41 protein-coding genes and 1 pseudogene are annotated in these 51,043 nt (G+C 70.8%); 15 read left to right on the top strand and 27 right to left on the bottom strand.

Features of this window, described 5'->3' with window-relative positions; genetic code table 11:
• Positions 1-1,231 (top strand): glycoside hydrolase family 16 protein (locus FHG89_RS20940; protein ID WP_139586105.1); only part of this gene is annotated, 1,231 nt, incomplete at its 5' end.
• A 169-nt stretch (positions 1,232-1,400) separates the two neighbouring features.
• Positions 1,401-2,423, top strand: coding sequence for a DUF4331 family protein (locus FHG89_RS20935; protein ID WP_139586104.1), 1,023 nt, complete (start codon positions 1,401-1,403; stop codon positions 2,421-2,423).
• A gap of 70 nt (positions 2,424-2,493) precedes the next feature.
• On the opposite strand, the gene FHG89_RS20930 is transcribed toward FHG89_RS20935, so the two are convergent.
• Positions 2,494-2,724 (bottom strand): DUF2188 domain-containing protein, encoded by a 231-nt coding sequence (locus tag FHG89_RS20930; RefSeq protein ID WP_139586103.1) that lies wholly within the window; start codon positions 2,722-2,724, stop codon positions 2,494-2,496.
• Positions 2,725-2,797: 73 nt separating this feature from the next.
• Positions 2,798-3,457 carry a M23 family metallopeptidase gene (locus tag FHG89_RS20925; protein WP_139586107.1) on the bottom strand — a complete coding sequence of 220 codons (660 nt, stop codon included), beginning with the start codon at positions 3,455-3,457 and terminating at the stop codon, positions 2,798-2,800.
• A gap of 122 nt (positions 3,458-3,579) precedes the next feature.
• On the opposite strand from FHG89_RS20925, the gene FHG89_RS20920 reads away from it, so the two are divergent.
• From FHG89_RS20920 to FHG89_RS20910, 3 genes are read left to right on the top strand one after another with little or no spacing between them, the layout of a single operon-like run.
• Positions 3,580-5,982 carry a PEP/pyruvate-binding domain-containing protein gene (locus tag FHG89_RS20920; protein WP_139586102.1) on the top strand — a complete coding sequence of 801 codons (2,403 nt, stop codon included), beginning with the start codon at positions 3,580-3,582 and terminating at the stop codon, positions 5,980-5,982.
• 26 nt (positions 5,983-6,008) lie between these two features.
• Positions 6,009-6,674 carry a hypothetical protein gene (locus tag FHG89_RS20915; RefSeq protein ID WP_167517478.1) on the top strand — a complete coding sequence of 222 codons (666 nt, stop codon included), beginning with the start codon at positions 6,009-6,011 and terminating at the stop codon, positions 6,672-6,674.
• Between the two features lie 53 nt (positions 6,675-6,727).
• Complete coding sequence (locus tag FHG89_RS20910; protein ID WP_139586100.1) at positions 6,728-7,306, top strand: TetR/AcrR family transcriptional regulator; 579 nt, start codon at positions 6,728-6,730, stop codon at positions 7,304-7,306.
• A 92-nt stretch (positions 7,307-7,398) separates the two neighbouring features.
• On the opposite strand, the gene FHG89_RS34170 is transcribed toward FHG89_RS20910, so the two are convergent.
• The 3 genes from FHG89_RS34170 to FHG89_RS20900 form a co-directional block, all read right to left on the bottom strand.
• On the bottom strand, positions 7,399-7,527 hold the full coding sequence (locus tag FHG89_RS34170; protein WP_280116079.1) for a hypothetical protein: 129 nt from the start codon (positions 7,525-7,527) through the stop codon (positions 7,399-7,401).
• Positions 7,528-7,756: 229 nt separating this feature from the next.
• Positions 7,757-8,740 carry a TolB family protein gene (locus tag FHG89_RS20905; protein WP_139586099.1) on the bottom strand — a complete coding sequence of 328 codons (984 nt, stop codon included), beginning with the start codon at positions 8,738-8,740 and terminating at the stop codon, positions 7,757-7,759.
• Complete coding sequence (locus FHG89_RS20900) at positions 8,737-10,005, bottom strand: MFS transporter (protein WP_139586098.1); 1,269 nt, start codon at positions 10,003-10,005, stop codon at positions 8,737-8,739. Before FHG89_RS20900 ends, FHG89_RS20905 begins: the two co-directional genes overlap by 4 nt.
• 216 nt (positions 10,006-10,221) lie before the next feature.
• Between FHG89_RS20900 and FHG89_RS20895 the strand changes: the two genes are divergently transcribed.
• Positions 10,222-11,601, top strand: a complete 1,380-nt coding sequence (locus tag FHG89_RS20895; protein WP_139586097.1) for a CBM96 family carbohydrate-binding protein — start codon at positions 10,222-10,224, stop codon at positions 11,599-11,601.
• A gap of 67 nt (positions 11,602-11,668) precedes the next feature.
• Here the strand turns inward: FHG89_RS20895 and mmsB are convergent, their stop codons facing one another.
• From mmsB to FHG89_RS20795, 19 genes are all read right to left on the bottom strand, one after another.
• Positions 11,669-12,919, bottom strand: coding sequence for a multiple monosaccharide ABC transporter permease (gene mmsB / locus FHG89_RS20890; RefSeq protein ID WP_139586096.1), 1,251 nt, complete (start codon positions 12,917-12,919; stop codon positions 11,669-11,671).
• Positions 12,916-14,454 carry a multiple monosaccharide ABC transporter ATP-binding protein gene (gene mmsA, locus FHG89_RS20885; protein ID WP_139586095.1) on the bottom strand — a complete coding sequence of 513 codons (1,539 nt, stop codon included), beginning with the start codon at positions 14,452-14,454 and terminating at the stop codon, positions 12,916-12,918. The genes mmsB and mmsA overlap by 4 nt, the downstream gene beginning before the upstream one ends.
• A 78-nt stretch (positions 14,455-14,532) precedes the next feature.
• Positions 14,533-15,675 carry a multiple monosaccharide ABC transporter substrate-binding protein gene (gene chvE, locus FHG89_RS20880; protein WP_139586094.1) on the bottom strand — a complete coding sequence of 381 codons (1,143 nt, stop codon included), beginning with the start codon at positions 15,673-15,675 and terminating at the stop codon, positions 14,533-14,535.
• Positions 15,676-15,987: 312 nt separating this feature from the next.
• On the bottom strand, positions 15,988-17,634 hold the full coding sequence (locus FHG89_RS20875) for a glycoside hydrolase family 27 protein (protein ID WP_139586093.1): 1,647 nt from the start codon (positions 17,632-17,634) through the stop codon (positions 15,988-15,990).
• A 243-nt stretch (positions 17,635-17,877) separates the two neighbouring features.
• Positions 17,878-18,864, bottom strand: a complete 987-nt coding sequence (locus FHG89_RS20870) for a LacI family DNA-binding transcriptional regulator (RefSeq protein ID WP_208761039.1) — start codon at positions 18,862-18,864, stop codon at positions 17,878-17,880.
• Positions 18,865-19,277: 413 nt separating this feature from the next.
• Positions 19,278-21,371 (bottom strand): family 43 glycosylhydrolase, encoded by a 2,094-nt coding sequence (locus tag FHG89_RS20865; RefSeq protein ID WP_139586091.1) that lies wholly within the window; start codon positions 21,369-21,371, stop codon positions 19,278-19,280.
• Positions 21,372-21,714: 343 nt separating this feature from the next.
• Positions 21,715-23,217, bottom strand: coding sequence for an L-arabinose isomerase (gene araA, locus FHG89_RS20860; RefSeq protein WP_139586090.1), 1,503 nt, complete (start codon positions 23,215-23,217; stop codon positions 21,715-21,717).
• Between the two features lie 26 nt (positions 23,218-23,243).
• Entirely contained in the window at positions 23,244-24,233 is a 990-nt protein-coding gene (gene yjfF / locus FHG89_RS20855; protein WP_139586089.1) for a galactofuranose ABC transporter, permease protein YjfF, read from the bottom strand.
• Entirely contained in the window at positions 24,230-25,300 is a 1,071-nt protein-coding gene (locus tag FHG89_RS20850; RefSeq protein WP_139586088.1) for an ABC transporter permease, read from the bottom strand. Before FHG89_RS20850 ends, yjfF begins: the two co-directional genes overlap by 4 nt.
• Entirely contained in the window at positions 25,297-26,838 is a 1,542-nt protein-coding gene (locus tag FHG89_RS20845; protein WP_139586087.1) for a sugar ABC transporter ATP-binding protein, read from the bottom strand. Before FHG89_RS20845 ends, FHG89_RS20850 begins: the two co-directional genes overlap by 4 nt.
• 188 nt (positions 26,839-27,026) lie before the next feature.
• Complete coding sequence (locus FHG89_RS20840) at positions 27,027-28,019, bottom strand: ABC transporter substrate-binding protein (RefSeq protein ID WP_139586086.1); 993 nt, start codon at positions 28,017-28,019, stop codon at positions 27,027-27,029.
• Positions 28,020-28,146: 127 nt separating this feature from the next.
• The gene (locus FHG89_RS20835; protein WP_208761038.1) at positions 28,147-28,839 is read right to left on the bottom strand and encodes an L-ribulose-5-phosphate 4-epimerase; all 693 of its coding nucleotides are present in this window, start codon (positions 28,837-28,839) and stop codon (positions 28,147-28,149) included.
• On the bottom strand, positions 28,836-30,518 hold the full coding sequence (araB, locus tag FHG89_RS20830; protein ID WP_139586085.1) for a ribulokinase: 1,683 nt from the start codon (positions 30,516-30,518) through the stop codon (positions 28,836-28,838). The genes FHG89_RS20835 and araB overlap by 4 nt, the downstream gene beginning before the upstream one ends.
• A 768-nt stretch (positions 30,519-31,286) precedes the next feature.
• Positions 31,287-32,075, bottom strand: a complete 789-nt coding sequence (locus FHG89_RS20820) for an ABC transporter permease (RefSeq protein ID WP_139586084.1) — start codon at positions 32,073-32,075, stop codon at positions 31,287-31,289.
• Positions 32,072-33,028: an ATP-binding cassette domain-containing protein gene (locus FHG89_RS20815; RefSeq protein WP_139586083.1), complete on the bottom strand. Its 957-nt coding sequence runs from the start codon at positions 33,026-33,028 to the stop codon at positions 32,072-32,074. The genes FHG89_RS20820 and FHG89_RS20815 overlap by 4 nt, the downstream gene beginning before the upstream one ends.
• 25 nt (positions 33,029-33,053) lie before the next feature.
• Entirely contained in the window at positions 33,054-33,896 is an 843-nt protein-coding gene (locus FHG89_RS20810; RefSeq protein WP_139586082.1) for a DUF4097 family beta strand repeat-containing protein, read from the bottom strand.
• Positions 33,897-33,968: 72 nt separating this feature from the next.
• Positions 33,969-34,496 (bottom strand): hypothetical protein, encoded by a 528-nt coding sequence (locus FHG89_RS20805; RefSeq protein WP_139586081.1) that lies wholly within the window; start codon positions 34,494-34,496, stop codon positions 33,969-33,971.
• A gap of 77 nt (positions 34,497-34,573) precedes the next feature.
• Positions 34,574-35,788, bottom strand: coding sequence for an FUSC family protein (locus FHG89_RS20800; RefSeq protein ID WP_139586080.1), 1,215 nt, complete (start codon positions 35,786-35,788; stop codon positions 34,574-34,576).
• A 66-nt stretch (positions 35,789-35,854) separates the two neighbouring features.
• Positions 35,855-36,814 carry an SDR family NAD(P)-dependent oxidoreductase gene (locus FHG89_RS20795; RefSeq protein WP_139586079.1) on the bottom strand — a complete coding sequence of 320 codons (960 nt, stop codon included), beginning with the start codon at positions 36,812-36,814 and terminating at the stop codon, positions 35,855-35,857.
• 81 nt (positions 36,815-36,895) lie between these two features.
• Here FHG89_RS20795 and FHG89_RS20790 point away from each other — a divergent pair.
• A pseudogene (locus FHG89_RS20790) lies at positions 36,896-37,816 on the top strand (AraC family transcriptional regulator); the annotation flags it as partial.
• A 160-nt stretch (positions 37,817-37,976) separates the two neighbouring features.
• Positions 37,977-40,199, top strand: a complete 2,223-nt coding sequence (locus FHG89_RS20785; RefSeq protein ID WP_244295670.1) for a hypothetical protein — start codon at positions 37,977-37,979, stop codon at positions 40,197-40,199.
• Between the two features lie 9 nt (positions 40,200-40,208).
• Here the strand turns inward: FHG89_RS20785 and FHG89_RS20780 are convergent, their stop codons facing one another.
• Entirely contained in the window at positions 40,209-40,964 is a 756-nt protein-coding gene (locus FHG89_RS20780; RefSeq protein ID WP_139586076.1) for an SDR family oxidoreductase, read from the bottom strand.
• A gap of 123 nt (positions 40,965-41,087) precedes the next feature.
• On the opposite strand from FHG89_RS20780, the gene FHG89_RS20775 reads away from it, so the two are divergent.
• Together FHG89_RS20775 and FHG89_RS20770 are read left to right on the top strand one after the other, a co-directional pair.
• Complete coding sequence (locus FHG89_RS20775; protein WP_139586075.1) at positions 41,088-41,741, top strand: class I SAM-dependent methyltransferase; 654 nt, start codon at positions 41,088-41,090, stop codon at positions 41,739-41,741.
• A gap of 359 nt (positions 41,742-42,100) precedes the next feature.
• Positions 42,101-43,216 carry an ice-binding family protein gene (locus tag FHG89_RS20770; RefSeq protein WP_244295668.1) on the top strand — a complete coding sequence of 372 codons (1,116 nt, stop codon included), beginning with the start codon at positions 42,101-42,103 and terminating at the stop codon, positions 43,214-43,216.
• Positions 43,217-43,399: 183 nt separating this feature from the next.
• Here FHG89_RS20770 and FHG89_RS20765 read toward each other — a convergent pair whose 3' ends face one another.
• Positions 43,400-43,939, bottom strand: a complete 540-nt coding sequence (locus FHG89_RS20765) for a P-loop NTPase family protein (protein WP_139586073.1) — start codon at positions 43,937-43,939, stop codon at positions 43,400-43,402.
• Positions 43,940-44,102: 163 nt separating this feature from the next.
• Here FHG89_RS20765 and FHG89_RS20760 point away from each other — a divergent pair, with 163 nt between their 5' ends.
• Together FHG89_RS20760 and prfH are read left to right on the top strand one after the other, a co-directional pair.
• Positions 44,103-45,269, top strand: coding sequence for an RNA ligase RtcB family protein (locus FHG89_RS20760; RefSeq protein ID WP_139586072.1), 1,167 nt, complete (start codon positions 44,103-44,105; stop codon positions 45,267-45,269).
• Positions 45,266-45,886, top strand: a complete 621-nt coding sequence (prfH, locus tag FHG89_RS20755) for a peptide chain release factor H (RefSeq protein WP_139586071.1) — start codon at positions 45,266-45,268, stop codon at positions 45,884-45,886. The genes FHG89_RS20760 and prfH overlap by 4 nt, the downstream gene beginning before the upstream one ends.
• Here the strand turns inward: prfH and FHG89_RS20750 are convergent.
• Positions 45,877-46,167, bottom strand: a complete 291-nt coding sequence (locus FHG89_RS20750) for a hypothetical protein (protein WP_208761037.1) — start codon at positions 46,165-46,167, stop codon at positions 45,877-45,879. The genes prfH and FHG89_RS20750 overlap by 10 nt on opposite strands.
• Before the next feature lie 86 nt (positions 46,168-46,253).
• Between FHG89_RS20750 and FHG89_RS20745 the strand changes: the two genes are divergently transcribed.
• From FHG89_RS20745 to FHG89_RS20735, 3 genes are all read left to right on the top strand, one after another.
• Complete coding sequence (locus FHG89_RS20745) at positions 46,254-47,075, top strand: PIG-L family deacetylase (RefSeq protein ID WP_139586070.1); 822 nt, start codon at positions 46,254-46,256, stop codon at positions 47,073-47,075.
• A gap of 66 nt (positions 47,076-47,141) precedes the next feature.
• Entirely contained in the window at positions 47,142-48,461 is a 1,320-nt protein-coding gene (locus tag FHG89_RS20740) for a serine hydrolase domain-containing protein (RefSeq protein WP_139586069.1), read from the top strand.
• Positions 48,462-48,667: 206 nt separating this feature from the next.
• On the top strand, positions 48,668-51,043 hold a 2,376-nt coding region (locus FHG89_RS20735), incomplete at its 3' end, for a glycosyl hydrolase (protein WP_139586068.1).

Raw genomic sequence — 51,043 nt, 5'->3', positions numbered from 1 at the left:
TCTCCGACCCCTCCTCCTCGCGGCGGTCGCCCTCGTCACCACCGCCGCCGCCCTCGCCGTCCCCACGCAGTCCGACCGCGCCGAGGCCGCCATCGGCCCGATCACCTGGCAGGACGAGTTCAACGCCGCAGCCGGCGCCCCGGTCGACCAGAACAAGTGGCGCTTCGACATCGGCGGCAGCGGCTGGGGCAACAACGAACGGCAGTACTACACCAACAGCACCAGCAACGCCGTCCACGACGGCCAGGGCAATCTCGTCATCACCGCCCGCCGGGAGAACCCCGGCAACTACCAGTGCCACTACGGGCGCTGCGAGTACACCTCGGCCCGACTACTGACGGCGGCGACCTTCACCCAGACGTACGGCCGCTTCGAGGCTCGCATCAAGATCCCGCGCGGTCAGGGCATCTGGCCGGCGTTCTGGATGCTCGGCACCGGCGGCGGGTGGCCCGACGCGGGCGAGATCGACGTCATGGAGAACATCGGTCGGGAACCCAACACCGTCTACGGCACCGTGCACGGACCCGGCTACTCCGGCGGCGGAGGCATCACCGGCAGCCGCACCATCGGCGCTCCACTCGCCGACGGTTTCCACACCTACCAGGTGGACTGGGAGCCGAACGCGATCACCTGGTACCTGGACGGGGTGCAGTACCACCGGGTCGACCCCGCCCGGCTCGGCGGCAACCGGTGGGTGTTCGACCACCCGTTCTTCATGATCCTCAATGTGGCGGTCGGCGGCAACTGGCCCGGCTACCCGGACGGCTCCACCCAGTTCCCGCAGCAGATGCTCGTCGACTACGTCCGGGTGTCCAGCTACACCTCCGGCGGAGGCGACCCCGCCCCCGGCACCAGCCGGATCCGGGGGGCGCAGAGCGGCCGGTGCATCGACATCCCAAGCGCGAATCCGGTCGAGGGCGCCAAGTTGCAGATCTGGGACTGCAACACCACCGCGGCACAGGCGTGGACCTTCGCCTCCGACGGGACCGTCCGCGCGATGGGCAAGTGCATGGACCCGGCCTGGGCCGGTACCGCCAACGGCACCGAGGTCAACCTCGTCAGCTGCAATGGCAACCCGGCCCAGCGATTCACCCTCAACGGCGCGGGCGACCTGGTCAACCTGAGCGCGAACAAGTGTGTGGACGTACGCGAAGCCAACCCCAACAACGGGGGCAAGCTGCACCTGTGGGACTGCCTCGGCGCGGCCAACCAGAAGTGGTCCCGCATCTGACCACGCTGGCGTCGACGAGTGGGCCGCCCGAGAGGCTTCGGGCGGCCCACCCTCAGGCACGGCGTCCCGGCCCACCGGAGCGGATCCGGATTCCGCCGACGGCGAGGAGCCCTCGTCCACGCCCGCTATGTTCGGATTATCCATATCCGACCGTTCCGGGAGTGAGCCCATGTCCCACCATCTCGACACCCCCCTCGCCGCCCAGGGCGGTCAGCTCTACATCGACGACCTGTACGTCTTCGACGGCGACCGCTCCACGGTGTTCGTCATGGACGTCAACAGCTCGGTGACCAGGGCCGACATCAAGCGAGGCTTCCACGCCGAGGCGCGCTACGAGATCAAGATCCATTTCAACGGCGCGGAGATGGAGGAGCTGGCCTACCGTTTCGCCTTCGGCGAGCCGGACGGCGAGGGCAGGCAGGCCCTCCAGCTGTACGAGCTCACCGGAGCCGACGCCCGCGACGACGCCGCGATGGGCACCCCCATCGCCGAGGGGCGGACCGGCGAGGTCACGACCGGCGACAACGTACGGATCTGGGCCGGACGGATCACCGACCCCTTCTTCGTCGACCTCGACGAACTCGCCACCATCAACGGCGCGGTCAAGGACGGTTCGCGGGTGGACCGCTCAGCGTGGCGGGTCGACCAGGCCAAGAACAGCTTCGCCGGCACGACCGTCGAGTCGATCGTCCTCGAGGTCTCCCAGGACGAGCCGCTGCTGCGCGACGGCACCGAGATCGGCGTGTGGTGTCGTACGCTGCTCGCCACCGACGCCGGCGGATGGCGGCAGATCAACCGCGCCGGGCACCCGATGATGTGGCCGATCTTCTGGCCCCACGACACCGACTTCTCGGATCCCGCCAACTTCCGGCACCCCAGCAGGGACCTGCCCGACGGCGGGGAGGAGATCGCCACCGCCGTCGCGGGGGTCGTGGCGGCGAACGGCACCGCGCCGGACCCGCAGGCGTACGGCTGGAGCGTTGCCCGGCAGCTCTACCCCGACGTGTTGTCGTACAAGGTCGGCACGGCCGCGAACTTCGGCTTCGCGAGTCGCAACGGGCGCACGATGGCCGACAACGCGCCCGAGGTGATGTTCTCCCTGGTGCTCAACACCGGCACCACGTCCGGCCTCACGCCGGACGCCACGAAGGCCGCCCGCGCTGCCACGTTCCCGTACGTCGTGCCGGCCTGACCGGCTCGCGAAGCGCGGCTGACCTCGTCGGCGCGGCCGACGAGGTCAGTCCGAGGGGACCGGGGACCGGTCAGCCCGCGATGTCCCGAGGGTCGCGGCTGCGCGGGTAGGTGTTCTTCTCCCCGATCGTGCCGTCCTGCTTCTTGATCACGTGCTCGACGCCCCGGTCGGCCGCCATCTCCCGGCCCTCGGCCTGCGCGTCGGCCTTCCCGTCGTGCGTGCTGGTGGCCCGCTCGTTGCCCTCCGGCTTGTTCTTCCACTGCCCGTCCTCGTGGTACGTGTCGACGTCACCCTTGGCCATGGCCGGCTCCTCACTGCGTCTGGACTGTCCCCCGGATCAGTGCCCCGAGCCGTGTCGGGCAAAACCGGAGTCCTCAGGAGACGGCGGGGCAGTTGTTGCTCGTCCGCTTGACCGTGTATTCGCGGTCGTCGGTAGTGATGCCCGACGGCGCCCCGTCGAAGTGGGTCTCCACCTTGTCCCAGCCGCGCCGCTGCTCGTAGTGCAGATGCGGGGCCCCGGAGTTGCCGGTGCTGCCGAGCCGCCCGATCTGCTCACCCTGGGCGACCTTCTGGCCGACCTTGACCAACGGCGGTTCGAGCATGTGCAGGTACTGCGTCTCCCACTTGCCGCCGTGGTCGATCTTCACCCAGTAGCCACCGCCGCGACCGCGCGGACCCTGCGGGTTCTCCGGGGTACGCCCGCCCAGCGATCCGTTGATGCCGGCCACGGTGACCGTCCCGGCGTAGGACGCGACCACCGGGCGACCCCAGGCGTCGCCCTCGGTGGGGAACAGGTCGACGTCGTAGTCGTCGTGCCCGGGGTAGGTGCCGAGCTGCCACGTCTCACCGCAGGCGACCGGCATCTGGAAGAGCGGACGAGGGCCCGCCGGTCGCAGCATCGGCACCACGACCACGGCGACGCCGAGGAGGGCCGCCGCCGCGACGAGCGCCAGCAGGACACGCACGGTACGGCTGCGGGGACGGCGGTGGGTGCGGGCTCGGGTGGGGCGGCCGGTCGTCACCGGCCCGAGCATGGCAGACGTCGGCAACGCCCCGCCTCGGGACGCGGTGACCACCACCGCAGTTACATTGCAGTCGCATCGTAAACGAGCTACGTTTGGAAGCAGTTCAGTCGTATTGCAACGAGGGGGCACCCATGCACGTGATCGCGTTGTCCGAGGCGACCACCGAGTTGGTCAACCTGGTCGGCGGCAAGGCGGTCGGGCTGGGCGAGCTGATCCGGCGGGGTGAACGCGTCCCCGAGGGCTTCTGCGTCACCGCCGAGGCACACCGGCTCGGCGTTCTCCCCGAGGCGGAGATCATCGCCGCGTACGAGAGGCTCGGCGCCGGCCCGGTGGCGGTACGCTCCAGCGCCACCGCCGAGGACCTGCCGGACGCCAGCTTCGCCGGACAGCAGGACACCGTCCTGAACGTCACAGGCGGCACCGAGGTCATCGCCGCGATCGGCAAGTGCTGGGATTCGCTGCACACCCACCGCGCGACCGCCTACCGCGACGCCCGCCAGATCGACAATCAGGAGGTGTCGATGGCTGTCGTCGTGCAACGCATGGTCACACCGACGGTGGCGGGGGTGCTGTTCACCGCCAACCCGGTGACCGGCCGCCGCGACGAGATGGCGGTCGACGCCGCACCGGGCCTGGGCACCACCGTCGTGGACGGCGCGACGACAGTGGACCACTACGTCCTCGACGGCGTCGACCGGGACGACACCGGCTGCCTGACGTCCGCGCACCTGGCCGAACTGCGCGTCACAGGCGAACGGCTCCAGGCCCACTTCGGCTGCCCACAGGACGTGGAGTGGGCGATCGACGCGCACGGCGTGCTGTGGTTGCTGCAATCGCGACCGATCACCAGCCTGTTCCCCGCGCCGCCGACCACCGACAAGCCCCTCCCCCGCGTCTACCTGGAGTTCGGGCACGTCCAGGGCATGCTGCAACCGGTCACCCCGATGGGCATGGCGACCCTGCGGGCGCAGATCACCGCGATGCTCGCCGCGCTCGGCGTCCGGGTCGAGATCGTCGACATCGGCGGTCGCCTCTACGGCGACCTGACCGACCTGGCGCGGGACAGGTCGTCCCGCCGGCGACTGGTGAAGCTCCTGGCCGTCGACTTCGGCCCCCGGGCGCAGGCGGTGATGCGGCACGTGCTCGCGGATCCGCGATTCGCCCCGGTCAGCGGCGGCACCGGTCGCGGCGCGGGGCAGGGCGCGGCATCGCTGCGGACGGCCGGGCGCGCGGTGGTGGGGATCGTGCGGGCCCTGGCCCGTCCGGACACGGCGCGGATCCGGATGTTCCGGGCGGTCGAGCAGATGAGGGCACGCTCGGCCGCCCCGGCCGACCTGCGGACCAGCGCCGACCGGCTGCGCTTCGTGCGGGAGCGGGACGCTGACGACGGCTCGGACGCCATCATGTGGCCGATCGTCGCGGGGATGCTCGCCGCCGCGCTGCCGGCCGCACTGCTCAAGGGCATCGCCGGCCCGGACGAGATCCACGCGGTGCTGGGTGGCATGCCGCACAACGTGACAATCGAGATGGACCTGGCGCTGTGGCGGCTCGCCCAGGGCGCGGGTGACCACCGTCAGCTCCTGCTCGACACCCCGCCGGACGAGCTGGCCGCGCGTCACCTGCGCGGAAAGCTGCCCGACATCGGCATGACCGCGTTCCTCGACGAGTACGGCCACCGGGGCGTCGCCGAGGTCGACCTCGGTGTGCCCCGCTGGGCCGAAGACCCCACACCGGTCTTCGCGGCGCTCGCCAACTACCTGCGCGTCACCGATCCGAGGCAGGGCCCCGACAAGCGTTTCCACCGCGCCGCCGCGGCGGCGGAGACGGCGCTGGAGGAGCTGGTCGCCCGCGCCCGCCGTCGGCGCCCGGTACGGGGCCGCGTCGCCGGATTCCTGCTGCGCCGCGCCCGGTCGTTGGCCGGCCTGCGCGAGGCAGGCAAGTTCGCCGGGTTGTACCCGCTGCGCGAGACACGCCGACAACTGCTGCTCATCGGGGCCGACCTGCGCGGCACCGGGTTGCTGGACCAGAGCGGCGACATCATGTTCCTGACGCTCGACGAGGTGCACTCCGTCGTACACCAGGGTGTTGATCTGCGCGGCGTGGTCGCCGCACGGCGGGCCGTGCACCGTCGGGAGCTGCGTCGCCGGTCGGTGCCGGTGGCGCTGCTGTCCGACGGCACCGACGTCGAGACGGTCCTGCCGGCGACGGCCGCCGGCGAGGGGACGCTCGTCGGCGTGGGCGCGTCCGCGGGTCGGGTGACCGGACCGGCCCGGGTCGTGCACGACCCGGCCACCGCCCACCTCGAACCCGGCGACGTCCTGGTCGCCGCGACCACGGACCCCGGCTGGACCCCGCTCTTCCTCACCGCCGCCGCGCTGGTCACCGACACCGGCGCGATCATGGCCCACGGCCCCACCGTGGCCCGGGAGTACGGAATCCCCGCCGTCATCTGCGTGCCGGACGCCACCCGGAGGATCACCACCGGGCAGCTCGTCACGGTCGACGGCGGCGCCGGAACCGTCACCCTCGGATGACCGCCACCCCTACCGCGAGGACGACGATGACCGAGCCGGGAACACCCACCGGGACGACCTTGGGCCAGCTGCTGCGCCAGGCGGCGACGGCCGAGGCAGCGATGTGGCGCAGCCTCTACCTGTGGACGCGACGCCGCCCGCTGCCACTGGAACCCGGCGACGAGCCGTTCGGCTACCTCGGCGTGGTCAAGCCCATCCTCGGGATCTTCATCGTCCTGTCGGCGGTCGAGATTCCGATCTTCGACCTCATCGTCACCCACGTCGTGCCGTGGCGGCCCGCCCGCTGGATCGTGCTGGGTCTCGGCGTCTGGGGTCTGCTCTGGATGGTCGGCCTCTTCGCCAGCATGACGATCCATCCGCACGTCGTCGGCGACACCGGCCTGCGGGTCCGGCTCAATTCGGGCATCGACATCTGGATCCCGTGGACGGAGATCGAGGCGCTGCGCAAGCGCTACCGCTCGCTGCCCTCCAGCAGGTCCGTCCAGGTCGAGCAGGAGGGAGACCGACAGGTCCTGCACCTCGCTGTCGGCAGCCAGACGAGCATCGACGTGCTGCTGCGCCAACCGCTGACCTTCGACCTGCCGAAGGGCCGGTCCGCGCCGGTGAACGAGCTCCGGCTGTACGCCGACGACCCCGACGGCCTCCTGCGCAGCGCGCGGGGCACGCCGGCGGGCGACACCGCCCGCCGGTAGCCGCCGCCCACGGGCGGGGTGTCCGGGCCACCCACTGTGAAACGATCGAGGTCATGCCCAAGAAGGTCGATCACCAGGAGCGACGCACCCTCATCGCGGACGCGCTGATGCGGGTCGCCGCGGATCAGGGCCTGGAGGCGGTGAGCCTGCGCCACGTGGCCACCGCGGCCGGTGTGTCCGCCGGGATGGTCCAGCACTACTTCCGGACCAAGGACGAGATGATGGCGTTCGCGTTGAGCGTGGTCCGCGAGCGCGGCCAGGTCCGGGTCACCGAGGCGGTGGAGCGGCTGGGCGAGAACCCCTCACCCCGGCTCCTGCTCCGGACGATGATCGCCGCGCTGCTGCCGCTCGACGACCGGACCCGCGACGACGGCCGGGTGGCGTTGGCGTTCCTCGCCTACACGGCGGTACGACCGTCGGCCGCGCCCGGTCTGCGCGCGGACACCGCGCAGCTGACCAGCTTCATCGCCAGCGTCCTGCCCACGAAGGACACCGCCGCGGCGGCCGGCCTGCTGGCGCTGATGGAGGGGCTGGGCGTCTACCTGCTGGGTGGGCAGTACACCCCCGAGCAGGCGCTGGACGCCCTGGACGCCCAGCTCGACCTGCTCTTCGGCGTACCGCCGACCGCCTGAGCGGCGGCCGGGTGCCGGCCCGGGGCCATCTCGATGTCGACGCTGATTGTTGTGTAGCAACCATCGAAGTCAACGTGCTCATCGAAGGTTTCCTACATCCGCGGCCCGCGTCGGCGCAGCTCGTCGGCCGGGACGAGCCAGGTGGAGCTCGTCGCGCCGAGGCCGAGGAGCACCTGGTCGAAGGCGTTCCCGTCGTTGTCGTCGGTGTAGCAGAGGCTCACCTCGCCCCACGGGGACGCGGCGACGGCGAGGTGCTCGAGACCTGGACCTCGCCGTGCCGGGCGGCGCCAGCGGCGGTGAACGATTGGCCTGTCCCGAGCCGAGGACCGCGCCGGTGGGCGACACCACCCGGTACTGGATGTTGTAGACGCCGTTGCCGTCGCCGTCGGCGTCCCAGACCACCACGGCGTTGCCCCGTGTCCGCACCAAGGCGGTCAGGTGTCCTGACCGTCAGGTGAGCGGCGACGGCGACTCCGCGCCGGGGATCAGAAGCGTCGGTGTGCCGGACCCGTCCGCCGGGACACTCCACACGTCCGGCCGGCCGTCACTCCCGCGCAGCGTGTAGGCCAGCGTCGCGCCGTCGAGCCAGGCCGCCTGGTCGTCGACGCTCGTCGTCTCGGCCGTCGCGGTGACCCGCATGCTCGCCAGGTCGAGGACCGACAGCCGCCAGCCCTTCGCCGGGTCGCCGTCTATCGCCTCCTTGAAAGCCAGCCGCGTGCCGTCGGGTGACAGCGAGGGGCACTCGACGTTCTCCTTCACGGTCTCCACGGTCCGGGCGGCGAGGTCGCCCCGCACGAGGTAGCGCCGCCCCTGGGTCGACAGGGTCGCGTAGAAGCGGTTGTCGTCGGCGGTGAAGGTGACGCCCCAGTAGTTGACGTCCGCGTTGCGGTAGCCCCTGCCGTCCCGCGTGATCGCGAACTCCTCCAGCGAGGGCACTGTCGTACCCGTCACGGTGTCGAGGATGCCGGTGCGGGTGGAGAAGCCGCTCGCGGTGTAGGAGTCACCGCCGACGAACGTCGTCCAGGAGACCATCCGCCCGGACGCCGACACCCGGGCCCGGTTCGGCAGGCCCGGCACGCTCACGGCGCGCGTCTGACGCAGCGCGGAGTCGAGCACGACGACCTGGTACGACCAGGCGGTCTCCGGCCGCAGGCAGACACCGGTGCCGGCAGCGGCGTACACCCGCAGGCACTCCAGACCGGACACGGTGCGCGGGCCGGCCGGGTCGGCCGCGGCGACCGAGGAGACGTACCGGTCGGTGATGGCGAGCAGGCGCGGGCCGGGCGTGAGGGTGACGGCCCGTTCGTCGGTGGCGGGTGGCGGGGTCCGGGCCGGTTCCGCCGCAGTGGCGGCGTAGCCGGCCGCCACGGCGCCCAGCAGCACGGCCGAGGCGGCCACCACGGCGATCTTCGCGCGGGTCGACATCGTGGTCATCGGAACACCCTCCGGGGGACGGAACGAGACGGCGAGGCCAGCAGGAGCAGCGTGCCGACGAGAACGACGCCGACCGCGAGGGCCGCGGCCCGGGCCGCGTTCTGCGGCCCCCACGCCTGCCAGGCGAGGCCGAACAGGATCGAGGAGACGAGGTACGCCAGTGCCTGCCCGGTCTGCACGAGGGCGATCCCCGTGGTCCGCAGTCGCGCCGGCAGCACCGGGCCGGCGAGCGCGATGAGCACCCCGTCGGTGGCCGCGTAGAAAGCGCCGTACAGCGCCAGCGTCAACGTGAGCATCGGCCAGCCGTGCGCCGGCCCGGACAGCAGCAGGTACGTCACACCGAGGGCCGCGTATCCGCCCACCACCACCGGCAGCCGGCCGATCCGGTCGGCCAGCACCCCGAGGGGCGCGGCGAGCAGCAGGTACGCCAGGCTGGTGCCGACCGCGAGCAGCGGGAACCAGCGCAGGCCGAGGTCTTCGCGCCGTTGCAGCAGCAGGTAGACGAAGCCGTCGCCGATGGTGGACAGACCGAGCAGCGCCGCCGCCAGGACGAGCCGGCGCGCCGGCCGGCTGCGCAGCAGTCCGAACGCCTCGCGGACGGAGACCCTGGGGTCGTCCGGCCCGTCGGTCGGCCGTTCCCGGACGAACAGCACGAGCACGACGACGGCCAGGGCGGCGACGCAGAAGCTGGTGACGAAGACCGCGTCGTACGACTGCCCGACGGCCAGCAGGACCGCGAACGCGGCGAGCGGGCCGAGGAACGCGCCGATGCTGTCCATGGCCCGGTGCACCCCGAACGCGCGCCCGAGCGCCTCGGGCGGGGTGGACAGTGTGATCAGCGTGTCGCGGGGCGCGCTGCGGATCCCCTTGCCGAGCCGGTCGACGGCGATCACGGCGCCGATCGCCGGTACCGACCGGCCGGCGAGCAGCAGGCCGAGCTTGGCGACCGCCGAGAGGGCGTAGCCGGTTCCGGCGATCAGCTTGCGCCGCCGGAACCGGTCGGCCACGAATCCACCGACGACCCGCAGCAGTGCCGTGGTACCGGTGTGGACGCCGTCGAGCACGCCGAACGCCACCGGGCTCAGGTGCAGTCCCAGCACCAGGTAGAGCGGCAGGACGGCGGCGACCATCTCGGCGGAGACGTCGGTGATCAGGCTTACCGTGCCCAACGCGACGACGTTGCCGCTGACCATGGCGAACCGTCGGCGTCGTGGCCCGGGCGGGTCGGTGACCGGTCGGGAGACGGTCGACAGGTACACGAGCATCTCCTCGGATCGACGGCTGACGGTCAGCCATCGTGCGGAACCGGTCCGACCGGACACAAGGGAGCGCGTGTGACGGCCGGGCGTGAGGTGGGTGAACGCTCCCCGAACACCGAGGTGTTCGCCTGGCGGGACGCACTGTTCACCCGCGCGTGGCCCGCCGGCCCATCGACCTTCCTACATTCCTTGCGCTTCACACCCGTAGCGAAGGAGTCCTGGATGGACATTCGATTTCCCCGCCCGTCGGTGACCCTGGGGATGGTCGCGGTGCTGCTCGCCTCGACGGCCGCCGTCGTCGTGACCGGAGCGGGCGCGGCCTCGGCGGCGAGCGTGACGTTCGCGCCGGTCGCCGACACCTATGTCCAGAGCGACACGGCGTCCACCAACTACGGCACCTCCCCACAGATCGTGGTGGACAACTCGCCGGTGCGGCGCTCGTTCCTGCGCTTCACCGTCAGCGGCGTCAGCGGCACGGTGACCAGCGCCAAGCTGCGACTGCGCACGATCAGCGGCAACGACGGCAGCGACGCCGGCGGCACGTTCCGGCGGATGTCCAACACGACCTGGTCGGAGACCGGCACCACCTGGAGCAACCAGCCGACCATCGACGGCGCCACGTTCGGCTCGATCGGCGCGGTCGGCAGCGCCAGCTGGTACGAGGTCGACGTCACCGCCGCGGTCACCGGCAACGGCACGTACAGCTTCGGCGCGACCTCGACCAGCGGCGACGGCGCCTACTACGGCACGCGGGAGAGCGGAGCGGACGCGCCGCAACTGGTGGTCACCACCGGGACCACGACGCCGCCGACGTCCGGTGACCCGGTGTTCGTGGGCGCCGGCGACATCGCCAACTCCGGCTCCGGCGACACCGCCACCGCCGCGCTGCTGGACAGCATCCCCGGCACCGTCTTCACCACCGGGGACAACGTGTACGACAACGGCACCGCGGCGCAGTTCACCAGCTACTACGAGCCCACCTGGGGTCGGCACAAGGCACGCACCCGCCCGTCGCCGGGCAACCACGACTACAACACCTCGGGCGCCACCGGCTACTACAACTACTTCGGTACGGCCGCCGGCCCGAGCGGTCGCGGCTACTACTCCTTCGACCTCGGCAACTGGCACATCGTGTCGTTGAACTCCAACATCAGCATGTCCGCCGGGTCGACGCAGGAGCAGTGGCTGCGCGCGGACCTGGCCGCCAGCGGCAAGCCGTGCACGCTCGCGTACTGGCACCACCCGCTGTTCACGTCCAGCTCCGACCACGCGCCGTCGACGTCGACGCGTCCGCTGTACCAGGCGCTCTACGACTACAACGCCGACGTCGTGGTGTGGGGCCACAACCACGTGTACGAGCGGTTCGCGCCGATGAACCCGGCCGGTGGCGCCGACGCCACCCGGGGCATGCGCAGCTTCGTGGCCGGGATGGGCGGCGCGAGCCACTACGGCTTCGGCACCATCCAGCCCAACAGCGAGGCACGCAACAGCTCGGCGTACGGGGTCCTGAAGTTCACCCTGCACGCCGGCAGCTACGACTGGCAGTTCGTGCCGGTCGCCGGCCAGACCTACAACGACAGCGGCACGGCCACCTGCCACTGACCGCCTGATACGACGCGTGCCCCCTGCCCGATCGACGGGCAGGGGGCACGGACGTGCGGTGGTGGCGTCAGCGGGCCGAGCCGGCGCGGCGCTTGTTGTAGACGTCGAAGGCGACGGCGACGAGCAGCACGAGCCCCTTGACCACCGACTGGGTCGACTGGTCGACGCCCATCAGCTGCATGCCGTTGCTCATCACCGCCATGATCAGACCACCGACCATCGCGCCGACCACGGTGCCCACGCCGCCGGTGACCGCCGCGCCGCCGATGAAGGCCGCCGCGATCGCGTCCAGCTCGAACATGTTGCCGGCGGCCGGCTGGGCGCCGTTGGACCGCGACGAGTAGATGACCCCGGCCACCGCCGCCAGGAAGCCCATGTTGACGAACATCCAGAAGTTGACGGTGCGTACCTTCACGCCGGACAGCGCCGCCGCGGAGAGGTTGCCGCCGATCGCGTACACCTGACGGCCGAAGACGGTACGCCGGGTGAGCAGGCCGTAGACCAGGACCAGCACCGCCAGGATGATCAGCACGATCGGCAGACCACGGGCGTGCGCCAACTGCCAGGCGAAGTACATGATGACCGCGCCGACCGCGACGACCCGGGCGACGAACAGCGGGAACGACTCGACGGGCTGCTGGTAGCGGATGCGGGCGACCCGGGTGCGGAACCCGCTCACCGCGTAGCCGGCCACCGCGACGGCGCCGATCAGCAGCGTGAACGCGTCGAAGCCGTTCCCGCCGAGCAGTCCGTTGAGGAAACCCGCCGCGACGCGCTGGTACTCGGCCGGGAACGGCGACAGCGAGATGTTGTCCAGCACCCGCAGGGTGAGGCCCCGGAACAGCAGCATCCCGGCGAGGGTCACGATGAACGCCGGGATGCCGGCGTACGCCACCCAGAACCCGTGCCACGCGCCGACCGCCACGCCGACGGCCAGGGCGGCCAGCACACCGATCCACCACGGGTGGCCCTGCTGGATCACCAGGACGGCGGAGACCGCGCCGGTCAGCGCGACGACCGACCCCACCGACAGGTCGATGTGCCCGCCGATGATCAGGATGACCATCCCGATCGCGAGGACCAGGATGTACGAGTACTGAAGGACGATGTTGGTGATGTTCCCGGGGCTCAACGACACCCCGTCGGTCAGGATCGCGAAGAGCGCCACGATGACGACCAGGGCGACGTAGATCCCGCTCTGCCGCAGGTTGTTCAACACCAACGCCCGCAGGTCGCTCGTCCCCGTGTGCAGGCTGGCGGCGGGTGTGCTGTCCGAGGGCGTCGGGCGCTCCGTCGAGGGGGTCTTGATGCTTGTCATCCGACGAGCTCCTTGTCCTTGGTCATCAGCTCCATGAGGCTCTCCTGGGTCGCCTCGCCCACCGGCACCTCACCGGTGATCCGGCCGCCGGCGAGGGTGTAGATCCGGTCGCACATCCCGAGCAGCTCCGGCAGCTCCGAGGAGATGACGATCACCGCCTTCCCGGCGGCCACCAGCCGATTGATGATCGTGTAGATCTCGTACTTGGCGCCGACGTCGATCCCACGGGTGGGTTCGTCCAGGATCAGCACGTCCGGGTCGGTGAACAGCCACTTCGACAGCACGACCTTCTGCTGGTTGCCGCCGGAGAGCTTGCCGACCACCGCCATGACGCTTGTGGTCCTGATGTTCATCTCCCGCCGGCTCGTCTCGGCGACCTTGATCTCCTCGTTGCCGTTCACCCAGCCCAGCCGGGCCAGCCGGTCCAGCGCGGCGGCCGAGACGTTGCGGCGGACGTCTTCGATCAGGTTGAGGCCGTACCGCTTGCGGTCCTCGGTGACGTACGCGATGCCGTTGTCGATCGCCTCGGCGACGGTACGGGCCTGCACCTCGCGCCCGCGCACGAAGAGCCGGCCGCTGATGTCCCGCCCGTACGACCTGCCGAACACGCTCATCGCCAGCTCGGTGCGGCCGGCCCCCATGAGACCGGCGATGCCGACGACCTCGCCGGCGCGCACGGACAGGCCGACACCCTCGACGACCTTCCGGTCCTGGACGGGGTGACGCACCGTCCAGTCCTCGATGCGCAGGACCTCCTCGCCGGGGGACGACTCCCGGTCCGGGTAGAAGCTGTCCAGGTCCCGTCCGACCATGCCGCGGATGATCCGCTGCTGGGTCACCTCGCCGGCTTTCATGTCGAGGGTCTCCACCATGCGACCGTCCCGGATGACAGTGGTCGAGTCGGCGATGGCGGTGATCTCGTTGAGCTTGTGCGAGATCATGATGCAGGTGATGCCCCTGTCGCGCAGCTGCCGCAGCAGGTCGAGCAGGTGAGCGGAGTCGACGTCGTTGAGGGCGGCGGTGGGCTCGTCGAGGATGAGTAGGCGCACCTTCTTCGACAGCGCCTTGGCGATCTCCACCAGTTGCTGCTTGCCCACACCGAGCTGGATGACCGGGGTCACCGGGTTCTCGTGCAGCCCGACTGACGCCAGCAGCTGCGCCGCCTCGGCGTTGGCCCGGTTCCAGTCGATGAGCCCACCGCGACCGCGCCGCTCGTTGCCGAGGAAGATGTTCTCCGCGATCGACAGGTACGGCACCAGGGCCAGCTCCTGGTGGATGATGACGATGCCGTCGGCTTCGCTGTCGCGGATGCCGCGGAACTGCACCGGCTTGCCGTCGAACAGGATCTCGCCGTCGTAGGAGCCGGTCGGGTGTACGCCGGAGAGCACCTTCATCAGGGTGGACTTGCCGGCGCCGTTCTCACCGCAGATGGCGTGGATCTCTCCCCGGCGTACCGAGAGGGAGACGTCCTCCAGCGCGGTCACCCCGGGGAAGGTCTTCGTGATGCGGCGCATCTCGAGGATGGTGTCGTCCATGGTCACTGTCCTCTGTCAGGTCGGACGCGGTACGCCACGGCGTCGGGCCCGACGGTGACCGCCGGGCCCGACGACGGCTTACTTCTTGGCCTGACCGGCGGCGACCTCTTCCGCCGTCCAGTAGCCGGAGTCGATCAGCGTAGCCTTGATGTCGTCCTTGTAGACGGTCGCGATCGGCAGCAGGTACGCCGGAACGACCTTGACGCCGTTGTTGTACGTCTTCGTGTCGTTGGCCTGCGGCTGCTTCTTCTGCAGGAACGCCTCGGCGGCGTTCACGGCCTGCTCGGCGAGCAGACGGGTGTCCTTGAAGACCGTGGAGTTCTGCACGCCGTCGTTGATCAGCTTGATCGAGGCGATCTCCGCGTCCTGGCCGGTGACCACCGGGATCTTCTTGCTGGCGCTGCCGTAGCCGGCGTTCTGCAGGGCGGTGATGATGCCGCGGGAGATGCCGTCGTACGGCGACAGCACGCCGTCGACCTTGGTGCCGTCGTTGTAGCTGGAGGTGAGCAGGTCTTCCATCCGCTTCTGCGCGGTCTCCTGCTGCCACCGCAGGATGGCGACCTGCTCGATCTTGGTCTGGCCCGACTTGACGCGCAGCGTGCCGGCGTCGACGAACGGCTTCAGCGTGTCCATCGCGCCGCCGAAGAAGTACTGCGTGTTGTTGTCGTCGAGCGAACCGGCGAACAGTTCGATGTTGAACGGGCCCTTGGCCGTACCCTTCGAGCCGTCCTTGTTCTGCAGACCGAGACCGACGAGCAGGGAGGTGGCCTGGGCGACGCCGACCTTGTAGTTGTCGAAGCTGACGTAGAAGTCGACGTTCTTGCTGCCGCGGATCAGCCGGTCGTAGGAGATGACCGGGATCTTCGCGTCGGCGGCGGCCTGCAACTGGCTGTTGAGAGCGGTGCCGTCGATCGCGGCGATGACCAGGACGTCAGCGCCCTGAGTGATCATCTGGTCGACCTGCTGCGACTGGGTGGGGATGTCGTCCCCGGCGTACTGGAGTTCGACCTTGTAGCCCTTGGCCTCCAGCTTCTGCTTCACGGCATTGCCGTCGGCGATCCACCGCTCGGAGGTCTGGGTCGGCATCGAGACGCCGATGGTCAGGTCGGCGGGCTTGTCCCCGCTCTTGTCGCCACCACTGCCGGCGCCCTCACCACTGCATGCCGCAAGGCTTAGCGCCAGCACCGCGCTGCCGAGAGCAACCAGGAATCTCCTGCCCACGGGCCTCTCCTCTCTGGACTCCCCCGTCGAGTGCCGGGGCCAACTGTCACCTTTCGGGTAGTGTTAGCGCTCACATAGGGCACGTCAACACTTGATCCGAAATACCGGTGTCACGGTCTCGTAACGGAGGCGTCCGCGCAAGAGCGACCTCGGCATCGACCGGCTCGAAGCGCGGTCACCGAGGCGCACCGCATCTGGTGCGGGGCCCACACAGACCGGTGCCCGCGGACGACGTCGTCGTCCGCGGGCACCCCGCACCGCCGGTGGATCAGGTGGGCCGCGGCGGCCCGGTTGGCCGGCGGATCCGACCGGCTACCGCCGCGTCCACCGTTGGTTCGCCGCCGCGGTGCAGGTCCAGAGGATCACCGTGGTGCCGTTGGCCGTGCCGTTGTTGTTGACGTCCAGGCAGAGCCCGGACTGCGCGCCGCTGATCGTGCCGTTGGTGTTGATGGTCCACCGCTGGTTGGCCCCGCCGTTGCAGTCCCAGATCTGCACCTTGGCGCCGGCCGTGGCGTTGAGCGGCGCGTCCAGGCACTTGCCGAGGGACTGCAGGGTCTGACCGTTGCTGGTCCAGCTCTGGTTGGCGGCGCCGTTGCAGTCCCAGATCACCGGCTGGGTGCCGTTTGTCGTGCTGCTGTTCGGGACGTCCAGGCAGCGACCGGAGGCGGCGCTGGCGAGGGCGCTGGACGTGGTCGGCGGCGGGGTCGTGGTGCCGCCACCGCTGACCCGGTACACCACAGTGCCGTGCGCGGGGACGCTGGCGCTGATGGTCCCGCCGCTGGAGCTGGTGCCGCCGGTCCACGCGTCGACAAGCGTGAACGACGTCCCGGACTTGCCGACGGCCGCGGCCGTGGTCGAGATCGTCGTCGTCGAGGCGCCCTGGTTGAACAGGGCCACGGCGACGTCACCGTTGGCGAGCCGCTTGGCCAGCACCCGACGCGTGCCGTCGAACGACACCTGCGTCCCCTGCAACCCGAGCGAGTCCTGGTTGATCGCGATCAGGTTGGCGTTCTTGAGGATGGCCTGCGTCGCGGAGTCCATGTTCCGCACGTCGTTGCCCGCGATCAGTGGCGACGCCATGATCGCCCACATCGCGAAGTGGCTGCGCATCTCCGTGTCGTTCATGCCGCCGCGACCGATCTCCATCATGTCCGGGTCGTTGAACCCACCCGGGCGCGCGTACGACGCCAGCGGAACGGTCACGTCGATGATGTTCTGGATGCCCATCGGGTAGCCGTTGGCCTGGCCGGTGTTCCACGCGTTGGTGATGTCCTCGGTGGTCCGCCACATGTTGGCCACGTCGCCCCAGTTGCGCTGCGGGCCGGTCTTGGCGTGGATGCTGTTGGAGTTGATGCTGTAGACGATCGGTCGGCCGGTGGCGGCCAGCGCGTCGCGCATCTTGGCGAAGGTGGTCACCTGGTCGTTGATGCTGCCCTCCGGCGAGCACCAGTCGTACTTGAGGAAGTCCACGCCCCAGGCGGCGAACTGGCGGGCGTCCTGCGCCTCGTGGCCGCGGCTGCCGGTGGCGCCGGGGTAGGAGTTGAAGTACTGCGCGCAGGTCTTGTCAACCGGCACCTGGTAGAGGCCGAACTTCAGACCCCGGGCGTGCAGGTAGTCGCCGAGCGCCTTCATCCCGCTGGGGAACCGGCCCGGGTCGCCCTGGAGGTTTCCTGCGGAATCCCGGTTCGGGTTGAACCAGCAGTCGTCGACAACGACGTACTGGTAGCCCAGATCCCGCATTCCGCTGTTGACGATCGCGTCCGCGGACTGGCGGATCAGCGCCTCGTTGATATTGCAGCCGAACGAGTTCCAGGAGTTCCAACCCATGGGAGGTGTGCGGGCCACCCCGTTGTCCAACGCCTGCGCCGCCGGGGCGCGCAGGCCGACGAGGGCGCCGGCCAGCAGTAGTCCCGCCGCCAGTACGCTTCCCCACCGACGACCTCGGGTGATGCGGTTCATCGAGCCTCCTTGCCGGTGGCGCCCGCCCCGCGACCGGGATCGCTGACCCGTGGACTGATAGCCGGACACCAATGTTGTTAACGCTAACAGTGACGGCCATCATGTTACGGCGGGATTTCAGGTCGTTCAATACCTGCGCCGCACCGAATCGTCATACGTCGATCGACTTGGCTGACCCCTCATCGACGGACGCCATAGCGCCACGACGGCCGACCCGAATGCGGGCACACCGCCCGGGTGCGGTCAGTTGGGTGGTGGGGCGACGCTGTCGCGGGCAACCAGAGTCGGTGCGACCGTCTGCCGCAACGCCCCGCCGGTGCCCGACTCGATCTGCGTCAGCAGCAGCTGCAGACTCGCCCGCGCCACCGCGTCGAAGTCCGGTCGGACGGTGGTCAGCGGCGGAATGAAGTACGCGGCCTCCGGCACGTCGTCGAAGCCGACGACACTGATGTCGGCCGGCACCCGCCGACCGAACTCGTGCAGAGCCCGCAGCACCCCCAGCGCGAGATGGTCGTTGGCGGTGAAGACCGCGGTGACCTCCGGCATCCGCGCGAGCATCTGCCCACAGCGGTAACCCGACGCCGCCGACCAGTCCCCGTGCATCAGCGGCGGTGGGTCGATCCCGGCGGCCACCAGCGCCTCGCGCCAGCCGTCGATCCGGCCGACGCTGTCGAACCAGTCCGACGGCCCGGAGACGTGCCAGACGGTGCGGTGCCCCGCGTCGAGCAGATGCTGCGTCGCCGCCCGGGCGCCCGCCACCTGGTCGACGGTCACCAGCGGCACCGGCCGGCTCGGATCGCCGTCGACCGTGACCAACGGGACGTCCTTGGGCAGGCGTTCCAGCGCCTCGCCGGCCGACTCGACAGGCGCGATGACCACGATGCCGGCGACCCGGTGCGACAGGTGCCGCTCGACGGCCGCCGAGATGGACCGGTGGTCCAGATCCCGCACGCTGCCCACGCTTACCGCGAAACCCTCCGCCGCGGCCGTCTGCTCCAACGCGGCCAGCAGTGACGCCGGACCGTAGAGCGTCGTGTTCTGGGCGACCACACCGATGACCTGCGACCGGCCGGTCACCAGCGCGCGTGCCGCGCCGTTCGGGCGGTAGCCGAGCTCGGCGATCGCCGCGCGCACCCGCAGCCGGGTCTGCTCACGGACGTTGGGGTGCCCGTTGAGCACCCGCGACACCGTCTGATGGGAGACACCGGCGAGACGAGCAACGTCCGTCATCGCGGGACCGTGGACGGCCATTTAACTCCCCCCGCTACATCTCCGGGCCGCAGCCCGTCGACGTCGACTGGAGCGGCCCGGCCCGATCCCCTCGCTCAGCCACCACGCCGGTGCTGAATCCCAGGTGACCAGCGCTGGATCGCCGACAGTCTACGCCAGCGGAGGCCTCCGACACGGCTCGGCCATGCGACGCGGACGGAAGTACGAGCTGGCCGTGCGCCGGACTTCCCCTTCGCGCACACGGCGTCCGGCGTCGCGCCCCGAACGGGAAAGGTGCGCCGGCCCGCTCCACGCCCCGGGAAAGGGCGTGGAGCAGGCCGGCGACGGTGTGACGCGGTGCCGTGGACCGCACCTGGCGAAGGGGAAGCAGGGCAGTCCTCGTGACCGGTCGACCGATCAGTGTGTGACTGGTGTCACGGTGTCGTCAGGTCGAACCGGCGCACCGTGACCGCACCACCGAGCGCCTGGGTGGCGTGGTTGAAGATGGCGAACCGGTAGCCCATGAAGAACTGCCAGTTGTTCGCCAGGGTCAGGGCGTTGCCGAACGACGTGAAGTTGACCCCGTCGGTGCTGTACGAGAAACGGGCCTGCCGGCCCGAGCCGGGTCTGATGTCGGCGTTGGCGCGCAACCAGATCCGGCCACCGGAGACGGAGGTGCTCGCCACCTCGCTGCCGGTGCTCGTGGTGTTCCAGTTGCCGTCCATCGTCAGGCCGTTCTGCATCACCAGACGCGTGGAGCCGTTGTCCCGCCGCACCCCGATCCAGGCCGACGAGTTGCGCAGCACCGCCAGGCCGGCGCGGTCACCGTCGCGCATCGTGGAGTAGTCCAGCTCGATGGTGGCCGTGGAGGTCGGGCCCTGGATGCGGTGCGTCAACGTGTTGCGGACGGCGTACAGGTCGCCGGTGACGGTGGCGGTCTGCAGGTTGAGCCCGTTGTTGACAGACCATCTGCTGTTGTCCGGGTTGTGGTTCCACTCCCACTGCGGGCCGAGGGTGGTGCCGGCGAACGTGTCGCTGCCGGTGAGTGGCTTCACCGCGCGCGGCGGCGCCGGCAGGTTCGGCTTCGGGTAGGAGGTGCCCCACGCGCCGTTGACCGTCTGCAGCACGGGCCAGCCGTCGCTGGTCCAGGTGATCGGGGCCATGGCCGGCATCCGACCACCGGGGTACGCGTCGACGAAGGACATGTAGTACCAGTCGCCGTTCTGGGTCTGCACCAGCCCGCCCTGGTGCGGCACACCGCCGCCGGAGATCGGACCGGGCAGGTTGAGCAGCACCTGACGCTGCTCGTACGGGCCGAAGGGACCGTTCGTCGACTTCAGCACGTACTGGCCGTTGGCCGGGCGCGTGAGCCAGATGTAGTAGGCGCCGTTGCGCTTGTAGAAGCGCGCGCCCTCCAGTGTCCCGATGCTCGACGGCGTCTGGTACACCTGCTGGGCGCGGACCTGCGACTTCCCGTCGGCGGACAGCTGCGCCACGCTGATGGTGCCGTTTCCGTACGCCACGTACATGGTGTCGTTGTCGTCGATCAGCATCCCGGCGTCGTAGTAGCAGTTCGGGATGGTGGTGTGCCTGCTCCACGTGCCGTCGACGGCGGACGCGGTGTAGATGTGGGTCTGCGCGAAGTCGATGCACCCGGCCCAGTAGTACGTCCGGTTGCTCGGCCGGTAGTTCAACGTCGACGCCCAGATCCCGTCGACGTACGCGTTGCCACCGCTCATGTCATACTTCGACCCGAATTCCAACCGGGGTACGGAGTGCCCGGCGAACTCCCAGTTCACCAGGTCGTACGAGCGCAGCACCGGCGCGCCCGGGGAGTAGTGCATGGTGGACGCCGACATGTAGTAGGCGTTGTCCACCCGGATGATGTCGACGTCGGCGAAGTCCTGCCAGATGACCGGGTTCGTGTAGGTGCCGCTCGACGGTGGCGGGTTGCTGCCGCCGACGGGGACGAGTTGCCACTGCTGGTTGTTGCCGCCCCAGTCGTCGTACTGCACGATGTTGCCGCCGTCGGCGGTCGAGGCGTTCTGCACCTCCACCGCCTTGTTGCTGTTGCGGTTGATCAGCCGCACGTAGCCGCCGGTCGAGTCGGCCAACCGGAACTGCTGGTTGGTCCCGTTGCCGTCCGCCCACTGCACGATCGACGCGCCGTTGCTGGTGGAGAAGTTGTAGACGTCGAGCACCTTGCCCGAGTGCCGCGACTTCAGCCGGTAGTAGCCACCACCGGAGTCCACGAACTGCCACTGCTGCCAGGCGCCGTCGTTACGCGACCACTGGGTGATCCGCGCGCCGTCGTTCGTCGCCTGGTTGTACACGTCCAGAGCCTTGCCGCTGTTGCGGTTGACCAACACGTACCACGCGTTGGTGTCCACCGTCGCCGCCGACGCGGCAGTGGGCGCGACGGCCGCGACCGCGCCGCCCACCAGCACCGCCGCCGCTGCGGCCACGAGCCGCGACATCCACCCGCGCCGGCGTGGCGCACCCCGGGGAACCCGACCGATGGAAAGCATGATCCTCCTCTGCTGACGCGAACCGAGCGGTCTGGGCCGGCGTCCGCGGCGCCGGGCGGGGCACCGAGCTGACCACGACCCGATCATGTGATCGCTAACACCGATTGCCCGCGGGTTGCGGCGTCGAACTGCCGGAACCGAGGGGCGGGGACGCATGCCGGGCCGGACCAACCGAAAGACATCGACCGTCTTGGCTATAGACTGTGAGCGATAACATGCTCTTAGTCAAGGCGTAACACAGTCGGCCGCCGGTCGTGCTGGCGGATGCGCGAACGGGTGGCCCGCCCCGGCCCGCGGGCAGGGACGGGCCACCCGTCAGAAAGAGGCGCTTTGACCGCGTCGGTCAGAAACCGCGGGCCAACCGGTAGTAGGCCTGGTTCCAGCGGATCTCGTCGGCGAAGCGACGGGGCTGGGTGTCGGCGTCGATGACCACCAGCTCGGTGCGGCTCATCTCGGCCAGGTCGTGCAGCTCCTCCACACCGACCGCCTGGGACAGCACGGTGTGGTGCGGCGCGCCGGCGGTGATCCACGCCTCCGCCGAGCCGGGCAGGTCGGGGCGCGGCCGCCAGACCGCGCGGGCCACCGGCAGCCGGCGCAGCGGCTGCGGCGGCGCGACCACGTCGATCTCGTTGGCCACGAGCCGGAAGCGCTCCCCCATGTCGGCCAGACCGAGCACCACTGCCGGACCGGGCGCGGCGTCGAAGACGAGCCGGACCGGATCCTCCCGCCCACCGATGCTCAACGGGTGGATCTCCACGTTCGGCACGTCAGATGCGATGGTCGGGCAGACCTCCAGCATGTGGGCGCCCAGCACCAGCTCCTGGCCGGGGGTCAGGTCGTAGGTGTAGTCCTCCATGAACGACGTACCGCCATTCACGCCCACCGACATCGCCTTGAGGGTGTGCACCAGCACCGAGGTCTTCCAGTCACCCTCGCCACCGAAGCCGTACCCGTCGGCCATCAACCGCTGCACCGCGATGCCGGGCAGCTGACGCAGACCACCGAGGTCCTCGAAGTTCGTCGTGAACGCCCGGAACCCGCCCTCGTCCAGGAAGGCGCGCATACCCAGCTCCAGCCGGGCCGCGTACCGCAGCGAGTCGTGCTGCGCACCGCCGGCGACCAGACCCGGAACGACCCGGTAGGTGTCCTCGTACTCCTTGACCAGGTCGTCCACCTGCGCGTCGGTGACCTCACCGACCACCTTGACCAGGTCGTTGACGCCGTAGGTGTTTACCGACACCCCGAATCGCAGCTCCGCCTCGACCTTGTCGCCCTCGGTCACCGCCACGTCGCGCATGTTGTCGCCGAAACGGGCCAGCCGCAGCGACCGCATCGCCGACCAGCCGAGCGCCGCGCGGGCCCACGCGCCGACCCGGGCGCTCACCCGCGGGTCGCTGACGTGCCCGGCCACCGTCTTGCGGGCCACACCGAGCCGGGTCTGGATGTACCCGAACTCGCGGTCGCCGTGCGCGGCCTGGTTCAGGTTCATGAAGTCCATGTCGATGTCGTTCCACGGCAGCACGACGTTGGCCTGGGTGTGCAGGTGCAGCAGCGGCGTCTGCAACGCGTCCAGACCGGCGATCCACATCTTCGCCGGAGAGAAGGTGTGCATCCACGCGATGACCCCGATGGCGCCCTGGGCGGCGGCGTCCCGACAGACCTGGAGGATCTCACCGCTGTTGGTCAGGACGGGCTTCCAGACCACCCGGGCCGGAATCTGCGGCGAGTCGTCGAGCGCTGCCGCGATCTGACGGGACTGCTCGGCGACCTGCCGGAGCGTCTCCTCGCCGTACATGCCTTGGCTGCCGGTGAGGAACCAGATCTCGGGTGCGGTGTGTGGTGCCATGGAGTTGCCTTCCGCGAGAGGGGCGGTCACTTGTAACGGATTCCGATGAGGCGCTGAAGGAGGATGAACGCGAAGAGCAGGCCGCCAATCACGATCTTGGTCCACCAGGAGTTGAGGCTCCCATCGAAGGTGATGAGGGTCTGGATCACGCCGAGGACCAGCACGCCGAGCACCGTGCCGAAGACGTAACCCGCGCCGCCGGTGAGCACCGTGCCACCGATGACGACGGCGGCGATGACGTCCAGCTCCATCCCCACGGCGATCAGCGGCGCGCCGGAGAGGGTGTAGAAGGACAGCAGGATCCCGCCGATGGCCGAGCACAGACCACTGATGGTGTAGACGGCGATCCTGGTCCGGCCCACCGGCAGACCCATCAGCAGGGCCGACTGGGGGTTGCCGCCGATGGCGTACACGTTGCGGCCCAGCCGGGTGTAGGCCAGCGTGTACGCGGCGACAGCGACCACGACGAAGGCGATCAGCACACTGATCGAGACGAAGTTGCCCCGGGGATCGCCGATCCTCTCCTGCGACATCCTGGTCCAGAACCCGTCCGTGATCGGGATGGACGAGCCCGAGATGAACGTGCACATCCCCCGGGCGAAGAACATCCCCGCGAGCGTGACGATGAACGGCTGGATGTCGAAGAAGTGGATGGCGCAGCCCATCAGCAGGCCGAGCGTCGGCCCGATGAGCAGGGCGATGACGAGCACCAGGGCCGCCGGTAGGCCCTCCTGGAGCAGCCAGGCCGACACCATCGCCGTCATCGCGACGACGGACCCGACCGACAGGTCGATGCCGCCGGTGAGGATCACGAAGGTCATCCCGATCGCGACCACGAGCAGGAAACCGTTGTCGATGAAGACGTTGAAGATGACCTGCACGTTGGAGAACGCCGTGTACTGCGAGACGCCGATGCCGTACATCACCAGCAGCAGGGCGAGCGTCGCCAGGACCGGTATCTGCTTTCTCGGCAACCGGAACCGGGCACGACCGGGAGTGAGCAATCCAGTGGTCATGCCGGCACCTGCTCCTTCGGCTTGTCGGCGATGGTGGCGGGCGGCGGGGCGTTGCGCCTACGGCGACTGAACCGGGCCCGGAAGGCCGGCGCCTGGATGAGGCAGACGGCGATGACGACTACCGCTTTGAACAGCAGCGAGGTCTGCGGTGAGATGTCCATGGCGTACACCGTGGTGGTCAGCGTCTGGATGATCAGCGCGCCGATGATCGTGCCGCTGAGGAAGAACCGGCCACCGGCGAGGGACGTACCGCCGATGACGACGGCGAGGATGGCGTCCAGCTCCACCCAGAGGCCGACCGCGTTGCCGTCGGCACTGGAGACGTTTGCCGTCATCATGAAACCGGCGATCGCGGCGCAGGCGGCGCTGAGCACGTACGCGAGGAAGATGACCCGGCCGGAGCGGATGCCGGCCAACCGGCTCGCCTCGGCGTTACCGCCCACCGACTCGACGATCATCCCGAGTGCGGTGCGCCGGGTGAACGCGGCGACGAGCAGTGCCGCGGCGAGGGCGATGAAGATGGCCAGCGGCAGGGTGAGCAGGTGGCCCAGCCCGATCGCCCGGAACGGCTCGGAGTTGATGGTGATGATCTGACCCTGGGTGATCAGCTGGGCGAGACCCCGGCCGGCCACCATCAGGATCAGGGTGGCGATGATCGGTTGGATCCCGATCACGGCCACCAGCACCCCGTTCCAGGCGCCGAGCACGAGCGCGACCCCCAACGCCATCGCGAGGGCCGTCAGCACCACGACAAGGCTGTTCTGGTCGGACTGCTTGCTGATGTACATGCAGGCGATCGCGCCGCTGATCGCACAGACCGACCCCACCGACAGGTCGATGCCGCCGGTCGAGATGACCAGGGTCATCCCCAGCGCGACGAGGATCAGCGGCGCGCTCAGCCGCAGGATGTCGATCGGCGAGCCGTACAGGTGCCCGTCCTTGAGCTCGATGGACAGGAACCCGGGACGGTAGATGGTGTTCGCGGCGAGCATGACGAACAGCACGGCGGCGGGCCAAAACAGCCGGTGACCGGTCATCGTCCGGTAGCGGCTCATGGTGGCGTTCATCGGTCTGCCTCCTCCCGGTGGGATCCGCTGGCGATGGTCTGCATGATGCGGTCGGCGTCGAGGCTGTCGTCGTTGGCGAGCTGCGCGACCATCTGCCGGTCCCGCATCACGGCCACCTTGTGACTGAGGCGCAGCACCTCCTCCAGCTCGGCGGAGATGAACAGCACGGCCATGCCACCGTCGGACAGCTGCGTCACGAGCTTCTGGATCTCGGTCTTCGCGCCGATGTCGATGCCCCGGGTCGGCTCGTCGAGGATCAGCAGTCGTGGCTCGGTGATCAGCCACCGGGCCAGCAGCACCTTCTGCTGGTTGCCGCCGGACAGGTTGCGTACCGGCACCTCCGGGTCCGCGGGCCGGATGTTGAGGGCCTTGACGTACCTGTCGACCAGCTCGTCCTGGCGGCGACGCGGAATGGGCCGCAGCCAGCCACGGGCCGCCTGCATGGCGAGGATCATGTTCTCGCGGACCGACAGGTCGGCGACGATGCCCTCCGCGCGGCGGTTCTCCGAACAGAAGCCGACGCCGTGGTCGATGGCCTGGGCGGGGGTACGCAGACTGCTCGCCGTGCCGTCGATCGCGACCTGACCGCCGTCGGTCCGGTCGGCGCCGAACAGCAACCGCGCCACCTCGGTACGCCCCGAGCCCAGCAGGCCGGCCAGGCCCACCACCTCGCCGGCGTGGATGGTGAGGCTGAACGGCTCGACCGCGCCCGCCCGACCGAAGTTCGACACCGCCACCAGGGGGGTGCCCTCCTCCAGCGCGGCCAGGTCCCGGCGGGAGTGCTCCTCGATGCCCTCCAGGGCGTCGAGCTCCTTGCCGATCATCTTCTCCACCAGGGAGAGCTGGGGCAGCTCGGTGGTGAGGTACTCGCCGACCAGCCCGCCGTTGCGCAGCACGGTGATCCGGTCGGCGATCTCGTAGACCTGGTCGAGGAAGTGGGTCACGAACAGGATGGCGATGCCCTCGTCGCGCAGTTGCCGCATGATGCGGAACAGCTGCGCCACCTCGCCGGCGTCGAGGCTCGACGTCGGCTCGTCCAGGATCAGCACCCGCGCCTTGATGTCGATGGCGCGGGCGATGGCGACCATCTGCTGGATCGCCAGGGAGTACGAGCCGAGCGGCGCGCTGACGTCGAGGTCGAGGTCGAGGCGGGCCAGCAGGGCGCGGGCGCGGCGGCGGACCTCACCCCAGCGGACCGCGCCGAGGCGCCGGGACTCACGGCCGATGAAGATGTTCTCCGCCACCGAGAGGTTGGTGCAGAGGTTGACCTCCTGGAAGACGGTGCTCACCCCGGCGGCGGTCGCCTGCATCGGCCCGGTGAACGACACGGGGTCGCCTTCGAGGGTGATCGCGCCCGCGTCGGTGTCGTAGACGCCGGTCAGCACCTTGATGAGGGTCGACTTGCCGGCGCCGTTCTCGCCCATCAGGGCGTGCACCTCGCCGGGAAAGAGCCGGAAGTTGACGTCGTGGAGTGCGCGCACCCCGGGGAAGGACTTGCTGATCCCGGTCATCGTCAGGACCGGACGGCTATCCGTCATCCCATCAGACCTCTTCTGGGTTGTCGGCACGGAGAGGCCGCTACGCTCCCGCGGCGCCCGCCCGGTCGTCCCTGGGGGTCGCTCAGGCGGGCGTGGTACGGGGGTGGTCGCGGGCCAGGCCCGGTCCGTTACGGGTATGGGAGCGACGCGGCGGGGCCGCCGCGCGAGCGCGGCGACCCCGTCGTCGATCAGTACTTACGGTTGGGCAGGGCCTCCTTGGCCTGCTCCTGGGTGAAGGTGGTCTCCTCGGTCTCGATCCGAGCAGGCACCTCCTCGCCCGCGTGGACCTTCTTGGCCAGGTCCATCAGCTGCGGGCCGAGCAGCGGGCTGCACTCCGCGATGAAGTTGAACTTCCCGTCGGCGAGCGCCTGCATGCCGTCCTTGACGGCGTCGACAGTGATGATGGTGATGTCCTTGCCGGGCACCTTGCCGGCGGCGGTGATCGCCTCGAGCGCGCCCAGACCCATGTCGTCGTTGTGCGCGAACAGCACGTCGATCTTCGGGTTGGCCTTGAGGAACTGCTCCATGACCTGCTTGCCGCCCGCCCGGGTGAAGTCACCCGGCTGGGAAGCGATGATCTTCAGGTTCGGGTTGGCGGCGATCGCCTCGCCGAAGCCCTTCTTGCGGTCGTTGGCCGGAGCGGCACCGGTGTTGCCCTGCAGCTCCACGATGTTGACCGGGCCGGTGGCGCCCTTCTTCTGCTCGACCAGCCACTCGCCAGCGAGGCGGCCCTCCTTGACGAAGTCCGAGCCGAGGAACGTCTTGTACAGGCTCTTGTCGGCCGAGTCCACCGAGCGGTCGGTCAGGATGACCGGGATGCCGGCGTCCTTCGCCTCCTTGAGTACGGTGTCCCATCCGGACTCCACCACCGGCGAGAAGGCGATCACGTCCACCTTCTGCTGGATGTAGTTGCGGATCGCCTTGATCTGGTTTTCCTGCTTCTGCTGCGCGTCGTCGAACTTCAGGTCGATACCCGCGGCGGCAGCGGACTCCTTGATCGACGTGGTGTTCGCCGTACGCCACCCGCTCTCCGCGCCGACCTGCGAGAAGCCCATGGTGATCTTGCCGTCGTCCTTGGACCCGCCGCCGCCGGTGTCGCTGTTGCCGCAGGCCGCCACGCCGCCGACGAGCAGCACGCTGGCGAGGACCGCGATGGCGCGCTGCGTTCGCAACTTTCTCATCAGTTCTCCTTGGCTGGGTGTGGTGGGTGACCGCGCCAACCGCCGAGGTGCGTAAGCGGCGTACGCGGGTGGTGCGTGCTGGTGCGTCGTGGTGCAGACCGACAGGTCCCGGATGACCGATGGACGGTCAGGAACCCACCGGTGCGACTGGTTGTTGGCCGTAGACGTTCTGGTAGCGGTCGTAGAGGGCGTCGATGTCGGCCTGCGCCATCGGGACCGGCTGACCGAGCGTGCGGGCAAGGTGCGCGGTCCGGGCCACGTCCTCGCACATGACCGCCGCCTTGACCGCCGCGCGGGCGTCCCGGCCGATGGTGAACACGCCGTGGTTGCGCATCAGCACCGCGGGCGAGCGGTGCCCGGCGAGCGTGGCGACGATGCCCTTGCCGATGTCGTCGCCGCCGATCAACGCGAACGGGCCGATGGGGATCTCCCCGCCGAACTCGTCGGCCTGCGCGGTGAGGTGGCAGGGGATCGACTCCCCGCACGCGGCCCAGGCGGTCGCGTACGAGCTGTGCGTGTGCACGACCCCGCCGACCTCCGGCATGACCCGGTAGACGTAGGCGTGCGCGGCGGTGTCGCTGGAGGGGGCGAAGTCCCCCTCGACGAGTACGCCGTCGAGGTCGCACACCACCATCGTGGCCGCGGTGAGGTCGTCGTAGCTCACCCCGCTCGGTTTGATCACCATCAGGTCGTGGCCGGGGACCCGCGCGGAGACGTTCCCGGACGTCCAGGCGACCAGGTTGTACCGGGTCAACTCGGCGTGCAGGCGGGCGACGGTCTCGCGCAGCGCGCCGATCTGTCGGCTCACCTCGGCGTTCACGCGACCACCTCCAGCGCGGTCTCGGGGGCGGGGGCAGCGGCGCCGACCGCCGTGTTCCGGATCGACCGCAGGCGGAGCATGACGTCGTCGCCGCCGCGGCCGAAGTGGTCGTGCAGCGCCCGGTACTCGGCGTAGAGGGCGTCGTAGGCACGCGCCCGGTCCGGGTCCGGCCGGTAGACGGCCTCGTGCACCCGGCCCATCGCCTGCGAGGCCTCGTGGATCGACGGGTACTCGCCGGCGGCGACGGCGGCGTGGATCGCCGACCCGAGCGCCGGCCCCTGGGCGGAGGCGATGATGTTCAGGGGTCGCCTGGTCACGTCGGCGTAGATCTGCATCAGCAGCGCGTTGTTGGTGAGGCCGCCGGCGATCACCAGGTCGTTCACGGTGACCCCGGCCTCGACGAACGCCTCGATGATCATCCGCGTGCCGAAGGCGGTGGACTCCAGCAGCGCCCGGTAGATGTCCTGCGGCCGGGTGGCCAGGGTCATGCCGACGATCATCCCGCTGAGGTCGTGGTTGACCAGCAGGGAACGGTTGCCGTTCCACCAGTCCAGCGCGATCAGACCGTGCGCGCCGACCGGTTGGCTCGCGGCCAGTTCGGTGAGGCGTTCGTGCGAGTCGACGCCGGCCGGAGCCGCGTGCTCGACGAACCAGCCGAAGATGTCACCCACTCCGCTCTGGCCGGCCTCGTAACCCCAGGCGCCCGGGCTGATGCCGCCGTCGACGACGCCGCACATGCCAGCCACCTCGGCGAGGTGCGCGCCGTTGACCACGTGGCAGGTCGACGTGCCCATGATCGCGACGAGTCGGCCGGGCTCCACGGCCTGCGCGGACGCCGCCGTGACGTGCGCGTCGACGTTGCCGACGGCCACCGCGATCCCCTCCGGCAGACCGGTCCACGCGGCCGCCTCGGCGGTGAGCGCGCCGGCGCGCGCCCCGAGGGGCAGCAGCGGACCGTCCAGCTTGGCCACGAAGTCGCCGAAGTCCGGGTTGAGCGCGCTCAGGAAGCCCTCGGAGGGATAGGCGCCGTCCTGGAGGATGCCCTTGTAGCCGGCCGTGCAGACGTTGCGGGTCTCGGTGCCGCTGAGCTGCCAGACGATCCAGTCGGCCGCTTCCACGAAACGCTCGGCCCGGTGGTAGACCTCCGGGTCCTCCTCCAGCATCTGCAGGCCCTTGGCGAACTGCCACTCGGCGGAGATCTTGCCGCCGTACCGGCCGATCCACGGCTCGGCCCGCTCGTGGGCCAGCGCGTTGATCCGGTCGGCGTGCGGCTGCGCGGCGTGGTGCTTCCACAGCTTCACCCAGGCGTGTGGCCGGTCGCGCAGCTCGGCGGTCTCGCACAGCGGAGTGCCGTCCGCGAGGGTCGGCAGCACCGTGCAGGCGGTGAAGTCGATGCCGATGCCGACCACCGCCGCCGGGTCCACCCCCGCGGCGGCCAGCGCCGCCGGGACGGCGTACCGCAGCACGTCGCGGTAGTCCTCGGGGTTCTGCAGGGCCCAGTCCGGGGGAAGCGGCCGACCTCCCGGAAGCGCCGTGCTGATGACTCCGTCGCCGTACTCGTGCACCGCGGTCCCCAGTTCGGCACCATCACCGACGCGAACCACCAGAGCTCGTCCGGACAGGGTGCCGTAGTCGACACCGACGACGTAGCGGTCGCCAGCTCCGTCCACACGGTTCATGTTCACCTCCACCGTTAACGGGGATAGTGTTAACGCTCACATCCAGCGTCGTCAAGACATCTGACCGCAACAGCTACGTAACGGAACGCCGATGCCGGACCGACTCGGGCGCGTTGATATCGGAACGGTGCAAAAGGCGCCATCCCGGCACCCGCCGTACAAGGGCGACGACGGGGGAACCGATCGCCGTCCGACGATCGATCGGCCGGCCCGTCGGCAGGCCGGACGACGAGCACAGCGTCCCCGCACAGCCGCACGAGGGCCGTCCAATCACGACCGCCGACCCCGGCACTGGCGATGTCAGCGATAACATCACCCGAGCGCCGCGCGGGCATGATGAGATCAATGAAACGGCGCCCGGACACCACCGGGCTCGGGGCCGAGCACCCCGGACGGCGGCGCGCACCTCACCCGGCCGCGCCGATGATCGGTGTTATCGATAACATTCAACGTTTCCCGCCGGACTCGGGTCGCACCGCCGCGGGGGGCGTGATCCACACCTGGTCGGCGATGTGGCGGCATCCCGGCCACCAGACACCGCAAGGTCGCCGATCTGGTGTCGATCATGCGGCGGGCCGCCGGGCCGACGCGGACCGGGCCGACGCGGACCGGGCCGACGCGGACCGGGCCGACGCGGACCGGGCCGAGCCGCGGACCGGGCCGACGCGGGCCGCAGCCTTGACGCACGCTCGCCGCGGTAGGCACGGCTGACGGCCCGACCCCTTCCTGGGGCCGGGCCGTCGTCGGTGCCGGTGGCCGCGCGTCCGATCAGGCGGCTCGACTCCGGTTGTACAGGGCCTTGGCCCAGAGGAAGCAGAGCACCGTGATGACGGCGCACCAGGCGACCGCGAGGATCGCGTTGGCGCCGATCCCGGTGCCGAACAGCAGGCCCCGGAGGGTTTCCATGACGGGCGTGAAGGGCTGGTAGTCGGCGAACCACCGCACCGCCGTCGGCATGGAGTCGGTGGGGACGAAACCGCTGCCGAGGAAGGGCAGGAGCACCAGGGGCATGGGGAGATTGCTCGCCGTCTCGACGCTCTCGCTGACCAGGCCGAGGGCGACCGAGAGCCAGGTGACCGCCACGGTGATCATGGTGAGGACACCGAACACGGCGAGCCACTCGAGCGGGGTGGCGGTGGGTCGGAACCCGACGAGCAGCGCCGCGCCGGTGACGGCCGCGATGCTGACCATCGTCTGGATCACGCTGCCGAGCACGTGTCCGGTGAGGACCGACGGCCGGAAGATCGCCATCGTGCGGAAGCGGGCGATGATCCCCTCGGTCATGTCCATGGCGACCGAGATCGCGGTGCCCTGCGCCGCGCTGGCCACGGTGATGAGCAGGATGCCCGGGGTGACGTAGTTGGCGTAGTCGCCGCGGTCGCCGGAGGGCCCCAGGCCGGCGCCGAGCGTGCCACCGAAGACGTAGACGAAGAGCAGCAGGATGATCACCGGCACGCCGATGAGCATGAGTGTCAACGAGGGATAGCGCCGCATGTGCAGGAGGTTGCGTCGCAGCATCGTGCCCGAGTCGCGGACAGCGAGGGTGAGGGTGCTCATCGCGCCATGGCCCTTTCGTGGTCGGGTTGGCCGGTCAGGGTGAGGAAGACGTCGTCGAGGTCGGGGGTGTGCACGGCGAGGCCGGCCACGCTGATCGAGGCCCGGTCGAGCTGGTCGAGCAGGGAGCGCAGCGATCCGACCCCGCCGTCGCTCGGCACCTGGAGGGTGAGCGCCGCGTCGTCGCGGGTGGACGCGGTGAGGGTGCGCGCCGCCGCGTCGAGCCCGGCCTGGTCGGCGAACTGGAGGACGACGTGCCCGCCCGGGATGAGCCGTTTGAGCTCGCGCGGGGTGCCCTCGGCGATGAGCCGGCCGTGGTCGAGGAACGCGACCCGGTCGGCGAGCTGGTCGGCCTCCTCCAGGTACTGGGTGGTGAGCAGGATGGTGACGCCGCCGGCGACGAGGTCGCGGATGATCTGCCACATGGCGCGGCGGCTGCGCGGGTCGAGGCCGGCCGTCGGCTCGTCGAGGAAGATGACGCGGGGCTCGCCGACAAGCGTCATCGCGAGGTCGAGGCGTCGTCGCAGACCCCCGGAGTACGTCGACGCCGGCTTGCCCGCCACGTCGACGAGGTCGAACTGGACGAGCAGGTGGTCGACGCGTCGGTGCCCGGCCGCCCGGTCCAGGTGGCACAGGTCGGCCATGAGCCGCAGGTTCTCCCGCCCGGTGAGCAAATTGTCCACCGCGGAGAACTGGCCGGTGACGCCGATCAGGGCGCGTACGGCGTCGGCCTGCCGGCTCAGGTCGTGCCCGGCGATCCGGGCGTCGCCGCCGTCGGCGTTGATCAGGGTGGACAGGATCCGCACGGTGGTGGTCTTGCCGGCGCCGTTGGGGCCGAGCAGCGCGAAGATCGTCCCCTCGACGATCTCCAGGTCGATGCCGTCGAGCACCACCTTGTCGCCGTAGGACTTTCGCAGGCCGGTCGCGCTGATCGCGGATCGTACGGATCTGGTCATGGCTGCCTCGATTCGTGGAGGTGGATCACGCGCGGCGGATCATGATGTCGCCGTAGGGGGTGTTCGCCCGGACCTCGACCGTCTCGTCGGTCTGCGCCGGGCTGTCGGTCGTCTCGAGCGCGTTGTGCACGCGGCCGTGTCGGGAACTGACGTCGAGCCAGGCGGCGGTGCCCCGGCGGACGCCGACCTCGATCGCCCCGTAGGAGGTCTGCAACTCGATCGATCCGCGTACGACCTGGCCCAGCCGGACGTTGCCGTAGGCGGTACGGGCGTTCACCGAGGCCATCGGCGCGTCGACGGTGATGTCGCCGTACGCGGTGTTGATCCGCGCGTCCCCGCCGCTCTGGCCGATCCAGCAGTCGCCCGAGGAGTTCTTGATCTCGGCGGTACCATCGACCGCACCGATGCGGACCTTGCCGGAGGACGCCTTCACCCGGGCGGAACCGGTGACGCGTTCGACGACGATCTCGCCGTGGCTGCTGTCGATGTCGAGCGACCCGGTCTCGTCGAGCCGGATGCCACTGCCGGTCTTGATGCGGCAGTCTCCGAGCCGGCCCTCGCAGCGGAACGCCGCCCAGGACGCCTCGGCGTACAGCCGCGACCCGCTGGGCAGCTCGATCAGGACGTCGATCGACGGGCCGGCGCCGAAGCCGTAGCGGCGCCAGCTCTTGGGCACCCTGATCAGCAGTTTCCCGGCGGCGTACTCGACTGTGGTCTGCTCGGCGGCGCTCATGTCGGCCTTGCTCGACGGGTCCCGGGGTCGCACCTGGACCACCGTGTCGGTGCGGTCGGTGGCGGCGATCCACGCGTCCCCCACCGGCATCTCGATCTGGACGGAAATCGGCTCTGGCGTGTCGAAGACAGGCATGGTGGTCTCCCGGAAGGTGGTCGGCGAAGGTCACCGCCGGTGGGCGGCGAGGAAGGAGAGGTGGTACGGGGGTCAGCGCGCCCAGCCGGTGAAGTGCTGGCCGGAGCGGGGCGGCTCCACCCGGCGGGGTGGCTGCCGGTCCGTGCCGCCGGCCCCGATCGCGCCGGCGACGGCTCGCACCAGCCAGGCGTTGACCGACAGCCCGGCCCGGCTGGCCGCCTCGTCGACGCTGGCCTTCAGATGGTCGGGAAGGCGGAGGTTGATCCGGGACGTGCCACCGTCGTCGCCCTCGGGCGGGAGCAGCGGCGCCGGCATCGGGGGTGGTTCGGTGACCTCACCCGCCCGGTCGGCCGGCGGGCTGGCCGGGGTCACCACGAAGTCGGGTTCACGTCCGCGCAGCCGGACGTGCACCGACCCCGGAGCGAGCTCCCGGGTGATCTCGTCGGCCGCGTCGGACAGCGCCTCCAGCAGCGTGAGGCGGGTCGCCGCCTCCAGTTGGGTGAAGAGCCTCTCGGCCAGCACCCGTGCCTCCGGGTCGACACCCTCCGCCGCCACGGCGAATTCGGTTCGCAGGTTCTCGACGTACGACCTCAGCTCCATGGCACCATCATGGCACCACTTTGGCTCAGATTGCAACACCCATGGCTCATCCTGCCGCCAACGGTGGTGCCAGACCGTCAGCGCCCTCGGGTGGCGGCGGGTGGCCGAAGCTCACCGAAGGCGCGCCGGACCAGCCGGTTCGCGGCCTCCTGGGTCAGCCCGGTGCCCACCATCAGATCGCTGACTGTCGTCCGGACCTGCGCCACCACGACGGCGCCGGAGAAGCCGACGCCCGCCCGGTACGCGTCACCGGCAGCGCGGACCGCCCGCAACGCCACCTCCCGTGCCCGCAGGGGTTCATCGCCGGCGGCGAACTGCCGCTTGAGCAGCCGGACCGTCTCGGCCAGATCGGCGACCGCCCTCGGCATCGACTCCGGGACCGGCTCGCCGTCCTCGATCAGGGTCACCGCCCGGCGGATCAACGTCCCGCTGTTGCGCATCGCCCGGTCGATCGGTTCCGCCACCCGGGCGTACCGGCTCACCGGCCCGTGCCGGTGATGCCAGTTGACCGGCGACAGGGTGCTGGCCTCCCGAGCGCCCCTGGTCGCCTCGATCAGAGCGTTCACCTGATCGGTGTTCTCCCGCAGCGCGGTCAACGCGGCACGCGCACGGGCGACGTCGCCCTCGCGCAGGGCGGAGGCGGTCGCGTCGAGCTGGGTGGCGAGCAGGTCCAGCGCCGGCCGGGCCGCCCGGTTGAGCACCCGCAACGGGTTCAGCGGCAGCAGGACGGCCGTCACCAGCAGCGCCACCGCTCCCCCGATGAGGGCGTCCACGAAGCGGGGGATCTCCAGGTCGTTCACGGACGGACTGAGCGCGACTATGAGCACCGCCGTGGCTCCGGCCTGGATCATCACCGCGGCGCTGCCGACCAGGAACAACGCGACCAGGATGGCCAGGACGACGATCAGAGCGAGTTGCCACCAGCCGGTGCCGATCACCAGGAGCAGCAGATCGCCGATCAGCACCCCGACGGTGACGCCGAAGATCAGCTCGATGGTGCGGCGCAACCGTTGACCGACGGACGCGGCGAGAGTCGACACCGCCGAGATCGGGGCGAACACCGGCTGCGAGACGTGCAGCAGCTCGTGCGCCACCAGCCAGGACAGCGCCGCGGCCAGTCCGGCCTGCACGGCGAGCCCGCCGATGGCGCGGACCCGACGCCCCCGGTCCCGCAGCTCCACCACCGAACGCTCACGCAGCCCGGTGAGCCGCGCCGCCAGGCCGGTCCGGGCGCTCCTGTCGTTCCGGGGCGGGGTGCCCCCGTCCGATCCCTGACGACCGGCATCGACCATAGCGGCACGTACCCGGCCGTAACCGGATCAATCCTGGACCGTGCCGGCCGTGGCCGCGTCGGCGCCTCAGCGCGTGACCACCGCCTTTTCGGCGTACGCCCACAGTCGGTCGGCGGCGGCCGGGTCCAGCGCGTGGGCGGCCACCCCGCCGGTGGCGTCCGGCCCGCCGGGTACGACCTCCGCCTCCTGGTTGTCGTCGAAGTACCGGCCGGCGACACCGGCGAGCAGAGGCGAGCCGGCGAGCAGCACGGTGGTCGACGCGCCCTGGGCCGGGTTCTTGTAGTAGTCCGCCTCGACGAGGTTGCCCGCCTCGTCCATGGCACCCATGGCGCGCATCGTGTCGTCGTCCATGTGGCGCTGGAGGTTGGTGAAGATGTAGCCGGGGTTGAGGGCGTTGGCGGTGATCCCGTCCACCGCCCACCGCCGGGTGATGCCGACCGCGAGCAGGGTCTCCGCGGTCTTCGACTGGCCGTAGGCCGACCACGGGTCGTACGCGCGCCGCTCGAACTGCGGGTCGTCGAAGTCGAACGGCGCGGCCCGGTGGGCGCCGGAACTGACCACCACGACCCGCGCCGCCGGCGCGGCCCGCAGGCTGCCGTGCAGCCCCAGGGCGAGCGCGAAGTGACCCAGGAAGTTCGTCGCGAGCTGCATCTCCCAACCCTGCGCCGTGAGCTGGCGGGTCGGGATCGCCATGATCCCGGCATTGGCGACCAGTACGTCGAGTGGGCCCCGCCACCCCTCGACGAAGGCGTCGACCGACTCCAGGTCGGCGAGGTCGAGCGCGGCCGAGCTGACCGCGCCCCGCCCGGCGAACTCCTCGACGAGCGCCTCGGCGCGGCGGGGATCGCGGGTGGCGATGGTGACGTCGGCGCCGGCACCCGCCAGGGCGCGCACGGTCTCGACGCCGATGCCGGAGGCGCCCCCCGTGACGATCATCCGGCGTCCGGTGAGGTCGACTCCGTCGAGGATCTCGGCGGCGGTGGTGCGGGCGGTGAAGGGGGTGGTGAGACGTCGGTTGGCTGTCATGCTCGCCAGGCTACGAACGGTCACTCTGGACCGCCTATAGTCTGGAGTCCGTCATACTTTAGGGAGCGTCCAGGAGGTGGGGTGGATCCGCTCGAAGAGGTGCTGGCTCTCCTCGGCGCCACGAGTCACGTCTCCGCCGGCCTGGTCGCCGGCGGCCGCTGGGCCGTCGCGTTCGACCCGCCGGCCGGGGCCAAGTTCAACGCCGTCCGTCGCGGCCGGTGTCTCCTGCGGATCGACGGCGACCCCGACCCGGTCAGCCTCGACGAGGGCGACTGCTTCCTCCTGACCCGACCGGTGGCGTACACGCTCTTCAGCGAGCCCGACGCACCGGTCGAGCCAGCGCACTCGGTCTTCGCCACCGCCGTCGCCGGCGTGGCCCAGGCCGGCGACGGGGACGACGTGTTCCTCGTCGGCGGTGCGTTCACCCTGGGCGACCGGGCCCGCAGCCTCCTGCTGGACAGCCTTCCGCCGGTCATCCACGTACCCGCCGACACCCCGGAGGCCAGCGCCGTCCGGTGGGCCCTCGACGAGATCGACGCCGAACTCCGACGGACACAGCTCGGGTCGAGGCTCGTCGCCGAGCATCTCGCCCTCGTCCTGCTCATCCGGGTCCTGCGGTTGCACCTCGCCCGCGACCCGCAGGCCACGACCGGCTGGCTGGCCGGTCTCGCCGACCCGGTGGTCGCCCCGGCACTGCGGGCGCTGCACGCCCGGCCCGCACAACCGTGGACCGTGGACGACCTCGCCCGCGCCGCCATGGTCTCCCGGTCGACGTTGGCGGCCCGCTTCAAGAAGGTGGTGGGCGTCGGCCCACTGGAGTACCTCACGAGTTGGCGGATCGAACTGGCGGCCGACCGCATCCGGCGCGGCTCGGACACCGTCGCCACCATCGCCCACGCCGTCGGATACGGCTCGGAGAGCGCCCTCAGCGTCGCCTTCAAACGCACCACAGGCGTCTCACCGCGCGCCTACCGGCAGCTGGCCCGCTCCGGGCGGTCCGGACAGCCGACCCCGGTCGCGAGCGCCGTGAGCAGCCGCCGGCCGGCGGTTGGGGCCGTCCGGGCCGGGTAGAACGCGGAGATGGCGGCCCGGCCTCGGCTCAAGGACATGCCCGACGCCGGTCAGGACACGTCGGGGGGCGATGTCGGATGGACCAGCGCGGTTGAGCGGGCCGGACGTCCCCGGCGACGTCGTGGAGTTGCGGGTGCACGGCGTCTCCGGCGCCAGCCCCGACCAGGTGCTGGACCTGCGGCAGATCACGCAGGTCGCGGGCGACCGCAGCGGAGGCTTCTACCGGCAACGACCCCGGCATACGGACACCGGCGCCGCGCACGGGGTGACGCTGGAGGCGTACCGCTGGGGTGACCTGCCGTCCGGGACGGTGGCCCGCACCCTGGCGTTGGTCTTCCTGCTGCCGTTCATGCTGGTAAACGTCGCGATCTGGATGCGTCCGGCGGACCCCCGCTCGGAGGCCGTGGTCAAGTCCCTGTGCCGGGTGCTGGCGCTCACCCTCACCGCGCTGTACGTGCTCGCCATCTCCGGCGTCGCGCTGGACCTGGTCGGCTGGAAGTGCACGGCCTCGCCCCGCTGCCTGGCCGGCCGCAGCTGGTTGTCCTGGTTGGGTGGGCAACCGGTCGGGCTGCGGCTGGCGGTGCTCGCGCTCCTCCCGGCGGCCGCCATCGGCCTGGTCTGGCGGTTCAGCAACCGGCCGGGACGGGCGTTCTCCGCGTTCCGCGCACCCGACCGGGACGTCTCCGACCTTCCACTCGGCGCCATCGGCCAGTGGGACGCCGAGCCCCTGGTGGGGCGGCTGCGCTCCATCCATGTCGCCGCCGCGCTCGCGACGCTGGACCTGACGCTGCTGCTCGCCCGGGCCGCGACCGGCGCCACGGTCACCACGATCGGGCTGGCCGTGGCCACCGCCGTGGTCCTGGCCGCCTGTGTGGGTCTGCTCTGCACACCGCCGCTGATCGACCGGGGCGCCACCGACCGCCGGCTCGACCGGATCACCTCCGCGCTGCGGACCGTCGCGGTCGTCCTGACCGCTGTCGTCATGGTCCACGCGCTGGCCAGCTCCCAGCCGTGGAGCCACGAGCGCGGGCTTCCCGGCTACGACACGACACTGGCCGGCGTGTTCGTGGCGCAGACGACGCTGCTGGCCGCCCTCGGCGTGGTGCTGCTGTTGCGCCGCGACCGCAGGCGGGGCGTCACGTCGATGTTCGGGCTGGGGGCCCTCTTCATCGCGGCGACCGGGATCAGTGTCGCGGTGGCGTACTCCGCCGAACTGGTCTACCGGGCGGCGGACTTCCTGGACCGCGACCTGCCCACCGGGGAGGGCATCGCCACCGGCCCTCCCCCGGCGTACACCTGGGCGATCTTCGGTTTTCTGCGCGCGGTGGCGCTCACGCTTGTCGTCGCCGGCCTGCTCGCGCTCGTCTCCCGACGCGCTCGGCACCGGGCCGCGGCGGCGATCGTCGCGCACGACTACCCGGATCCGCCTGCGGAGGCGGTGCCTCGACTGCGGCAGGTCCGAACCGCGATCGCCCGTGCCCGGTTCACCGAGAAGCTGGTGCCGCTGGCGGTCGCCTACGGCTGTTTCGCCGGGCTCGGCACGGCCACCACCACCATCGGCCTGATCGGGCAGTTCCCGAGTGACGTCGTCGAGCGGTTCGCCGGGCTGCCGGCCGGCGCTGTCACCTTCGGCATCGCGTTCGGCAGCTGGGTGATCGCGGCGATCATCCTCGGCCTGATCGTCGGCGGTGTCTTCGCGTACCGGACGGTCCCGTTCCGGCGGCACGTGGGCGTCCTGTGGGACCTCGGCACCTTCTGGCCCCGGGCCGCCCACCCGTTCGCGCCGCCCTGCTACTCCGAACGGGCCGTGCCGGAGCTGACCCGGCGCATCACGTACCTCGTGGGACGCGGGAACGCGGTGCTGCTCACCGGACACAGTCACGGCTCGGTGCTGCTCGCCGCGACGGTGCTGCAGTTGCCGCCGCACGTCGGCAACCGGGTCGCCCTGCTCACCCACGGGTCGCCGCTGCGACGGCTGTACGCGCGGCTCTTCCCCGCCTACGTCGACGACGCCGCGCTGCGCGAGATCGGCCGGCGGGTCGGCTGGCGCTGGGTGAACCTGTGGCGCGACACGGACCCCGTCGGCGGTTGGATCTTCTCCGCCCACCGGTCGCCGGTCCCGCCCGCCACCGGTGACCCGGCGGACGCGGTGGACCGCCGCCAGCGCGACCCCCGCGACGTGGTGACACCGCTCAGCGACAGCGTGCCCCCGCCGATCGAGGGGCACTGGCCGGGCGAGTCCGACGAGCCGTTCACCCGGGCGGCGCGGGAGCTGGTGCGGCGCCTGCGCGAGCGGGCCGGCCCGACGCCGTAGCGGACCGGGTCACCTCCCGCCGGCCGTGCGGGCCCGCCAGTCGTCCAGCCGGGTACCGGCGAGGCGGGCGCCGTCGGCGGGGACGAGTGAGCGTTCGCCCAGCCTGGCGCCGAAGTACCGGGCGGCGGGGTCGGTCACCACGGAACGGGGATCGTGTCGCGCCGCGAGGACGGACCGGCCCAGCTCGTCCATCCGGAACTGTTCCGGCCCCGCGACCTCGACGACGCCGTTCGTCGGCGACCCCACCACGACCTCGGCCACCGCCTCCGCGACGTCGTCGGCGGCCATCGGCTGGATGAGCACCGGCGCGAGGTGGACCGTGTCGCCGTCCGTGGCGGCGTCGACGACACCCTGGAGGAACTCGAAGAACTGGGTCGCGTGCACCAGCGAGTACGGGATCCCAGCGGCGGCGACGAGTTTCTCCTGGGCGGCCTTCGCCCGCATGTACCCGCTGTCGGGGATCCGGTCGGATCCGACGATGGAGAGCGCCACGTAGTGCCCGATCCCCGCCTGCGCCGCCGCGGCGAGGAGGGTACGGGTGGACGTCTCGAAGAACTCCCGCACGGCCGCGTCCTCGAACGACGGCGAGTTCGACACGTCGACCACGACGTCGGCGCCGGCGAGTGCCTGGGCCACGCCGTCGCCGGTCAGCGTGTTCACACCGGTCTTCGGCGACGCCGGCACCGCCTCGTGGCCCTGGGCGCCGAGGATGTCCACGAGCTTGGAACCGATGAGGCCGCTACCCCCGATGACGACCATCTTCATGGCAGATCCACTTCCTTCCGACTGTGCCTCCTCCCCTGACCAGTAAGACGGAAACCGTGCGCCCGTGCGTGACAATCGCCGGAGAACGGTGTGCGGAGTTCACCACCACTACTGGAGGTCGGCATGGCCGCGGTTTCCCACCCGGTGTTCGCCCGGGTCTACGAGCGCCTCAGCGTCGCCATGGACCGGGCCGGCACGGCGGAGCACCGGCGGGACCTGGTCGCGGGCCTGTCCGGCCGGGTGATCGAGATCGGCGCGGGCAACGGCCGGATGTTCCCGCACTACCCGCCCGCGGTGACCGAGGTCCTCGCGGTCGAACCGGAGCCACGCCTGCGCGCCGCGGCCCTGCGCGCGGCGTCGACGGCGCCCGTGCCGGTCACGGTCGTCGACGGTCTGGCCGAGGCGCTGCCCGCCGGCGACGGCGAGTTCGACGCGGCGGTGGTCGCGTTGGTGTTGTGCACCGTGCCCGATCAGGCGGTCGCACTCGCCGAGGTCGCTCGGGTGCTACGCCCCGGCGCTGAGCTGCGGTTCTTCGAGCACGTCGCCGTCGAGGAGCCCGGCCGCCTGCGGCGAGTTCAGCGGCTGGTCGACGCGACACTGTGGCCGGCGCTCTTCGCCGGCTGCCACACGAGCCGCGACACCATCGCCGCCGTCCAGGCGCAGGGCTTCGTCATCGAGGAACTGCTGCGGTTCCGTTTCCCGGCGACCAGCAACAGCCCGTCCTCGCCCTGCGTCCGGGGGCGCGCGGTCCGACCGGCACCGGCGGACCCGCGCTGAGGACGACCACCGGACGGCTCGGGTGCCACTCCGCGCCTATGCCGGGAGTCCACACCGGGCGGACGGACGCGAGAGGACTTCCGACACCGTGCACCGCAGACGGTGTGAAGGCTTCTTCCGAACGAGTCGAGACATTTCCGTATTGTTCCGTTTTGGTGGTATAGGCGCCTTCGACGTGGTGTGGTGGTCAGCGCACTTGTCTGCCATCTACGCCGCTTAACGCAGGACACGGCTTCTGACGTCTCCCTGCGAGTAATACCCACGGAGGGTGTTCTGTGACAGCAAAACCCAATCAGCGCGTTCGGCGAAGGCTCCTTCCGGCACTCGGGGCGTCTGCGGCCACCGTCGTCGCGGCGAGCGTGCTGCTGCTGCTCAACTCGACGTCGGCGATCGCCCAGGAAGCACCGGTGAACCTGGGGACGGCCGCCAACTTCTCGGTCCTGGCCGGGGCCGAGCCGACGAACACCGGCCCGAGCTTCCTCGCGCAGAGCCTCGGGAGGTTCCCCGGAAACACCGCGTCGGGCTTCGGCACGGCGACCATCGGCGGCGAGGTTCACCTCGGCGACGCGGTCGCCCTCCAGGCCCAGAGCGACCTGACCATCGCCTACAACGACGCCGCCGGCCGGACACCGTTCACCAATCTCCCGGCGGAACTCGGCGGCAACACGCTCAACGCGGGCGTCTACCGGATCGGGGCCGCGCAGCTGACCGGGGCCCTGACGCTCAACGGTCAGGGCGACCCGGCCGCCGTGTTCATCTTCCAGGTCGACTCCTCGTTGACGACGGCATCGAACAGCAGTGTCGTCCTCATCAACGGCGCGTCGGCGTGCAATGTGTTCTGGCAGATAGGCAGCTCGGCCACGATCGGCACGGGAACCACCTTCGTGGGCACCATCATGGCGCAGGCGGCGATCACCCTGGCCACCGGCGCGACGCTGCAGGGACGCGCACTGGCGCGCACCGCGGCAGTCACCCTCGACACCAACGTCATCACCGCGCCGGTCTGCGCTGGCCCGACGGGCCCGCCGGGACCATCCGGCCCACCGGGACCGTCTGGTCCCCCCGGACCGTCGGGCCCTCCGGGGAGCCCTGGCGCACCCGGCAGCCCCGGAGCACCGGGCAGCCCCGGAGCACCGGGGAGCCCTGGCGCACCCGGCAGCCCCGGAGCACCGGGCAGCCCCGGAGCACCCGGCAGCCCCGGAGCACCCGGCAGCCCCGGAGCACCCGGCAGCCCCGGAGCACCCGGCAGCCCCGGAGCACCGGGCAGCCCGGGCGCACCGGGCAGCCCGGGCGCACCCGGAGCACCCGGAGCACCCGGCAGCCCCGGAGCACCTGGCAGCCCTGGTGGCGATGCTCCGATCCTGCCGGTGACCGGGGACGGCCGGGTCGCGGCCATGACCGGCATGGGAAGCGTCATGGTCGCCCTTGGCGGGTTGGCGTTCCTCCTCGCCCGGCGCCGACGCCAGGAGTCCTGAGTGGTGGCCCGGCCGGTGACCCACCGGCCGGGCCGTCCGGGACGGTCCACCATCGGCCCGCTTTCAGCAGGGAGCGGGCCGATGGTGGAGGTGCCTCGTCGATCAGCGGTTCGCTGGCTTCCGAGGGCCCGGACCTGGTCGAGCAGGAGAGGCGTCGAGTCGCGGAGGCGCTCGTACCGGGCCCTAGACGGAGTCCGGCCGGGGCAGGCTGGCCAGCCAGTCGTCGAGGGCCGCCGGTGAGTCGAACAGCAGCACCGGGGGCACCGACGGGTCGTCCCGCCAGGCCCGCATCCGTCGCCTAACCCGGCCGAACGCGGCGATGTGCCAGATCAGGATCGAGTCGTGCGACAGCACGCTGCCCAGCGACTCACGGTTGCCGTTGCAGATCACCTCGCGCGTCACCAGACGTCGCACGGTACGGCGCAGCAGCTGCCAGAACGAACGCCACCGCGGGTAGTCCAGGCCGACCACCAGGTCGGCGCGGGCCAGCGGTACATCCCGCCAGCCGTGGTACGCCCCGTCGATGATCCAACGGTCCCGTCGGCAGATCTCCTCGATGCGACTGCGCTGCTGCGCGACCGGCACCTCGACCCAGCCCGGCTGCCACAGCAGGTCGTCCACCGGATACCAGGGCACCGCGAGGTGCTCTGCCAGGCGCGCGGCGAGGGTCGACTTGCCGGCGCCGTACACCCCGTAGACCAGGATGCGTCGCGGTGCGCTCATCGCGGCAGCGTATGCCGCGAGGAAAACTCGCTTGCCGGGTGCGGGCGGATTCCGCGAGAGTGGCACCCATGACGTACTGACGGACACACCCCCGCTCGCGCCCCGGTGACGACTCCCGGGCCGCGCCGCCGTCCGTCCGCTCGTCCCGAGAAGTGAGCACCCCTTGTCCCAGGTGTACTCCCGCACGCCCGCCACCGTCACCGTCTTCGCCTCGCCCGCGAGCTGGATCGAGTCCGACGCGCTCGCGCAGTGTCAGCAGGTCGCCGCCCTCGACGGCATGCTCCACGTCGCCGCGATGCCGGACCTGCACCCCGGCAAGGGCGCCCCCATCGGCGCCGCCATGGCGTCGACGGTGCTGTACCCGCATCTGGTCGGCTCCGACATCGGATGCGGCATCGCCGTGTTCCCCGTCCGGCTCAGGCGTGCCGTACCCGAACGCCTCGCCACCCGGTTCCCCGACCTCGACCGCGCGCTGGACCCGGAGCGGGACGCCGACGACCCGGCCTGGGCCGTCGTGCCGGCGGAGATCCCCGCCGGCCACCTCGACGGGCTGGGTACGGTCGGCCGGGGCAACCACTTCGTCGAACTGGCGCGCGTCGACACCGTCCTCGACGCGGGGCACGCGAGCCGTCTCGGGCTCGACAGCGGCGCGCTCGTGCTTGTCGTCCACAGTGGTTCGCGCGGGTTGGGCGAGCGGATCCTGCGGGCGCACACCGAGGTCCACGGCGCCGGCCGGGCCGTTGACCCCGAGGCCTACCTGGCGCTGCACGACGCCGCCGTGCGGTGGGGTTCGCTCAACCGCCGGGTGCTCGCGGCGCGGGTCGCGTACGCGTTGGGGGTCGAGCCGACCGAACCGATCGTCGACCAGTGCCACAACCTGGTCGAGGTTCACGACGGGGTCTACCTGCACCGCAAGGGCGCGGCTCCGGGTGACGGCCGGGACGTGCTCATCGCCGGTACGCGGGGCACCGCCTCCTGTCTCGTGGCCGCCCACGCCGGAGCGGACGCCAACCACTCGGTGGCGCACGGCGCGGGTCGCAAGATGTCGCGCGCCGACGCCCTACGCCGAGGCCGGGCCAAGCACACGGTCGAGGAGCTGCGTCGTACGCCGGTGGGCTCGGTGGTGGTCTGCGGCGATCGGCAACTGCTGTTCGAGGAGGCGCCGACGGCGTACAAGCGCATCGAGCAGGTGGTCGCGGACCTCGTCGCGCACGGTCTGGCCACGCCGGTGGTCAACACGACGCCCCTGGTGACCTACAAGACGCCGGATCTCGGGTCGGCGTCCCGCACCGGGCGGCGGGACCGGCGGCACGGGCGGGGCCGGTCGTGAGCACGTACCTGCTGCTGTCCGCCGGTCGTGGCCCGCAGGAGTGCGCCTGGGCGGTGGGCCGGCTGCTGCACCGCCTCACTGGTGACGCCGGCCGTCAGGGGTTGACGGTCCAGCAGGTCCAGGCCGTGCCGGGTGAGCGGCCCGGCACCTACCGGTCGGTGCTGATCCGGATCGCCGGCGGGGACGCGGAGGCGTTCGCCGCCTCGTGGACCGGCACCCTGTGCTGGCAGGCACCCAGCCCGTACCGGGCGGGCACCGGCCGGAAGAACTGGTACGTCACCGCGCGGCCGCCCCACGGCGACGCCCCGCCCACGCCGTTCGCGGAGTCGGACGTCGACATCGTCGGCTGCCGTACCGGCGGGCCGGGCGGTCAGCACCGGAACAAGGCCAGCACCGCGGTACGGGCGACCCACCGGCCGTCGGGCATCGTCCTGGTGGTGGACGCGGAGCGGCAGTTCAACCTGAACCGTCGCATCGCGTTGCGTCTGCTGCGTCAGCGCGTCGAGGAGGGTGCCGACGCGGCGCGGCGCGCGGTACGCACCGCCCGCTGGCGGGTGCACGACGAGCTGGTCCGCGGCGACCCGGTCCGCGTGGAACGTCCGAGGGCTCAGCGTTGAGCGCAGACGTCGAGCACGGCCTCGGCGAAGGCACGGGGTGCCTCCTGGGGCAGGTTGTGCCCGACACCGCCACCGACGGTCCGGTGCTCGTACCGGCCGGTGAACTGCTTGGCGTACACGCTGGGGTCGAGGTGGGGAGCGCCGTTGGCGTCGCCCTCCAGCGAGATGCTGGGCACCGTGATCGTCGGCTTCGCCGCGATCACGATGTCGACGTGGTCGGGGTTGTCCAGGGCCGCCGCGCTGCGGTCGAAGGTACGGGACGACCACCCGGTGGCCAGCATGGGCGCGACCGACGACCTGGATCGGCTCTCCCGGCGCCGTGGTGCGGGTCACCACCGATCCACGCCGGTCCTCGTAGGCTGACGGCATGGCTGAACGATCCCTGACCCTGATGGCGGTGCACGCCCACCCCGACGACGAGGCGACCAGCACCGGCGGCGTCCTGGCCCGCTACGCGGCTGAGGGGGTCACGACCGTGCTCGTGACCTGCACCGACGGGCGGTGCGGTGACGGTCCGGGCGGGGTCAAGCCCGGCGACCCGGGGCACGACCCGGCGGCCGTCGTGGCGATGCGCCAGGCCGAGCTGGAGGCCAGCTGCGCGGCGCTGAGGGTCACCCACCTGGAGACCCTCGGGTACGCCGACTCCGGGATGATGGGGTGGCCGACCAACGACCTCCCCGGCGCGTTCTGGACCACTCCGGTGGACGAGGCGGCGGACCGGTTGGCGGAGCTGATCCGGCGGTACCGCCCGGACGTCGTGGTCACCTACGACGAGAACGGCTTCTACGGCCACCCGGACCACATCCAGGCCCACCGGATCACGATGGCGGCCGTCGCGAAGACCGACATCCCCGCGAAGGCGTACTGGACCACGGTGCCGCGTACGGCGTTCGCGGAGTTCGGCAAGATCATGCAGGAGATGGGCGTCGAGTGGGCCGAGCCGGACGAGTCACAGCCGCAGCTGGGCCTGCCCGACGAGGAGATCTCCACCTGGGTGGACACCCGGGCGTACGGCGGGCAGAAGTTCGACGCCCTGGCCACGCACGCCAGCCAGACCGAGAACATCTTCTTCCTCCAGCTGGGCCGGGAGCGGTTCACCGAGCTGATGGGCCTGGAGACGTTCGTCCGGGTTCGGGACAGCACCGCCGCGCCGCTGCCGGAGGACGATCTGTTCGCCGGTCTCCGCTGACCTCGTCCGGCAGTCGTGGCGTGTCGACACCTGTCGACACGCCCGGCCGGCTGGCATGATCCCCCCGTGCGCTTCAATCGTCGTTCGCTGCTCGGTCTCGGCCTGTCCGCCGCCGCGGCACTCACCGGCCGCCAGGCGACGCACCCGGCGGAACAGCCGGGTTCGCGGCAGCCCGCGTCCGTGGACGCCGGCCGGGGCGGTGCCGCCGGCACCATTTCCCCGGGCCCTACGACGACAACGCTCAGCAAGCGGCTGACCCGCCTGCTCACCGACCACCTGGAACCGACGGCCGAGAATCCCGCGCACCCGTCGTACGCGGGCGCGGTGGCGCTGATCAGCACCGATGGGCAGACGAGCGCGCGGGTCACGGTGGGTGAGGCCCTGCGTTTCGACGCGGGACCGGTGCTCCTGCCAGCGGCGCAGCGTGTCCCGATGCGCCCCGACTCGATCTTCGACCTGGCGTCGATCACGAAGGTCTACACCGCGATCCTCGTGTTGCAGCAGGTGGAGACGGGTCGCCTCGACCTGGACGCGCCTGTGGTGCGCTATCTGCCGGACTTCACCGGCACCGGCAAGTCGGCAGTCACCGTGGCGATGCTGCTGGCGCACACGAGCGGTCTGCCGGTGGGCGCCAGCGGCACCGGTTCGGGCACCCTGGACGCGAGGTGGAGGGCGGTGCTTGCCACTCCACTGGTCTCGGGCGCCGTGCCGGGGCGCGTGTTCCGTTACTCAAGCGTCGGTCTGATGGTCGCCGGCAAGCTCGTCGAGAAGGTCACCGGCCAGACCCTCGACCAGGCACTGAAGACCAATCTGACCGACCCGCTCGGTCTGCGGTGGACCGGCTTCACCCCGAACACCTGGATCGGCAGCGCCGAGCGCGCGGCCCGGATGGTCGCCACCGACGCCCGCTCCTCCCGTGGGCTGCTGCGCGGGGTCGTCCACGACGACGTCGCCAACCACCTCGGCGGCGTCGCCGGGCACGCCGGCGTCTTCAGCACCGCGCAGGAGGTCGCCGTCATCGGTCGGCTCCTGCTCGACGGCGGCGTTCACGGCGGGCAACGGGTCCTGGCCGAGAGCACCGTACGGCTGATGCTGACAAACGCCAACGCCGGTCTGCCCGCGGTCGACGCCGAGCGTCCGGATCGCACCAGCGACCACGGCCTCGGCGTGGTGCTCAACCAGCCCTGGTTCATGGGCCGGATCAGTCGTCCGACCACCTTCGGGCACACCGGTTTCACAGGCACCTCCCTGGTGGTCGACCCCGACCGCAGGCTCGTGCTCGTCCTTCTCACCAACCGGGCCCACCCCAACTGGAGTTGGGCGGACCCCGACCCGGTTCGGGTCGCCGTGGCCGACGAGTGGGCCCGCTGGTACGACCTGACCTGACGGCGCGCGTCCGGCCCTGGGTTCGGGTCAGCCCGGCCGGCGGCAAATCGCGACATCAGCACGCAACCAGCCGGACACATTGACGAGAATCTCGGCGTTCGATTACCGTGCCCGATGAGAGAGCGCTCTCTCAGCAGACCTTCTCCTCAATTAAGACGAAGGCGTCGGGCCGGCCCCCGCCGGCGCCGGCGCGCGATGGAGGCACCATGAAACCTCCCGTCCCCCACCGCCGATGGATCCTGGCCGTCACGACCGCCCTGGCGCTTGTCGTCGGCGGCCTGGCCATCCCCGTCACCGGTCCCGCAGCGGCGGCCCCCGTCGGCGCCGGCAGCTACACCACCACCCCGGTCGGGCCGCTGCCCACGGGCTGCGGGCCGATGTCCACCAACCCCCGGCAGTTCGTCACCGCCAACGCCCCCGCCGGCGCGGTCCCCACCAACGACTGGTGGTCCTCGCTGCTGTTCAAGCGCACCGACTGCTCCTTCAGCGAGCCCCTGCACGCCCACCCGATCTCGTACGACACCTACACCGACGGCCTCGGCTTCTCCGCCAACTCCACACCGGCCATCAGCGGCACCGCGACCGGCGTCGGCGAATTCCACTACCCGTACGTCCAGGACATCCGGGTCGGCGTGGCCGGCCTCGGCGCACCAGTGGTCAAGGTCGACGGCTGGACCGACTGGACCGTCAGCCCGTACTGGAGTGACGGCACTCGCACCATGCGCGCCACCATCGGCCACGGGCTGCCCTTCGCGTACTTCCAGACCACCGGCGGGAACGCGCAGATCAGCACCGCCGGCACCCCCGAGGTCTGGTCCAACAGTGGCGCGACCATCGGATTCCGGGTCAATGGCCACGACTACGTCGGGTACGCGCCGAGCGGCGCCAGCTGGACCGTGGCGTCCGGCCGGATCACGTCCACCCTGGCCGGTCGGGGGTACTTCTCGGTCGCTCTCCTGCCGCCGACGTCGAGCGCCACCGAGCGCGCCGACCTGGCCGCCACCTACGGCCGGTACGCGCACGCCCACGTCACCGGCACCCAGGTCTCCTACGCCTACAACCCGGCGACCAGCGGCCTGACCACCACGTACACGTTCACCACCACCGCCCGGGAGGGCACCGCGACGCAGACGGTGGTCAGCCTCTACCCGCACCAGTGGAAGTCGCTGAGCGGGTCCACCGCGATCACGCCGACCTACCCGTCGGCGCGCGGCCGGATGAAGGTGCTCACCGGCGTCAACCAGTTCCGTACCGCCATGAAGTTCCAGGGTGTCCTGCCGGAGCTGCCCGCCGTCGGCGACGGCAGCGGAAGCGACCTGGCGAGCCTCACCAGCCAACTGGCCGCCGTCCGCGCCAACCCGATGGACCAGCGCGGCGGCGACACGTACTGGACCGGCAAGGGACTCGGCCGGGCCGCGCGGATCGCCGAGATCGCCGACCTGGTCAACGACACCACGACACGCGACAGCGCGCTGAACGCCATCCGCAGCACGCTCACCGACTGGTTCACCGCTTCCAGCGGCAAGACCAGCCGGGTCTTCTACTACGACAACAACTGGGGCACCCTGATCGGCTACCCGGCGTCGTACGGCTCCGACCAGGAACTCAACGACCACCACTTCCACTACGGCTACTACATCGCCGCCGCCGCGACGCTTGCCAAGTTCGACCCGACGTGGGCCACCACCAGCCGCTACGGCGGCATGGTGGACCTGCTGATCCGCGACGCCAACAACTACCGGCGCGACGACACCCGCTTTCCCTACCTGCGGGACTTCGACATCTACGCCGGGCACGACTGGGCGTCCGGGCACGGCTCGTTCGGTTCCGGCAACAACCAGGAGTCCTCGTCCGAGGGGATGAACTTCGCCAACGCCCTGATCCAGTGGGGGCAGGTCACCGGCGACACCGCCGTCCGCGACGCCGGCATCTTCCTCTACACCACCCAGGCCGCCGCCATCCAGGAGTACTGGTTCGACGTCAGCGACCAGAACTTCCCCGCCGCCTTCGGGCACTCCACGGTCGGCATGGTCTGGGGTGACGGTGGCGCGTACGCCACCTGGTTCAGCGCCGAACCGGAAATGATCCAGGGCATCAACCTGCTGCCCGTCACCGGCGGACACCTCTACCTCGGCAACAACCCGGCGTACGTCCGCACCAACTACGCCGAACTGGTCCGCAACAACGGCGGACAACCGACGGTGTGGCAGGACATCCTCTGGCAGTTCCAGGCCCTCGGCGACGCGGACGCGGCACTGGCGAACCTGCGGGCGAACCCGGGCTACACACCCGAGGAGGGCGAGAGCCGGGCGCACACCTTCCACTGGATCCGCAACCTCGCGGCGCTGGGCACCGTCGACACGACGGTCACCGGCAACCACCCGTTGTCGGCGGTCTTCTCGCGCAACGGAGCGCGTACCTACGTGGCGTCGAACCCGACCGCGTCGCCGGTCACGGTGACGTTCTCCAACGGCACCACGCTCACCGTGGGCGCCGGCAAGACGGCCACCACCGGGGCGTACACCTGGAGTGGCGGCAACGCGGCGGGCGGCGTACCCCCGGGGCCGACGCCCACCGCGTTG

This window comes from Micromonospora orduensis, assembly GCF_006228125.1.
Taxonomy (GTDB): domain Bacteria; phylum Actinomycetota; class Actinomycetes; order Mycobacteriales; family Micromonosporaceae; genus Micromonospora; species Micromonospora orduensis.
Note: the sequence above shows the minus strand (reverse complement) of the source record. Positions and strands in the feature narration are given on the sequence as shown.

Excerpts from the sequence above, each read along its gene's own strand:
- FHG89_RS20795 (WP_139586079.1), bottom strand. The coding sequence starts at position 36,814 with ATGACAGCCAACCGACGTCTCACCACCCCCTTCACCGCCCGCACCACC.
- mmsB (WP_139586096.1), bottom strand. The coding sequence starts at position 12,919 with ATGACAAGCATCAAGACCCCCTCGACGGAGCGCCCGACGCCCTCGGAC.
- FHG89_RS20745 (WP_139586070.1), top strand. The coding sequence starts at position 46,254 with ATGGCTGAACGATCCCTGACCCTGATGGCGGTGCACGCCCACCCCGAC.
- FHG89_RS20910 (WP_139586100.1), top strand. The coding sequence starts at position 6,728 with ATGCCCAAGAAGGTCGATCACCAGGAGCGACGCACCCTCATCGCGGAC.
- FHG89_RS20865 (WP_139586091.1), bottom strand. The coding sequence starts at position 21,371 with ATGCTTTCCATCGGTCGGGTTCCCCGGGGTGCGCCACGCCGGCGCGGG.
- FHG89_RS20775 (WP_139586075.1), top strand. The coding sequence starts at position 41,088 with ATGGCCGCGGTTTCCCACCCGGTGTTCGCCCGGGTCTACGAGCGCCTC.
- FHG89_RS20870 (WP_208761039.1), bottom strand. The coding sequence starts at position 18,864 with ATGACGGACGTTGCTCGTCTCGCCGGTGTCTCCCATCAGACGGTGTCG.
- yjfF (WP_139586089.1), bottom strand. The coding sequence starts at position 24,233 with ATGACCACTGGATTGCTCACTCCCGGTCGTGCCCGGTTCCGGTTGCCG.
- FHG89_RS20750 (WP_208761037.1), bottom strand. The coding sequence starts at position 46,167 with ATGCTGGCCACCGGGTGGTCGTCCCGTACCTTCGACCGCAGCGCGGCG.
- FHG89_RS20840 (WP_139586086.1), bottom strand. The coding sequence starts at position 28,019 with ATGAGAAAGTTGCGAACGCAGCGCGCCATCGCGGTCCTCGCCAGCGTG.
- FHG89_RS20900 (WP_139586098.1), bottom strand. The coding sequence starts at position 10,005 with ATGCTCGTGTACCTGTCGACCGTCTCCCGACCGGTCACCGACCCGCCC.
- FHG89_RS20805 (WP_139586081.1), bottom strand. The coding sequence starts at position 34,496 with ATGGAGCTGAGGTCGTACGTCGAGAACCTGCGAACCGAATTCGCCGTG.
- FHG89_RS20765 (WP_139586073.1), bottom strand. The coding sequence starts at position 43,939 with ATGAGCGCACCGCGACGCATCCTGGTCTACGGGGTGTACGGCGCCGGC.
- FHG89_RS20800 (WP_139586080.1), bottom strand. The coding sequence starts at position 35,788 with ATGGTCGATGCCGGTCGTCAGGGATCGGACGGGGGCACCCCGCCCCGG.
- FHG89_RS20930 (WP_139586103.1), bottom strand. The coding sequence starts at position 2,724 with ATGGCCAAGGGTGACGTCGACACGTACCACGAGGACGGGCAGTGGAAG.
- FHG89_RS20810 (WP_139586082.1), bottom strand. The coding sequence starts at position 33,896 with ATGCCTGTCTTCGACACGCCAGAGCCGATTTCCGTCCAGATCGAGATG.
- araA (WP_139586090.1), bottom strand. The coding sequence starts at position 23,217 with ATGGCACCACACACCGCACCCGAGATCTGGTTCCTCACCGGCAGCCAA.
- FHG89_RS20925 (WP_139586107.1), bottom strand. The coding sequence starts at position 3,457 with ATGCTCGGGCCGGTGACGACCGGCCGCCCCACCCGAGCCCGCACCCAC.
- araB (WP_139586085.1), bottom strand. The coding sequence starts at position 30,518 with ATGAACCGTGTGGACGGAGCTGGCGACCGCTACGTCGTCGGTGTCGAC.
- FHG89_RS20920 (WP_139586102.1), top strand. The coding sequence starts at position 3,580 with ATGCACGTGATCGCGTTGTCCGAGGCGACCACCGAGTTGGTCAACCTG.
- FHG89_RS20815 (WP_139586083.1), bottom strand. The coding sequence starts at position 33,028 with ATGACCAGATCCGTACGATCCGCGATCAGCGCGACCGGCCTGCGAAAG.
- FHG89_RS20915 (WP_167517478.1), top strand. The coding sequence starts at position 6,009 with ATGACCGAGCCGGGAACACCCACCGGGACGACCTTGGGCCAGCTGCTG.
- FHG89_RS20820 (WP_139586084.1), bottom strand. The coding sequence starts at position 32,075 with ATGAGCACCCTCACCCTCGCTGTCCGCGACTCGGGCACGATGCTGCGA.
- mmsA (WP_139586095.1), bottom strand. The coding sequence starts at position 14,454 with ATGGACGACACCATCCTCGAGATGCGCCGCATCACGAAGACCTTCCCC.
- FHG89_RS20850 (WP_139586088.1), bottom strand. The coding sequence starts at position 25,300 with ATGAACGCCACCATGAGCCGCTACCGGACGATGACCGGTCACCGGCTG.
- FHG89_RS20895 (WP_139586097.1), top strand. The coding sequence starts at position 10,222 with ATGGACATTCGATTTCCCCGCCCGTCGGTGACCCTGGGGATGGTCGCG.
- FHG89_RS20905 (WP_139586099.1), bottom strand. The coding sequence starts at position 8,740 with ATGACCACGATGTCGACCCGCGCGAAGATCGCCGTGGTGGCCGCCTCG.
- FHG89_RS20845 (WP_139586087.1), bottom strand. The coding sequence starts at position 26,838 with ATGACGGATAGCCGTCCGGTCCTGACGATGACCGGGATCAGCAAGTCC.
- FHG89_RS20935 (WP_139586104.1), top strand. The coding sequence starts at position 1,401 with ATGTCCCACCATCTCGACACCCCCCTCGCCGCCCAGGGCGGTCAGCTC.
- FHG89_RS20875 (WP_139586093.1), bottom strand. The coding sequence starts at position 17,634 with ATGAACCGCATCACCCGAGGTCGTCGGTGGGGAAGCGTACTGGCGGCG.
- FHG89_RS20780 (WP_139586076.1), bottom strand. The coding sequence starts at position 40,964 with ATGAAGATGGTCGTCATCGGGGGTAGCGGCCTCATCGGTTCCAAGCTC.